Source organism: Variovorax sp. GW821-FHT09B05, assembly GCF_059418265.1.
Genome location: NZ_JBWKPN010000005.1, coordinates 319960 through 374476 on the forward strand (window position 1 = coordinate 319960; position 54517 = coordinate 374476).

51 protein-coding genes and 1 tRNA gene (1 of these 52 cut by a window edge) are annotated in these 54517 nt (G+C 70.4%); 18 read left to right on the forward strand and 34 right to left on the reverse strand.

Annotation, left to right across the window (positions count from 1 at the left end; all coding sequences use genetic code 11):
- Positions 1-96: 96 nt before the first annotated feature.
- The 6 genes from rimO to AC07RM_RS15770 all read right to left on the reverse strand — a co-directional run bounded on the left by rimO (position 97) and on the right by AC07RM_RS15770 (position 6319).
- The gene (rimO, locus tag AC07RM_RS15745) at positions 97-1503 is read right to left on the reverse strand and encodes a 30S ribosomal protein S12 methylthiotransferase RimO (RefSeq protein ID WP_495335129.1); all 1407 of its coding nucleotides are present in this window, start codon (positions 1501-1503) and stop codon (positions 97-99) included.
- Between the two features lie 39 nt (positions 1504-1542).
- On the reverse strand, positions 1543-2103 hold the full coding sequence (gene phaR / locus AC07RM_RS15750; RefSeq protein ID WP_057591651.1) for a polyhydroxyalkanoate synthesis repressor PhaR: 561 nt from the start codon (positions 2101-2103) through the stop codon (positions 1543-1545).
- Positions 2104-2184: 81 nt separating this feature from the next.
- Positions 2185-2553: a hypothetical protein gene (locus AC07RM_RS15755; protein ID WP_495335130.1), complete on the reverse strand. Its 369-nt coding sequence runs from the start codon at positions 2551-2553 to the stop codon at positions 2185-2187.
- Between the two features lie 429 nt (positions 2554-2982).
- A tRNA-Val gene (locus AC07RM_RS15760) sits at positions 2983-3059 on the reverse strand.
- 67 nt (positions 3060-3126) lie between these two features.
- Positions 3127-5331, reverse strand: coding sequence for a RelA/SpoT family protein (locus AC07RM_RS15765; RefSeq protein ID WP_371268788.1), 2205 nt, complete (start codon positions 5329-5331; stop codon positions 3127-3129).
- Positions 5332-5368: 37 nt separating this feature from the next.
- Positions 5369-6319, reverse strand: coding sequence for an alpha/beta fold hydrolase (locus tag AC07RM_RS15770; protein WP_495335131.1), 951 nt, complete (start codon positions 6317-6319; stop codon positions 5369-5371).
- Between the two features lie 68 nt (positions 6320-6387).
- Here AC07RM_RS15770 and AC07RM_RS15775 point away from each other — a divergent pair, with 68 nt between their 5' ends.
- Positions 6388-7158 carry a 3-hydroxybutyrate dehydrogenase gene (locus tag AC07RM_RS15775; RefSeq protein ID WP_495335132.1) on the forward strand — a complete coding sequence of 257 codons (771 nt, stop codon included), beginning with the start codon at positions 6388-6390 and terminating at the stop codon, positions 7156-7158.
- A gap of 45 nt (positions 7159-7203) precedes the next feature.
- On the opposite strand, the gene AC07RM_RS15780 is transcribed toward AC07RM_RS15775, so the two are convergent.
- A complete protein-coding gene (locus tag AC07RM_RS15780) occupies positions 7204-7914 on the reverse strand; it encodes an SIMPL domain-containing protein (protein WP_495335133.1) in 711 nt (236 codons plus the stop codon).
- A 103-nt stretch (positions 7915-8017) separates the two neighbouring features.
- Positions 8018-8341, reverse strand: coding sequence for a hypothetical protein (locus tag AC07RM_RS15785; protein WP_256222452.1), 324 nt, complete (start codon positions 8339-8341; stop codon positions 8018-8020).
- Between the two features lie 197 nt (positions 8342-8538).
- Between AC07RM_RS15785 and ompR the strand changes: the two genes are divergently transcribed.
- Positions 8539-9270 (forward strand): osmolarity response regulator transcription factor OmpR, encoded by a 732-nt coding sequence (gene ompR / locus AC07RM_RS15790; RefSeq protein ID WP_093342288.1) that lies wholly within the window; start codon positions 8539-8541, stop codon positions 9268-9270.
- Positions 9271-9343: 73 nt separating this feature from the next.
- On the forward strand, positions 9344-10756 hold the full coding sequence (locus tag AC07RM_RS15795) for a sensor histidine kinase family protein (RefSeq protein WP_093342290.1): 1413 nt from the start codon (positions 9344-9346) through the stop codon (positions 10754-10756).
- A 21-nt stretch (positions 10757-10777) separates the two neighbouring features.
- On the opposite strand, the gene ispF is transcribed toward AC07RM_RS15795, so the two are convergent.
- On the reverse strand, positions 10778-11266 hold the full coding sequence (gene ispF / locus AC07RM_RS15800; RefSeq protein ID WP_495335134.1) for a 2-C-methyl-D-erythritol 2,4-cyclodiphosphate synthase: 489 nt from the start codon (positions 11264-11266) through the stop codon (positions 10778-10780).
- Positions 11263-11985: a 2-C-methyl-D-erythritol 4-phosphate cytidylyltransferase gene (gene ispD / locus AC07RM_RS15805; protein WP_495335135.1), complete on the reverse strand. Its 723-nt coding sequence runs from the start codon at positions 11983-11985 to the stop codon at positions 11263-11265. The genes ispF and ispD overlap by 4 nt, the downstream gene beginning before the upstream one ends.
- A 122-nt stretch (positions 11986-12107) precedes the next feature.
- On the opposite strand from ispD, the gene mfd reads away from it, so the two are divergent.
- From mfd to serB, 4 genes are read left to right on the forward strand one after another with little or no spacing between them, the layout of a single operon-like run.
- Positions 12108-15593, forward strand: a complete 3486-nt coding sequence (mfd, locus tag AC07RM_RS15810; protein WP_495335136.1) for a transcription-repair coupling factor — start codon at positions 12108-12110, stop codon at positions 15591-15593.
- A gap of 49 nt (positions 15594-15642) precedes the next feature.
- Positions 15643-15894: a CopG family transcriptional regulator gene (locus AC07RM_RS15815; protein ID WP_143129128.1), complete on the forward strand. Its 252-nt coding sequence runs from the start codon at positions 15643-15645 to the stop codon at positions 15892-15894.
- Entirely contained in the window at positions 15891-16289 is a 399-nt protein-coding gene (locus AC07RM_RS15820; RefSeq protein ID WP_203201221.1) for a type II toxin-antitoxin system VapC family toxin, read from the forward strand. The genes AC07RM_RS15815 and AC07RM_RS15820 overlap by 4 nt, the downstream gene beginning before the upstream one ends.
- Positions 16290-17003: a phosphoserine phosphatase SerB gene (serB, locus tag AC07RM_RS15825; protein ID WP_490876036.1), complete on the forward strand. Its 714-nt coding sequence runs from the start codon at positions 16290-16292 to the stop codon at positions 17001-17003.
- Positions 17004-17007: 4 nt separating this feature from the next.
- Here serB and AC07RM_RS15830 read toward each other — a convergent pair whose 3' ends face one another.
- The 7 genes from AC07RM_RS15830 to AC07RM_RS15860 form a co-directional block, all read right to left on the reverse strand.
- Positions 17008-17778, reverse strand: coding sequence for an IclR family transcriptional regulator (locus AC07RM_RS15830; protein ID WP_057591639.1), 771 nt, complete (start codon positions 17776-17778; stop codon positions 17008-17010).
- Between the two features lie 68 nt (positions 17779-17846).
- Positions 17847-18836, reverse strand: coding sequence for a Bug family tripartite tricarboxylate transporter substrate binding protein (locus tag AC07RM_RS15835; protein ID WP_495335137.1), 990 nt, complete (start codon positions 18834-18836; stop codon positions 17847-17849).
- 25 nt (positions 18837-18861) lie between these two features.
- Entirely contained in the window at positions 18862-20031 is a 1170-nt protein-coding gene (locus AC07RM_RS15840; protein WP_261210668.1) for an acyl-CoA dehydrogenase family protein, read from the reverse strand.
- A gap of 10 nt (positions 20032-20041) precedes the next feature.
- Positions 20042-21259: a CaiB/BaiF CoA transferase family protein gene (locus tag AC07RM_RS15845; RefSeq protein ID WP_495335138.1), complete on the reverse strand. Its 1218-nt coding sequence runs from the start codon at positions 21257-21259 to the stop codon at positions 20042-20044.
- 20 nt (positions 21260-21279) lie between these two features.
- Positions 21280-22473 carry an acyl-CoA dehydrogenase family protein gene (locus tag AC07RM_RS15850; RefSeq protein WP_495335139.1) on the reverse strand — a complete coding sequence of 398 codons (1194 nt, stop codon included), beginning with the start codon at positions 22471-22473 and terminating at the stop codon, positions 21280-21282.
- 1 nt (position 22474) lies between these two features.
- Positions 22475-23569 (reverse strand): acyl-CoA dehydrogenase family protein, encoded by a 1095-nt coding sequence (locus AC07RM_RS15855; RefSeq protein ID WP_495335140.1) that lies wholly within the window; start codon positions 23567-23569, stop codon positions 22475-22477.
- Positions 23570-23587: 18 nt separating this feature from the next.
- Positions 23588-24370 carry an enoyl-CoA hydratase/isomerase family protein gene (locus tag AC07RM_RS15860; protein WP_495335141.1) on the reverse strand — a complete coding sequence of 261 codons (783 nt, stop codon included), beginning with the start codon at positions 24368-24370 and terminating at the stop codon, positions 23588-23590.
- A 143-nt stretch (positions 24371-24513) separates the two neighbouring features.
- On the opposite strand from AC07RM_RS15860, the gene AC07RM_RS15865 reads away from it, so the two are divergent.
- Together AC07RM_RS15865 and AC07RM_RS15870 are read left to right on the forward strand one after the other, a co-directional pair.
- Positions 24514-25488 (forward strand): tripartite tricarboxylate transporter substrate binding protein, encoded by a 975-nt coding sequence (locus AC07RM_RS15865; RefSeq protein WP_495335142.1) that lies wholly within the window; start codon positions 24514-24516, stop codon positions 25486-25488.
- Positions 25489-25502: 14 nt separating this feature from the next.
- A complete protein-coding gene (locus tag AC07RM_RS15870) occupies positions 25503-26582 on the forward strand; it encodes an Ldh family oxidoreductase (RefSeq protein ID WP_495335143.1) in 1080 nt (359 codons plus the stop codon).
- Here AC07RM_RS15870 and AC07RM_RS15875 read toward each other — a convergent pair whose 3' ends face one another.
- Positions 26583-26918, reverse strand: a complete 336-nt coding sequence (locus AC07RM_RS15875) for a DUF6172 family protein (protein WP_495335144.1) — start codon at positions 26916-26918, stop codon at positions 26583-26585.
- Between the two features lie 72 nt (positions 26919-26990).
- On the opposite strand from AC07RM_RS15875, the gene AC07RM_RS15880 reads away from it, so the two are divergent.
- Entirely contained in the window at positions 26991-27218 is a 228-nt protein-coding gene (locus tag AC07RM_RS15880) for a hypothetical protein (protein WP_093342309.1), read from the forward strand.
- 9 nt (positions 27219-27227) lie between these two features.
- Here AC07RM_RS15880 and AC07RM_RS15885 read toward each other — a convergent pair whose 3' ends face one another.
- Positions 27228-28415, reverse strand: coding sequence for an aminotransferase-like domain-containing protein (locus AC07RM_RS15885; protein WP_208510862.1), 1188 nt, complete (start codon positions 28413-28415; stop codon positions 27228-27230).
- 107 nt (positions 28416-28522) lie between these two features.
- Here AC07RM_RS15885 and nth point away from each other — a divergent pair, with 107 nt between their 5' ends.
- Positions 28523-29167, forward strand: coding sequence for an endonuclease III (gene nth, locus AC07RM_RS15890; protein WP_495335145.1), 645 nt, complete (start codon positions 28523-28525; stop codon positions 29165-29167).
- Between the two features lie 7 nt (positions 29168-29174).
- Here the strand turns inward: nth and AC07RM_RS15895 are convergent, their stop codons facing one another.
- The 4 genes from AC07RM_RS15895 to AC07RM_RS15910 are packed head-to-tail and all read right to left on the reverse strand — an operon-like array spanning position 29175 to position 33068.
- On the reverse strand, positions 29175-29741 hold the full coding sequence (locus tag AC07RM_RS15895; protein WP_495335146.1) for a histidine phosphatase family protein: 567 nt from the start codon (positions 29739-29741) through the stop codon (positions 29175-29177).
- The gene (locus AC07RM_RS15900; RefSeq protein ID WP_495335147.1) at positions 29738-30532 is read right to left on the reverse strand and encodes an adenosylcobinamide-GDP ribazoletransferase; all 795 of its coding nucleotides are present in this window, start codon (positions 30530-30532) and stop codon (positions 29738-29740) included. Before AC07RM_RS15900 ends, AC07RM_RS15895 begins: the two co-directional genes overlap by 4 nt.
- Positions 30533-30537: 5 nt before the next feature.
- Positions 30538-31584, reverse strand: coding sequence for a nicotinate-nucleotide--dimethylbenzimidazole phosphoribosyltransferase (gene cobT / locus AC07RM_RS15905; RefSeq protein WP_495335148.1), 1047 nt, complete (start codon positions 31582-31584; stop codon positions 30538-30540).
- A complete protein-coding gene (locus AC07RM_RS15910) occupies positions 31581-33068 on the reverse strand; it encodes a cobyric acid synthase (RefSeq protein WP_495335149.1) in 1488 nt (495 codons plus the stop codon). The genes cobT and AC07RM_RS15910 overlap by 4 nt, the downstream gene beginning before the upstream one ends.
- A 158-nt stretch (positions 33069-33226) precedes the next feature.
- On the opposite strand from AC07RM_RS15910, the gene AC07RM_RS15915 reads away from it, so the two are divergent.
- The gene (locus AC07RM_RS15915; protein WP_093342316.1) at positions 33227-33451 is read left to right on the forward strand and encodes a hypothetical protein; all 225 of its coding nucleotides are present in this window, start codon (positions 33227-33229) and stop codon (positions 33449-33451) included.
- A 10-nt stretch (positions 33452-33461) separates the two neighbouring features.
- On the opposite strand, the gene AC07RM_RS15920 is transcribed toward AC07RM_RS15915, so the two are convergent.
- On the reverse strand, positions 33462-34439 hold the full coding sequence (locus AC07RM_RS15920) for a tripartite tricarboxylate transporter substrate-binding protein (protein ID WP_495335150.1): 978 nt from the start codon (positions 34437-34439) through the stop codon (positions 33462-33464).
- A gap of 141 nt (positions 34440-34580) precedes the next feature.
- Between AC07RM_RS15920 and AC07RM_RS15925 the strand changes: the two genes are divergently transcribed.
- Positions 34581-35126, forward strand: coding sequence for a MarR family winged helix-turn-helix transcriptional regulator (locus AC07RM_RS15925; RefSeq protein WP_208510915.1), 546 nt, complete (start codon positions 34581-34583; stop codon positions 35124-35126).
- A gap of 18 nt (positions 35127-35144) precedes the next feature.
- On the opposite strand, the gene AC07RM_RS15930 is transcribed toward AC07RM_RS15925, so the two are convergent.
- The 4 genes from AC07RM_RS15930 to AC07RM_RS15945 all read right to left on the reverse strand — a co-directional run bounded on the left by AC07RM_RS15930 (position 35145) and on the right by AC07RM_RS15945 (position 42502).
- Entirely contained in the window at positions 35145-36629 is a 1485-nt protein-coding gene (locus tag AC07RM_RS15930) for an efflux transporter outer membrane subunit (protein WP_495335151.1), read from the reverse strand.
- 34 nt (positions 36630-36663) lie between these two features.
- Entirely contained in the window at positions 36664-39948 is a 3285-nt protein-coding gene (locus AC07RM_RS15935) for an efflux RND transporter permease subunit (protein ID WP_093342320.1), read from the reverse strand.
- A 193-nt stretch (positions 39949-40141) separates the two neighbouring features.
- Entirely contained in the window at positions 40142-41398 is a 1257-nt protein-coding gene (locus AC07RM_RS15940; RefSeq protein ID WP_093342321.1) for an efflux RND transporter periplasmic adaptor subunit, read from the reverse strand.
- 219 nt (positions 41399-41617) lie between these two features.
- Positions 41618-42502, reverse strand: coding sequence for an alpha/beta hydrolase (locus AC07RM_RS15945; RefSeq protein ID WP_093342323.1), 885 nt, complete (start codon positions 42500-42502; stop codon positions 41618-41620).
- Between the two features lie 184 nt (positions 42503-42686).
- Here AC07RM_RS15945 and AC07RM_RS15950 point away from each other — a divergent pair, with 184 nt between their 5' ends.
- Both AC07RM_RS15950 and AC07RM_RS15955 read left to right on the forward strand, forming a co-directional pair.
- Complete coding sequence (locus tag AC07RM_RS15950) at positions 42687-43601, forward strand: LysR family transcriptional regulator (protein ID WP_208510854.1); 915 nt, start codon at positions 42687-42689, stop codon at positions 43599-43601.
- 5 nt (positions 43602-43606) lie between these two features.
- Positions 43607-44806, forward strand: coding sequence for a lanthionine synthetase C family protein (locus tag AC07RM_RS15955; RefSeq protein WP_495335152.1), 1200 nt, complete (start codon positions 43607-43609; stop codon positions 44804-44806).
- On the opposite strand, the gene AC07RM_RS15960 is transcribed toward AC07RM_RS15955, so the two are convergent.
- A complete protein-coding gene (locus AC07RM_RS15960; RefSeq protein ID WP_495335153.1) occupies positions 44803-45651 on the reverse strand; it encodes a helix-turn-helix domain-containing protein in 849 nt (282 codons plus the stop codon). The genes AC07RM_RS15955 and AC07RM_RS15960 overlap by 4 nt on opposite strands.
- 132 nt (positions 45652-45783) lie before the next feature.
- On the opposite strand from AC07RM_RS15960, the gene AC07RM_RS15965 reads away from it, so the two are divergent.
- Genes AC07RM_RS15965 through AC07RM_RS15975 form a run of 3 tightly spaced genes read left to right on the forward strand, consistent with a single transcriptional unit; the run spans position 45784 to position 48116 of the window.
- Positions 45784-46770, forward strand: coding sequence for a Bug family tripartite tricarboxylate transporter substrate binding protein (locus AC07RM_RS15965; RefSeq protein WP_495335154.1), 987 nt, complete (start codon positions 45784-45786; stop codon positions 46768-46770).
- Positions 46771-46777: 7 nt separating this feature from the next.
- Positions 46778-47641 carry a PhzF family phenazine biosynthesis protein gene (locus AC07RM_RS15970; RefSeq protein ID WP_495335155.1) on the forward strand — a complete coding sequence of 288 codons (864 nt, stop codon included), beginning with the start codon at positions 46778-46780 and terminating at the stop codon, positions 47639-47641.
- Entirely contained in the window at positions 47634-48116 is a 483-nt protein-coding gene (locus AC07RM_RS15975; RefSeq protein ID WP_495335156.1) for a RidA family protein, read from the forward strand. Before AC07RM_RS15970 ends, AC07RM_RS15975 begins: the two co-directional genes overlap by 8 nt.
- A 10-nt stretch (positions 48117-48126) precedes the next feature.
- On the opposite strand, the gene AC07RM_RS15980 is transcribed toward AC07RM_RS15975, so the two are convergent.
- The 5 genes in view from AC07RM_RS15980 to cobN are tightly spaced (at most 29 nt apart) and all read right to left on the reverse strand, a layout consistent with a single transcriptional unit that may run on beyond the window.
- Positions 48127-48855, reverse strand: coding sequence for an LrgB family protein (locus AC07RM_RS15980; RefSeq protein WP_495335157.1), 729 nt, complete (start codon positions 48853-48855; stop codon positions 48127-48129).
- Positions 48852-49205, reverse strand: a complete 354-nt coding sequence (locus AC07RM_RS15985) for a CidA/LrgA family protein (protein WP_057591611.1) — start codon at positions 49203-49205, stop codon at positions 48852-48854. The genes AC07RM_RS15980 and AC07RM_RS15985 overlap by 4 nt, the downstream gene beginning before the upstream one ends.
- A 29-nt stretch (positions 49206-49234) precedes the next feature.
- Positions 49235-50260 carry an aminotransferase class I/II-fold pyridoxal phosphate-dependent enzyme gene (locus AC07RM_RS15990; protein WP_495335158.1) on the reverse strand — a complete coding sequence of 342 codons (1026 nt, stop codon included), beginning with the start codon at positions 50258-50260 and terminating at the stop codon, positions 49235-49237.
- Complete coding sequence (gene cbiB / locus AC07RM_RS15995) at positions 50257-51231, reverse strand: adenosylcobinamide-phosphate synthase CbiB (protein WP_495335159.1); 975 nt, start codon at positions 51229-51231, stop codon at positions 50257-50259. The genes AC07RM_RS15990 and cbiB overlap by 4 nt, the downstream gene beginning before the upstream one ends.
- Positions 51232-51248: 17 nt before the next feature.
- Positions 51249-54517, reverse strand: the 3' portion of a protein-coding gene (gene cobN / locus AC07RM_RS16000; protein ID WP_495335160.1) for a cobaltochelatase subunit CobN. The gene runs 766 nt beyond the window's last position; only the last 3269 of its 4035 coding nucleotides appear in the window; its start codon lies beyond the right edge, outside the window; it ends in the stop codon at positions 51249-51251.

The following is a 54517-nucleotide window of genomic DNA, read 5'->3' on the forward strand; positions in this document are numbered from 1 at the left end:
TGGGCACCAGATCCAAGAGCAGCTTCAAAAGGTTCTTGAGATTCTTCGAATGAAGCCACCGTTTCACGGTGGCTTTTTTCTTGTCCGTTCGAATCATCAAACGGGCAACGCGATCAGGTCGTGCCCCTCGGCGCCCACGATGCGCGCGCGCGTGAACTCCCCCACCTTGAGCGTCTTGCTGATCTTCTCGGGCGGCAGCAGCCGCACGGTGCCGTCGATCTCGGGCGCGTCGGCATAGGTGCGTCCCACGCCGCCCTTGCGCCCCATCGCCGGCGCGGAATCGACCAGCACCTGCATCGTCGCGCCCACGCGCTCCTGCAGCTTGGCGATCGACACCGCCTCGGCCACCTCCATGAAGCGCGCACGGCGCGCCTCGCGCTCGGCCTCGGGCAGCATGCCGGGAATGTCGTTGGCGGTGGCGCCCTCGACCGGACTGTAGGCAAAGCAGCCCGCGCGATCGATGCGCGCTTCGCGGATGAAGTCGAGCAGGTGCTCGAATTCCTCTTCCGTCTCACCGGGAAAACCGGCAATGAATGTGCTGCGGATCACGAGTTCCGGGCACACCTCGCGCCAGCGCGCGATGCGCTCGAGGTTCTTCTCGCCGCTGGCTGGACGCTTCATGCGGCGCAGCACATCGGGATGGCTGTGCTGCAGCGGCACGTCGAGGTAAGGCAGCACCTTGCCGCTGGCCATCAGCGGAATGACCTCGTCCACGCTCGGATAAGGGTAGACGTAGTGCAGCCGCACCCAGGCGCCATAGGGCTCGGCGATCTCGCCGAGCGTGCGCACCAGCTCGAGCATGCGGGTCTTGACCGGCTTGCCGTCCCAGAACCCGGTGCGGTACTTGACGTCCACGCCATAGGCCGAGGTGTCCTGGCTGATCACCAGCAGCTCCTTCACGCCGCCCTCGAACAGCGCCTTCGCCTCGCTCAGCACGTCGCCCACGGGCCGCGACACGAGGTCGCCGCGCATCGAAGGAATGATGCAGAAGGTGCAGCGGTGGTTGCAGCCCTCGCTGATCTTCAGGTAGGCATAGTGGCGCGGCGTGAGCTTGAGGCCCGCCACGCCGAAGCTGTTAGGCACCAGGTCGATAAAGGGATCGTGCGGCTTCGGCAGGTTGGCATGGACCGCATCCATCACCTCCTGCGTGGCATGCGGGCCCGTAACGGCCAGCACGCTGGGGTGCATCTGCTTGACCAGATTGCCGCCCTGGTCGCCGGTCTTGGCGCCCAGGCAGCCGGTGACGATCACCCGGCCGTTCTCGGCCAGCGCCTCGCCGATGGTGTCCAGGCTTTCCCGGACGGCATCGTCGATAAACCCGCAGGTGTTGACGATCACCAGGTCGGCGCCCTCGAAGGACTTGGCGGTCTGGTAGCCCTCGGCGCTCAGCTGCGTGAGGATCAATTCGGAATCGGTAAGGGCTTTGGGACAGCCCAGGCTCACGAAGCCGACCTTGGGGGCGGCCGTCGTGGCTGTTCTTTCGTGGGAGGCAACTTCGCTCATAGCCTCCTATTGTCCCAGCTATCCGGGACTACAGGTATTTCAGGGACGCTTGATGCCAAAGGCGCCCAATACCTGCTCGGTGCTTTTCTGCATCTGTTCCTGCATCTGCAGGAAGACATTCTTCGATTGCTCCACGTAGTTGCCCATCAGGCCCTGCAGCATCGGCGACTGCATGCTCATGAAGCGCGACCACATCTCGGGCGTCAGGCCCTCGGCCTTCTCGGCGAGCTGCGCCTGTACCTCGGTCATCGCCTGGATGTTCTTCTCGAGGTAGGGCGCCATGTAGCTCTGCATGGCCTGGCCATAGAAGCGGATGATGTTGGCCAGCACCTGCTCGGTGAACATCGGCGCGCCGCCCGCCTCTTCTTCGAGAATGATCTGCAGCAGGATGCTGCGCGTGAGGTCGTCGCCGGTCTTGGCATCGCGCACCACGAACTGGGCGCGCTCGATCACCAGTTGCTTGACCTCGGTCAGCGTGATGTAGGTGGACGTCTCGGTGTCGTAGAGCCTTCGGTTCGGGTACTTCTTGATCACACGCTGTACCGGCTTGACCCCGGACTTCTTGCTCTGCACTGCGGACTCCTTCACATGGACGCCCATGTCATCGGATGATTCTAGGGAGCGGTTTTGCTGCATCGCGACAAGGTTTACCCTGACCGCGCGCAACCGCCGGCCGCGCTTTCACTCGACGGCGGTGGCGTACTCCGCGCCGCAAGCCGCGCAGGCGGCCGATTCGGGCCGCTCCGCGGTCTCCTCGCGGAAGCGCAACGGGCTCTTGTGCCCGTAGACGACCCAGCAGCGCGGGCAATGCTCGTGGCCGGCCGTCGGCAGGTAGGCGCGGGCGCGCTGCTCGGCGCGCTCCTGCGTGACCGGCATGCCCTGCCGCGCGGCACGCTCGACCTCCCGCGCCGCCATGGTGTCGAGGCGGCCACCCGCACGGTCGTTGATGCCGTAGACGGCCCGCGCGAACTCGATCGGCGCCTGCTTCATCAGCGCGGCCAACCGCGCCTGCGCGCGCTCGCGATCCACCACGACCGGTCGCGCGCTCATCGGATGATCCCCGAGGGGAAATGGAAAGAAAAAAGGCTCTGCACGGCAGCCAAGTTAGCACAAGAAAATGGCCCGGTGGTTGCCTGCGGCGGCCATCCGAATGGGCGATTGCCACGGCGGGAAGCCGGCCGAATGTCCGGTTCGCCAACCCGGCGAATGGCCGATCCAGGGAATGGCGCTCGGTCGGACCTGGGCATCTCTGCGAAAACGATTCTACCCACGGGTAGGATCCTCTTTCGCTCCACTAGCCACAGCCCGCCTCGAGCGCCTAAACCCTAATCCACGAAGGACGCATCAGCGTCACGCAAGAATCACGGATGGGATGAAGAGGCAGGAGGTGAAGCTTCGGACTTCACTGCAAGGGGGGGAGAAGAATCTCCCCAAAATCTCCCGTTGTGCCTGAAGACTGGTCTTCTTCAGAGGGAGATTTGGTAGGCGCGATTGGACTCGAACCAACGACCCCCACCATGTCAAGGTGGTGCTCTAACCAGCTGAGCTACGCGCCTGCGATTGTTTCGAGAAGCTGAAAGTATAGCAGGAGAAATGGCCGTTTCCGGGGCGGCCGCCCCTTTTTCATCGGCGTCGCGCAGATCGAACGCCAGCCACTGCCGTGACCACGTTGAGCACCTGTGCGAGACGCGCCGCATCGGCGATCTCCACGGTGAAGGTCATCCATGCCGTGCCCTTGACCGACTGCGTCTGCACGCCGATCACGTTCATCTTCTCGCGCGCGAAGACATCGGAGATATCGCGCAGCAGGCCCTGTCGGTCGGCCGCCTCCACGGCGACGTCGACCGCATAGACCGGCGCCTCGCCCTTGGTCGCGCCCCACTCCACGTCGATCACGCGCTCGCCGTCGCGCGAGGCCATCGTGCGGAAGTTGCTGCAATCCACGCGGTGCACGCTCACGCCGTGGCCGCGCGTGACGAAGCCCGCGATGGCATCGGGTGGCGCCGGCTTGCAGCACTTCGCGAGCTGCGTCATCAGCGAAGACACGCCGACCACCAGCACGCCGCCCTTGCCCGCCTTCTCGCTCGCGCGCGGCTTCTTGATCTGCACGCCGTCGTCGGGATTGGCCGGCGGCTCGGGCGGACGCAGCAGCGTCTCGATGTTGCGCAGCGAGAACTCGTCCTTGCCGACCACTTCGAACAACTGGTCCGCCGACTTGAAACCCAGTTGCGATGCGAGGTCCTCGAGCCGCATGGCCGTGCGGCCTTCGCGCTGCAGCAGCTTCTCGACCGCCTCGCGGCCGCGCGCCACCGTCTCGTGCGTGATCTGCGCATTGAACCAGGCACGCACCTTGGCGCGCGCGCGATGGCTCGCGAGATAACCGAGCTCCGCATTGAGCCAGTCACGCGAAGGCCCGCCTTCCTTGGCCGCGATCACCTCCACCGTCTGCCCGTTCGACAGCGGCGTGTTGAGCGGCACCATCGCCCCGTCGACGCGCGCGCCGCGGCAGCGATGGCCCAGCGTGGTGTGCACCGTGTAGGCGAAGTCGACCGGCGTCGCGCCCTGCGGCAGTTCGACGATCGCCGCATCGGGCGTCAGCACGTAGATGCGGTCGTCGAACAGGCCCTGGCCCTGCAGGCCGCCCGACAGGTCGCGCTCCCACGCCAGCAGCTGGCGCAGCACCGCGATCTTGGCGTCGTACTCGCCGCTGGCCCACACGCCCGCGTAGCCCTTGTGGCCGGCTTCCTTGTAGGCCCAGTGCGCCGCCACGCCATGCTCGGCGTGGTCGTGCATTTCCTCGGTACGGATCTGGATCTCGATCGGCTTGCCCACCTGGCCGTCGACCAGCGCGCGCACCACGGTGTGCAGCGACTGGTAGCCGTTGGGCTTGGGCCGTGCGATGTAGTCGTCGAACTCCTCGTCGATCGGCTGGAAGTGCGAATGCACCCAGGCCAGCGCCGCGTAGCAGTCCTTCACGTCGGGCACCACCACGCGCAGCGCGAGGATGTCGAAGACCTGCGCGAAGTCGAGCGACTTGCCGCGCATCTTCTTGACGATGCTGTAGATGTTCTTCGGCCGCCCCTGCACGACGGCGCGGATGCCCTCGGAGTGCAGTTCGCTCTCGAGCCGCGAGCGCAACTGCTCGACGTAGCTCTCGCGTTCGATGCGCTTCTCGTCGAGCAGGCGCGCGATCAGCTTGTAGGTTTCGGGCTCGAGGAAGCGGAACGAGAGGTCCTCGATCTCCCACTTGACCTGCCAGATGCCGAGCCGGTTCGCGAGCGGCGCGAACACCTGCAGCGATTCGCGCGCCACACCCTCGGGCACCGGCTTCTTGCTGGCCGCCGCGTAGCGCAGCGTCTGCAGGCGCGAGGCCAGGCGCAGCATCACCACGCGCAGGTCGCGCGAGAACGCCAGCAGCATCTTGCGCACGTTCTCGGTCTGGGCGCCCGCGCCCTCGTTCTGGTGGGCGCGCGCCGCCGCGCGGGCCTGCTCCTGCACGCGCACGAGCTTGGTGGTTTCCACCGCCAGCGCCGCGAAGTTGTCGCCGAAGACCTTGGCGATGACTTCCTGCGGACGGTTGAGATGCGAACAGGCATAGACCAGGTAGCTCGCGCCCTGCATGGCCTCGGAGCCGCCCATCTTCTTGACGATGGCGGCCACCGCGTCGGCGTGCGCCAGCGCGTTCTCGCCGGTGTCGAGCAGTTCGTCGACGATCAGCGGCTCGGCGAAGGCGCGTGCGCGCGCGAGCATGTTCTCCATCACCGGCGAGCGCTCGGCGGTGGCGGCCGACAACGGATAGTCGACGACGATGCCGTCCGAAGCCGGCATCCCCTGAAGGCTGGAAGACTCGCGCTTCACGCCGCCCTCAATCGAACAGGAAGTCCACGACCACCGCGGCCTGCGCGGGATCGACGAAGGTCGGCGCATGGCCGACGCCCTCGAACTCGACCAGCGCCGCCTGCGGGCCGCGCTGCGTCATCGCGGTGACGGTCTCGCGCGACAGCAGATCGGACTGGGCGCCGCGCGTGACGAGCACGCGCGCCGTGATCGCGTCGTACAGGCTCCACATGATGGCGCCGCCCTGTGCCGCGGCTTCGGGCGTGATGGCACGCAGGCCGACCGCGAGCGCCGGGTCGTAATGCAGCATCCACGGACCGTCCGTGCCGGCCGGCGCATCGACCTTGGCCGTGCCATCGGCGCTGCGCTGCGAGGCCGGCACGACCATGGGCCGCGTCAGTTCGAGCCATTGTTCGGGCGTGTGCGGACCGAAGCTGGTGGAGATCGCCCACAGCGCATCGGCCGCCTGCTGCAGGCTGTCGTACCGGCCACCCTGCCCCACGTAGGCCGCGATGCGCTGGATCGCCGCCGCCTCGATGGTCGGGCCGACGTCGTTGACGACGAAGCGCCGCACCGGCGCCGGCAGCGGCAGTTCCTTGTGCCCGGCCAGCACGAAGCCGATCAGGCCGCCCATGCTGGTGCCCACGTAGTCGAGCGTCCGGATCGGATGCTGCTGCTGGAGCTGCGCGAGCAGCGCCACCATGTCGCCTGCGTACAGCGGCACCTGGTAGGCGGCCGGGTCGCGCAGCCAGTCGCTGGCGCCGCGGCCGGCCACGTCGGGGCAGACCACCCGCACCCGGCCTTGGGCGCGCGCCACGAGCGCACGGGCCAGCGCATCGAAATCGCGGCCCTGCCGGGTCAGGCCGTGCACGCAGAGCACCACGTGCGGGCTGCCCGCGTCGCCCCACTGCCAATAGGCCATGCGGTGGCCGCCGTGGGTGTCGTTGCACGCCACGTGGTGAAGCGTCGGTTCGGTCATGGAAACAGGGCCGTTCTGGTGCGGATAATCTTCTCGTCGCATCCTAATTCATCCGGAGATTCATCTTCATGCTCAAAGGCAAAACCGCTCTTGTCACGGGGTCCACCAGCGGCATCGGGCTCGCCATCGCCCAGTCCCTCGCCCAGCAGGGCGCCGACATCGTGCTCAACGGCTTCGGCGACGCCGAGGCGCCCAAGGCGCAGATCGCCGCGCTCGGCGTGCATGCCGAGTACCACGGCGCCGACATGAGCAAGCCCGACCAGATCGAGGACATGATGAAGTTCGCCGCCGCCAGGTTCGGCCGCGTCGACATCCTGGTCAACAACGCCGGCATCCAGCACGTGGCCAAGGTCGAGGACTTCCCGCCCGAACGTTGGGACGCGATCATCGCGATCAACCTCACGAGCGCCTTCCACACCACGCGGCTGGCGATTCCCGCGATGCGCGAAGCCAACTGGGGCCGCGTCATCAACATCGCCTCGGCCCACGGCCTGGTGGCATCGGCCCAGAAATCGGCCTACGTGGCGGCCAAGCACGGCATCGTCGGCTTCACGAAGTCGGTGGCGCTCGAGACCGCGACCACCGGCATCACGAGCAACGCGATCTGCCCGGGCTGGGTGCTGACGCAGCTGGTGCAAAAGCAGATCGACGACCGCGCGGCCCGAGAAGGCATCAGCGCCACGCAGGCGCAGAACGACCTGCTGGGCGAGAAGCAGCCCTCGCTGCAGTTCACCACCGTGGAACAGCTCGGCGGACTCGCCGTGTTCCTGTGCTCGCCCGCGGCCGACCAGGTGCGCGGCGTGGCCTGGCAGATGGACGGCGGCTGGACCGCGCAATAGGAAGAAACACGGGCGGAGCGCGCCAGGCGCTCCGCCCCGCAGCCCTTATTTGAGCTGCACCGATCCCGAGACGTTGACCACCACGCTGGTCTTGCCCGCCTCGATCGGCACCTGCGCGTCGGCCGAGAAGGACTTGGCCGACGCCGCCATCATGCGCGGACGGATCGGTCCGCCGTCGTTCGCATTCACCGACACCTCGCGCAGCGTGTAGCCCGCGAAGCCGAAGTTCTTCGACAGCTCGGTCGCCTTCTGCTTGAAGGCGTCGATCGCGAGCGTCTGCGCCTCGGCCTCGGTCTTGGCGCGCTGCTCGCGGCTCAGGCCGAAGCCCACGTTGCCGACGGTCAGCGTCGTGATGCGGCCGGCCGTCTGGGCGATGCGCGGGAAGTCGCGGCCCTCGAGCACGAGCTCGGCGGTGCCCTGCCAGCCGTTGATCTTGCCTTCGCGCGTGTAGCGCGGCGACAGGCTGAAGTTGCCGGTGCGCACGTCGAGCTGGCCGGCCTGCGCGTTCTTGCGCGCCTCGGTCAGCGCCGCGTCGAGCGCGGTCTTCAGCTGCGCCTGCACGCTGCCGGCATCGGTGCCGTCGCGCGTGGTCACGAGCGTCATGCTCAGCAGGTCCTGCTGCACCTCGACGGTTCCGTTGGCGCTGAGCTGCAGCACGTTCTGCGGCGGCGCCACGACGGCGTTCTGCGCCATGGCCGCGCCGGCCAGGCCGGCCCATGCGGCACACGCTGCGATCAAGGTGATGGTTCTTTTCAAGATTGGCTCTCCCAGGTTGTAGGTACGTCGATGACGTACGAGAAGAAGGCGGGCACTCGGTGCACCCGCCCTCGCGGCGCGAGCCATGGCTCGCGCACTGCGCTCAAGGTCGCTGGCTGCGCGGCGCGGGCAGGAGCCGCGCGGCCGGCATCGGCGCCGGCACGATGCGTTCGGCCGGCTGCGATTCTGCCGAATGCGCGGAGATGCCCGGCGTGCTCCACTGCCCGCGCACCTGCTGCCGCAATTCGTACAGCTCGGCCGGCGTGAGGCGGCGTCCCGCGATGGCTTCGCCGCGGCGCATCTCGTCGCGTTGTGCAGCGCGGTGCGCGGCCACCGCGGCCCGCAGATCGTAGCGGCGCCCATCGGCCACCCGAAGGAATTCGGCCGCCGAGATCGACGGCACACAGGCACACGCGAGCAGCAGCAAGGGTGTGGCGGATGAAAGAAATCTCTGCGCAAAAGTCATAGGGCAGAGGCACTGTGCCACCGCCACGCTTACATCGGATGACTGGACCGCGAGCGGTCGCAAGTTTTGTAACTTAGTGTCAGTCTCAAAGCAAATCCGGCTCAACCGGCTTCCAACACCTTCAGAATCGGCGCTGTTACAAATTCGACGTTGTAGAAATGACTCAAGTTCCCGCTCGCACCGACAAGATCGTGATCGTCGACGACGACGCCCGCATCCGCGACCTGCTTCGCCGCTACCTGACCCAGGAAGGCTTCGAGGTGATCGTGGCCGAGGACGGCAAGGCGCTCAACCGCATCCTGTTGCGCGACACGGTCGACCTGATCGTGCTCGACCTCATGATGCCCGGCGAAGACGGCCTGTCCATCTGCCGCCGGCTGCGCGCCGCCAACGACCGTACGCCGATCATCATGCTCACCGCCAAGGGCGAAGACGTCGACCGCATCGTCGGTCTCGAGGTCGGCGCCGACGACTACCTCGGCAAGCCCTTCAATCCGCGCGAACTGCTGGCGCGCGTGCACGCCGTGCTGCGCCGCCGTCCGCCGCTCGAGGCGCCCGGCGCGCCCTCGACCGAGAACGAGACCGTCACCTTCGGTCCCTTCACCTTCGACCTCGGCTCGCGCACGCTCAAGAAGGACGGCGAGGAACTCTCGCTGACCACCGGCGAGTTCGCGATGCTCAAGGCGCTGGTGCGCCACCCGCGCCAGCCGCTGTCGCGCGAGAAGCTGGCCCAGCTCGCGCGCGGCCGCGAGTTCGAGCCCTTCGACCGCAGCCTCGACGTGCAGATCTCGCGCCTGCGCAAGCTGGTCGAGTCCGACGCCGCGGCACCGCGCTACATCCAGACGGTGTGGGGCGTGGGCTACGTCTTCGTGCCGGACGGCACGGCCTGACGCGGCACCAGCGGTGGCCATCGGCCTCCCCTCCGGAAGAGAAGCCCCCCAGGAGGATGGCGCCCAGGTCACGATGCCCAGCCCGCTCGAGGGCGCGGCGCAGCGTGACCGGCGCCCCGGGCTCAAGCTCGGCTTCAGCCTGTTCTGGCGCACCTTCTTCCTGCTCGCCCTCCTGCTGATCGGCTGCACCGTCGCCTGGCTGCAGACCTTCCGCTCGCTCGAATACGAACCGCGCGCGATCCAGACCGCGCACCAGATCGCCTCGCTCGTGAACCTCACGCGCGCGGCGCTGGTGTACTCGGACGCGATCACGCGCGTGTCGCTGATCAAGACGCTGGCCGACCAGGAAGGCGTGCGCATCCTGCCGCGCGAACCCAACGACCGCGTGCAGCCCTACACCAGCGGCGCGCTCGACCAGCGCGTGACCGAGGAGCTGATCGACCAGCTCGGCGCCGGCACCACGGTGGCCAGCCGCGTCAACGACGAGGCCGGCCTGTGGATCGGCTTCACGATCGAGAGCGACACCTACTGGCTGCTGCTCGACCCCACGCGCTTCAGCCGCGTGGGCGGGCGCACCTGGCTGGTCTGGCTCAGCACCGCCATGGCGCTGTCGCTCGCGGGGGCGGCGCTGATCACGCGGCTCATCAACCTGCCGCTCAAGCAGCTCTCGCGCGCCACCATGCAGGTGCGCGAGGGCGAGTACGAGGCGCACCGGCTCGACGAGCGCGCGCGCACCAACGAGATCCGCGCGGTCAACATCGGCTTCAACCGCATGGCCGACCAGCTCGCCAAGATCGAGCAGGACCGCGCGATCATGCTGGCCGGCATCTCGCACGACCTGCGCACGCCGCTCGCGCGGCTGCGCCTCGAGACCGAGATGAGCGTGGCCGACGAGGACGCGCGCGACCACATGGCGGCCGACATCGCGCAGCTCGACGCGATCATCGACAAGTTCCTCGACTACGCGCGGCCTGACCATGTCGATCCCAAGCCGGTGCTGCTGCGCGACGTGGTCGACTCCTGCACCTACGCCGTGCAGGACTACGAGGAGATGAGCATCACGGTCGACGTGCCGCCCGACCTGCGCGTCATGGGCGACGAGGTCGAGCTCACGCGCGTGATCTCCAACCTGGTCGAGAACGCGCGCCGCTACGGCAAGACGCCCGCCACCGGCATCGCCGACGTGGTGATCCAGGCGCAGGCGAGCAACGACGCGGTGCTGATCAAGGTGCGCGACCGTGGCGCCGGCGTGGAGCCGGCCCAGCTCGCGCAGCTCACCAAGCCCTTCTTCCGCGGCGACGCGGCGCGCACCTCGGCCGCGGGCGCGGGCCTTGGCCTGTCGATCGTGGCGAAGAACATCGAGCGCATGGGCGGCACCTTCGCGCTCACCAGCACGCCGGGACGCGGCCTCGCGGCGCACATCCGCATGCCGCGCGCGATGCCGGTGCCGCCGCGGCCGGTGCAGCCGCCAGTCCGCAAGCTCTGAGAGAAAGAAGAAGTCGCGCGCTCAGCGGTGCAGCAGCACCACGGCGCGCGCTTCCATCGCGCGGCCCTCGCCCACCGGGCCCAGCTTCTCGGCCGTCTTGGCCTTCACGTTGACCTGCTCGCTCGCGATGCCCAGCGTCTGCGCGATGCGCTCGCGCATGGGCGGGATGTGCGGCGCCAGCTTCGGCGCCTGCGCGATCACGGTGCTGTCGACGTTGCCGATCTGCCAGCCCTCGGCGCGCACGCGGCGCGCCGCTTCGGCCAGCAGCACGGCCGAGTCGGCGCCACGGAACTGCGCGTCGGTGTCCGGAAAATGCCGGCCGATGTCGCCCAGGCCCGCGCCGCCGAGCAGCGCGTCGGTGATCGCATGCAGCAGCACGTCGGCATCGGAATGGCCGAGCAGGCCCGTGACATGCGGCACCTCGATGCCGCCGAGGATCAGCTTGCGCCCCGCCACCAGTTGATGGACGTCCCAGCCCTCGCCGACGCGGATGTTGAAGGCCCCGTTCATGCGAGCACCTTCTTGCGCGCCAGCAGCAACGCCTCGGCCAGCGCGAAGTCCTCGGGGTAGGTGACCTTGAAGTTCTGCGCGCTGCCCGGCACCAGCAGCGGCGTCAGCCCGACCGCCTCGATCGCGCCGGCCTCGTCGGTCACCGCGTCGCCGGCACGCTCCAAGGCGTCGAGCAGCATGCCGATGCGGAACATCTGCGGCGTCTGCGCGAGCCACTTGTCGGCGCGCGGCAGGGTCTGCGCCACACGGCTGTCAGCGGTCGACACCTTGAGCGTGTCGGCCAGCCGGTGCGCCAGCAGGCCGCCGACGGCATCGTGCTCGCAGGCCGCGATCAGCGCCTCGATCTGGCTCGGCGTCACGAGGCAGCGCGCCGCATCGTGCACCAGCACCCAGTCGTGCGCGCCGGCGCCCTTCTGCCGCAGCGCCAGCAGGCCGTTGCGCACCGAGGCCGCGCGCGTCACGCCGCCCACGCGCAGCAGGTGCTCGTCCTGCTGCGGAAAGAGCGGCAGCGCGGCATCCACGTCGCGGTCCTCGGGCGCCACCACCAGCGCGATGCCGGCGAAGCGCCCGTTCAGCGCGCGGAAGGCCTCCAGCGTGTGCGCCACCATCGGCGCCCCGGCCAGCCGCCGGTACTGCTTCGGCTGCGGGGACTGCGCATGGCCGGCACGGTGGCCGGAACCGGCGCACGGGATCAGCACGAAGAGGCGGGAAGAAGACATGGTGCGGCAGACAGTCGGCCAGTGTGCCGACAAGCAGAAGAAGGGCCGCCATTCTAGAATCGACCCCATTGCACACCCCTCGCCAGTCGGCGCGGGGTGTTGTGCATTTCCAGCAAGCCTTTATGGACCTCCCCCACCTCACGGCGAGCAAGCGCTTCACGCTGCCGCGCCCCCCGCTGTCGGCTGATGCACTGCTGCTGGCCCAGCTCGCGCGGCGCGAAAAGTCCGCGGGCCGCGCCACGGCCATGTTCACGGCCGATGCCAACGACGCCCAGCGCCTGATCGACGAGATCGCCTTCTTCGCGCCCGAGCTGCGCTGCGCGCTGTTCCCCGACTGGGAGACGCTGCCCTACGACAGCTTCTCGCCGCACCAGGACCTGATCAGCGAGCGCCTGGCCACCCTGTGGCGCATCAGCCAGAAGGAAGCCGACGTGGTGCTGGTGCCGGCCACCACCGCGCTCTACCGGCTGGCGCCGCCGTCCTTCCTCGCGGGCTACACCTTCCATTTCAAGACCAAGCAGAAGCTGCAGGACGCCAAGCTCAAGGCGCAGCTCACGCTGGCCGGCTACACCCACGTCACGCAGGTGGTGAGCCCGGGCGAGTACGCGGTGCGCGGCGGCCTGATCGACCTGTTCCCGATGGGTTCGCCGGTGCCCTACCGGGTCGACCTGTTCGACGACGAGATCGACTCGATCCGCACCTTCGACCCCGACACCCAGCGCAGCCTCTACCCGGTGCCCGAGGTGCGGCTGCTGCCGGGCCGCGAGTTCCCGATGGACGACGACGCGCGCGCGCGCTTTCGCGGCCGCTGGCGCGAGCTGCTCGAGGGCGATCCGACCAAGAGCCGCATCTACAAGGACATGGGCAACGGCGTCGCCACCGCCGGCATCGAGTACTACCTGCCGCTGTTCTTCGACGAGACGGCGACCGTGTTCGACTACCTGGGACCCGACACCACCGTGGTGCTGCACGGCGAGCTCGAGCCCGCGTTCCAGCACTTCTGGCAGGACACCGGCGAGCGCTACCGCCTGGTGCGCGGCGACCCCGAGCGCCCGGCGCTGCCGCCGGAGGCGCTGTTCCTCAACGCCGAGCAGTTCTACCAGCGCGTGAAGCCGCATGCGCAGCTCTCGATCCGCTCGACCGCCGACGCCGCGCCCTTCGCCGAGTTCGACACCCTGCCCGCCTTCTCGGTGGTGCGCGGCGCCGACGATCCGCTGGTGCGGCTCAAGGCCCACATCGCCACCACGCCGCACCGCGTGCTGATGATCGCGGAAAGCGACGGCCGGCGCGAGAGCCTGCTCGACTTCCTGCGCGCCAGCGGCGTGAGCCCGCCGGCCTTCGATTCGCTGGCCGAGTTCGAGGCCGCGGCCGACGAAAAGATCGGCATCGCCACCGCCGCGCTGGCGGCCGGCTTCGCCTGGCGCGAACAGGGCATCGACTTCGTCACCGAGACCGAGTTGTTCGCCACCGGCAGCACCGGCCGGCGCCGCAACAAGAAGCAGGAACAGGTCAGCGACGTCGAGGCGCTGATCAAGGACCTGTCCGAGCTCAACGTGGGCGACCCGGTGGTGCACTCCGCGCACGGCATCGGCCGCTACCGCGGCCTGATCCACATGGACCTGGGCCAGGGCAGCGATGCCGAGGGCAAGCCGCTGCTGCAGGAGATGCTGCACCTGGAGTACGCCGACAAGGCCACGCTCTACGTGCCCGTGAGCCAGCTGCACCTGGTGAGCCGCTACACCGGCGTCAGCGCCGACGAGGCGCCGCTGCACAAGCTCGGTTCGGGCCAGTGGGACAAGGCCAAGCGCAAAGCCGCCGAGCAGGTGCGCGACTCGGCCGCCGAGCTGCTCAACATCTACGCGCGCCGCGCAGCGCGCGAGGGCCATGCCTTCCGCTACTCGCCGGCCGACTACGAGGTGTTCGCCAACGACTTCGGTTTCCAGGAAACCGCCGACCAGAAGGCCGCGATCCATGCCGTGGTGCAGGACATGATCTCGCCGCAGCCGATGGACCGCCTCGTTTGCGGCGACGTCGGCTTCGGCAAGACCGAGGTCGCGCTGCGCGCCGCCTTCATCGCGGTCACCGGCGGCAAGCAGGTGGCCTTCCTCGCGCCCACCACGCTGCTGGCCGAGCAGCACTACCAGACGCTGGTCGACCGCTTCGCCAAATGGCCGGTGAAGGTGGCCGAGATGAGCCGCTTCCGTTCGACCAAGGAAATCACGACCGCCGCCAAGGGGCTGGCCGAGGGCACGGTCGACATCGTGGTCGGCACCCACAAGCTGCTCTCGGAGTCGGTCAAGTTCAAGAACCTCGGGCTGCTGATCATCGACGAGGAGCACCGCTTCGGCGTGCGCCATAAAGAGGCCATGAAGGCGCTGCGCGCCGAGGTCGACGTGCTCACGCTCACCGCCACGCCGATCCCGCGCACGCTGGGCATGGCGCTCGAGGGCCTGCGCGACCTCAGCGTGATCGCCACCGCGCCGCAGCGCCGGCTCGCGATCAAGACCTTCGTTCGCAACGAGGGCACCGGCGTGATCCGCGAGGCCGTGCTGCGCGAGCTCAAGCGCGGCGGCCAGGTCTACTTCCTGCACAACGAGGTCGAGACCATCGAGAACCGGCGCCAGAAGCTCGAGGAGATCCTGCCCGAGGCGCGCATCGCCGTCGCCCATGGCCAGATGCCCGAGCGCGAACTCGAGCGCGTGATGCGCGACTTCGTGGCCCAGCGCTACAACCTGCTGCTGTGCTCGACCATCATCGAGACCGGCATCGACGTGCCGACCGCCAACACCATCGTGATGAGCCGCGCCGACAAGTTCGGCCTGGCGCAGCTGCACCAGCTGCGCGGCCGCGTCGGCCGTTCGCACCACCAGGCCTATGCCTACCTCATGGTGCCCGACACCGAGGGCCTGACCAAGCAGGCGGCGCAGCGGCTCGACGCGATCCAGCAGATGGAGGAACTGGGCTCGGGCTTCTACCTCGCGATGCACGACCTCGAGATCCGCGGCACCGGCGAGGTGCTCGGCGAGAACCAGAGCGGCAACATGATGGAGATCGGCTTCCAGCTCTACAACGAGATGCTCAGCGAGGCCGTGCGCTCGCTCAAGGCCGGGCAGGAGCCCGACCTGCTGTCGCCGCTGTCGGTCACGACCGAGATCAACCTGCACGCCCCCGCCCTGCTGCCCGACGACTACTGCGGCGACGTCCACCTGCGGCTGTCGTTCTACAAGAAGCTCGCCACCGCGAAGAACCCCGACCAGATCGACACCCTGCTGGAGGAGATCGTCGACCGCTTCGGCAAGCTGCCGCCGCAGGCCCAGACCCTGATCGACACCCACCGCCTGCGCGTGCTCGCGCGGCCCTACGGCGTTGTCAAGGTCGATGCGGCGCCCGGCGTCATCAACATCACCTTCAAGAAGGATCCGCCGGTCGACTCGATGGCGATCATCCACCTGATCCAGAAGAACAAGCACATCAAGCTGGCGGGCAACGAGAAGCTGCGCATCGAGCGCGAGCTCAAGGAGCCGAAGGAGCGGGCGCAGATGGTGCGCGATGTGTTGCGCAGCCTGGGGCAGCCGCTGGTCAAGGAAAGCCCCACGGCCGTCGTATAAGTGCCAGCCACTTATATAATTGCCGATGTAATTTTTCGGGAGATCCGCCATGTCCCAAATCACGATCTACCTGGACGAAGAGTCCGAGAAAACAGCGCGCGCGGCAGCGGCGGCGGCGAACCTGCCCTTGAGCCGCTGGTTCGCCCTGCTGGTGGCGCGTGAAGGGCAGCGCGGCAAGAAGACCGGTTGGCAGAGCTTCTTTGCCGAAGCCGACAAGCAGAAAGCCGCCTGGGACGAATTCCCCCTGACCGAGGACATGCACAAGGACCTGCCTCCCGATACGCCGCGCGAGTCCTTGTGAAGTACCTGCTGGACACCAACACCCTCATCTACGCCTTTCGCGGCACGGGCGGTGTGCGCGTGCGCATGAATGGCACGAGCGATGCGGACATGAATCTGTGTGCCATCAATCTGTTCGAACTCGAGTTCGGTTTCGCCAAGTCCGCCAACCCGGGCCCGCAGCGTGCGCTGCTCGACGAGCTGGTGCAGCGCCTGCGCGTCCTGCCCCTGGACAGCGCGAGCGCGGAATCGGCCGGACAGATCAAGGCCCACCTCCAACAGGCCGGTACGCCGATAGGCCCCTATGACCTGCTCATCGCGGGCATCGCGATGGCGCACAACCTGATCGTCGTCAGCCGCAACGTCAGCGAGTTCTCGCGCGTGCCCGGCCTGCGCGTCGAGAACTGGTATCACTGAATGACCCTTGCCCCCTCCTCCCCCGGCCTCGTCCTCCAGCGCTTCACGCCGCCGCTCGCCCTCCAGGACTTCAAGCTCATCGCCTTCGACATGGACTCGACGCTGATCAGCATCGAGTGCATCGACGAGATCGCCGACGCGGTCGGCAAGAAGGCCGAGGTGGCCGCGATCACCGAGGCCACGATGCGTGGCGAGATCAAGGACTTCAAGGAAAGCCTGCGTCGCCGCGTCGCGTTGCTGAAGGGCGTGCCGGTCGGCGCGCTGCAGCAGGTCTACGACGAGCGGCTCAGGCTCAACCCCGGCGCGGCCGAACTGGTGGCGGCCTGCAAGGCGGCGGGCCTCAAGGTGCTGCTGGTCTCGGGCGGCTTCACCTTCTTTGCCAACCGCGTGAAGGAGCGCCTGGGCATCGACTTCGCGCGCTCGAACCTGCTCGACGAGGCCGACGGCCAGCTCACGGGCCAGGTCGCGATGCAGAGCTGGGGCGATATCTGCGACGGCGCCGAGAAGCGCCGCACCCTGCTCGAGGTGGCTTCGCTGATGGGCATCTCGGCGCAGGAATGCATCGCGGTGGGCGACGGCGCCAACGACCTGCCGATGATGGGCGAGGCCGGGCTGTCGGTGGCCTATCACGCCAAGCCCAAGGTGCGCGAGCAGGCGATGGTGGCAATCAACGAAGGCGGGCTCGACCGCCTGCTCGAGGTCGTCCGGCCCTGACCGGTCAGGCCGGGCTGCCGGCCGCCGGCGACCTGGCAGCGGTGCCCAGCAGCCGCTCGCGCATCGACGGCACCACGGTGTCGGCCGCGCGCTCGAGCTGCTCCACCAGGCCGCCCACGCCGACCGCGAAGCGCGCGCCCGAGGCGCTCGAGGCCGAGCCCAGCGCGATGATGCCGATGCCCTCGGTGACCACGCCGCGCGAGAACGCATAGCCGCGCTCGCGCGTCTCCTGCACGCGCGCCTTCACGTAGTCGGCATCGACGTCCTGCCCGCCGGGCTTGAGGCGCGCATTGCTGCGATGGATGGTGCGCGCCACGTGGTCGTCGCTGCTGGCCGCGAGCAGCGCCCAGCCGGTGCCCGACATGCACAGCAGCCGGCGCGTGCCGGGCTGCACGTTGAACTGGATCGCGCGGCTGCCGAAGATCACGTGCACGTATTGCGCGTAGATGTCGTTCTCGACCGCGAGGATGGCGGTGAAGCCGGTCTCGCGCGCGATGTCGCCGAGCACGGTGAGCAGCTGCCCGCCCTGGAACATCGAGTCCATCACCCAGTCGCCGATCGAGGCCAGGCGCGGCGTGGCGAGGTAGGCGCGCAGCGAGGAGTCGTAGCGCAGGTAGCCCAGCGTGGCGACGCTCTTGAGCAGCACCTGCGCGCTCGACAGCGGGTAGCCGAGCCGCTCGGAAATCTCGCGCACCGTCACCGGCCGCCGCACCTCCCGCAGGTACTCGAGCACCTGAAACACCCGCCCCGCCGTCTTGATGACCGATTGCTCCACTTCATGTTCTCCGCGGTCCCAGCCGGCATGTTGCGCGCTCGACCGCCCGGGCCGGACCGCGCGCGATGCTACTGCAACTCGATGCCGGTGATGCCCATCAGCCGCTTCCAGCGCTCGATCTCCTCGGCCTGGTAGCGGCGCAGCTCGGGCGCCGAGGACATGATCAGTTCGGTGCCCTGCTTGCGGTAGTAGGCCTGGATCTCGGGTGTCTGCGCGGCCTTGGCGAACAGCGCGCCGAGCCGCTCGAGCGCGGCCGGCGGCGCCTTCGAACTCACGGCGGCGGCAACCCAGTTGAACGCGAGGTAGTCGGGATAGCCGGCCTCGCCGACGGTGGGCACCTCGGGCAGCACGATCGAGCGCTTGGGCGCGGTGAAGGCCAGCGGCCGCACGCGGCCCGAGCGCGCGAGCTCGTTGGCGCCGGTGGCATCGACCACGGCGAAATCGACCTCGCCCGTGAGCACCGCGTTGACGGCCTCGCCCGCGCCCTTGTAGTTGATGCCGGCGGTCTTGATCTTCGCCATTTCGTTGAACCACTCGGAGTAGAGCGTGTACGACATGGAGCCGCTCGCGTAGTTGAGCTTGCCCGGCCGCTTGCGCGCATCGGCCACGAGGTCGGCCAGCGAACGGTGGGCCGAGGCGGCCGGCACGATGACCAGGCAGGCGCCGCGCGACAGCAGCGTGATCGGCGCGAAGTCGGCAATCGGGTCGTAGGGCAGCTTGCGGAAGGTGGCGGCGTTGGTGGTCAGCGTCGAGTTGCTGCCGATGAACACCGTGTGGCCGTCGTGCGGCGGATTCAGCGCCGTCTGCACGCCGATGAAACCGTTGCCGCCGGGCTTGTTCTCCACCGTCACCGCCTGGCCCGAAAGGTCGCCGATGCTCTTGGCGAACAGGCGCGCCGTGATGTCGGTGCCGCTGCCGGGCGGGAACGGCACGATGAAGCGCATGGCGTGCGAGGGAAAGGCCTGCGCCTGCGCGAGGGTGGGCAAGCCCGCGGCACCGGCCAGCGCCGCACCGGTGCCGAGCAGCAGCCGGCGGCGGTCGCGAGAGAAATCACTCATGGGGTCGTCTCCTGGTTTCCTGTCTTCAGCGCCGCGAGCCCAAGAGCTCGCGCGCCACCACCCAGCGATGCACCTCGCTGGGTCCTTCGTAGATGCGCATCAGCCGGGTCTCGTTGGCCATCTGCTGCAGCGGCATTTCCTTGGTCATGCCCATGGCACCGAAGACCTGCATCGCCATGTCGATCACGTCCCAGGCCATCTCGGTGGCGTAGACCTTGATCATCGAGACCTGCGAGCGCGCCTCCTCGCCGCGGTCGATGCGCGCGGCGGCCTCGTAGGTCATGAGGCGGCAGGCATGGATGCGGGTGGCGGCATCGGCCACGCCCCACTGCACGCTCTGGCGGTCGGACAGCAGCGCACCGAAGGTCTTTCGCATCGGCGCGTACTCGCAGACCATGTCGAGCGCGCGCTGGGCGCGGCCGATGCACCAGGCCGCCATCTGCACGCGCCGGCTCGACAGCCGCGCCTGCATCGGCGCGAAGCCCTGCCCTTCCTTGCCCAGCAGCTGGCCGGCGCCGACACGGCAGTCCTGCAGCACCACCTCGTAAGTCGACACGCCGCCGAGCATCGGGATGCGGCGCTCGACGATGAAGCCCGGCGTGTCCTTGTCGACGATGAAGGCCGAGATGCCGCCGCGCGAGCCGAGCGCCTTGTCGGTCACGGCCATCACGATGGTCCAGTCGGCGCGCGCGGCGCGGCTGATCCAGATCTTGCGGCCGTTGAGCACCCAGTTGCCCTGCGCGTCGCGCTCGGCGCGCGTGCCCATCGCCGACGGATCGGCGCCCGCGCCGGGCTCGGAGATGGCGATCGCCGAGACCGTCTCGCCGCGCGCATAGGGCGCGAGATAGCGCTCGGTCTGCGCCGCGTCGGCCGTCTTCAGCAACATGCGCAGGTTCGGCGAATCGGGCGGCAGGTCGTAGGGCACGACGGTCTTGCCGAGCTCCTCGTTGACCCCGACCATCGCCGTCACCGGCAGGTCGGAGCCGCCGAGTTCGGCCGGCGCATCGAGCCCCCAGAGGCCGAGCTCGCGCGAGAGCGCATCGAGCCGCTCGTGCTCCTCGGGCATCAGCATCAACTGCCCGCCCTCGGCCTCGCGTTTCAGCACCGCCGGCTCCAGCGGCAGCAGCTCGTCGCGCACGAAACGCGCGACCAGGTCCTTGAGCATGCGGTGCTCGTCGTCGAGTTCGAAGTTCATGCCCCGCCCCTCACTCGCCGGCCACCGCGCGGCCGGCCTTGAGCCGCGCGATGGCTTCCTCGCCGAGGCCGGCCTCGCGCAGGATCTCGCTGGTGTGCTGCCCCACCGTGGGCGCCTGGCGATACACGCGGGTCGGCGTGGCAGAGAAGCGCGCCGTGGGCCGCAGCTGGCGGATCGGCCCTTCGGTCGGATGCTGCGCGTCCTCGAACAGGCCCACGGCCTTCAGGTGCGGATGCGCGGGCAGGTCGTCGAGCGCATAGATCGGCGTGGCCGGGATGTCGAGCTTCTCGCACAGCGCCATCCACTCGGCCGTGGTCTTCAGCGGCGACAGCTCCCGCAAGTGGCCGTAGAGCGCGCGCACCTGCGCGTTGCGCTCCTGCCGGTTGGCGATGCTGTAGCGCTCGGCCAGCTCGGGCTGGCCGACCTCGACGAAGAAGGCCTGCCAATGGCGTTCCGTGTAGGGCAGCATGCTGATCCAGCCGTCGCGCGTGCGCGCCGGCTTGCGCCCGCCCTCGAGCAGCCGCGGATAGCCGGCCTTCACCGTCGAACCCTGGAAGGTCATGCCGCCCATGTGCTCGGCCAGCACGAAGGCCGCCATGGTCTCGAGCATCGGCACCTCGACGTACTGGCCCTGCCCGCTGCGCTCGCGGTGCAGCAGCGCGGCCAGCACCGCGTTGCAGACCGCGAGGCCGGTGGTCTTGTCGGCGATCAGGCTGGGCGTGTAGTCGGGCTGCTCGCGCCCCACCGAGCCCACGCCCACCAGCCCGCAGGCGGCCTGGATGATGTCGTCGAAGGCCGGCTTGTCGCGGTGCGGGCCGTCCTGGCCGAAGCCGGTGGCGGCGCAATACACCACCTTGGGATTGAGCTTCGCCACCGCCTCGTAGCCGAGCCCGAGGCGCTCGACCGCGGCCACGCGCATGTTGTGCACCACCACGTCCACCTGCGGGATCAGCGCGCGCAGCGCGGCCACGCCCTCGGGCGACTTGAGGTCGACCGCGAGCGAGCGCTTGTTGCGGTTCACGGCCAGGAAGATCGAGCTCATGCCCGGGTGCTGCGAGATGCCGTTGGCGCGCATCATGTCGCCCTCGGGCGGCTCGACCTTGATCACGTCGGCGCCGTAGTCGGCCAGCATCTGGGTGGCCAGCGGGCCGAGCACCACGGCCGTGAGGTCGAGCACGCGGATGCCCTGGAGCGGGCCCGAGGGCGCGTTGGAAGTCGTATCGGTCATAGAGAGAAAGGAAGAGGGATTCAGTTGGGCAGGCCCACGAGATGCCGCGCCATCACCACGCGCTGGATCTGGCCGGTGCCCTCGACGATGTCGAGCGCCTTCACGTCGCGGAACAGCTTCTCGATCAGGTGGTCGCCGCGGCCGCCCGCCAGGCCCAGCACCTCCATCGCGAAGCTCGTGGCCTCGAAGGCGGCCGGCGGCGCGAGCGCCTTCGAGGCCGAGGCCTCGAGCATGTTGGGCTGGCGCCGGTCGGCCAGCCAGGCGGCGCGCAGCGCCATCAGCAGCGCGGCCTTGAGCTTGCGGCGCGAGCGCTCGAGCCGGTCGCGCAGCCGCAGGTCGGAGGCCAGGCCCTGGGCCTGCATGAAGGCCGCGGCCTCGTCGAGCGCGGCGCGGCCGATGCCCACCGCCATGCCGGCGATGGCCGGGCGGCCCGCGTTGAAGGTGTTCATCGCGCCCTTGAAGCCGCCCGAGCGCTGCTCGTAGTAGGCCTCGCCGCCGAGCAGATTGGCCGCGGGCACGCGGCAGCCCGAGAGGAAGAAGGAGGTCGACTCGTAGGCCTTCAGGCCCATCTTCTTCTCGATGCGGAAGTCGCCGAAGCCCGGCGTGCCGCGCTCGACCACGAAGGCGCGGTGGCCCGCGCGGCCCAGCGCCGGATCGATGGTGGCGAACACCACGGTCCATTCGGCGCGGCCCGAGTTGCCCGAGAAGGACTTCGCGCCGTCGAGCACCCAGTGGTCGCCATCGCGCCGCGCGCGGGTCTTGATGTTGGCCACGTCGGAGCCGCCCGAGGGCTCGGTCATCGCGAAGGCGCCCCAGATCGGGCGCTGCGGATTCACGAAGGGCGAGAGAAAGCGCTGCTTCTGCTCGGGCGTGCCCATCGAGAGGATCGGCGGCTCGCCCAGGCCCGGGCCCGGCAGCGCGACGCCGATGCCGCGGTCCCAGTAGGCGCCCTCCTCGGCCAGCAGCACCTGGGCCACGGCCGAGCCGGCCTTGTTGGGCGCGGGCGCATCCGTGCCGTCGGGTGCCGCGTCGGCTGCGCGCCAGCGCGTGCGGCCGAAGCCCTCGGCCAGCATGCGCACGAAGAAGGGGTCGTCCACCGGCAGCGGCGCGCCCGCGCGGTCGGCGCGCCAGCCGGCGGGCCGCATCTCGTCGCGCCCGAGGCGGCGCAGGGTCTGCAGGCGGGACTGGTCGTCCGCGCTGATCGAAAAATCCATCTCAGGCTCCCTGGGTCGTTGCGTCGGTGGTGGCAAGAAAGTCGATCGGCGCAGCGAACGAAGTCGGCAGCGCGTCGTCGCGCGCGGCATCGGCGCCGCCGAGCAGCAGGCCCAGCGCGCGCAGCTCGCGCAGTTGCTTCTCCACCGGGTAGTCGCGCATGAAGCCCGCGCCGCCGAGGATCTGCACCGCGTTGGCGCCGATGAAGACCGCGTTCTCGATCGCCTCGATCAGCGCCGTGGCCGCGGCCTCGCGCGAGGGCCGGCCGGCATCGAGCCGCCAGGCGGCCTCGTGCAGCAACTGGCGCGCGGCGTCCACAGCGCTGTGCATGTCGACGATCAGGAAGGCCAGCGCCTGGTGGTGCGCGATCGGCTTGCCGAAGGCGACGCGTTCGAGCGCGTAGCGGCGCGAATAGTCGGCCGCCGCATGCATCTGGCCGACCAGCAGCGCCGCGAGCTGCACGCGCGCATGGGCCAGCGCGAGCGCGGCGGCCGCGGGGTCGGTCCACGCGGCCTCGACCGGTGCGCGGTCCACGCGCAGCTCGCTCGCGCCCGCGGCACGCAGGCCGGCACCGGGCACTTCGGTGAGCACGATGCCCTGCATGACCAGGCGCAGCCCGTCGCGGCTCAGCACCGCAAGCAGGTCGACGCGGTCGGTCGGCAGCCAGGCCGCATGGCCGCTCAGCGCACCGCCATCGCTCGTCCATTGGCCGCGCGCATCGAACACCAGCGCCGCGCGCGCATCGGGCCGCGCCAGCAGCGGCTGCAGATGGCGCTGCAATGCCGCCTCGCCGCCAAAGGCCAGCAGTGCCTGCGCGACCGCGCCGATCGGCTGCAGCGCCAGCGCCGCGCCGGGGCAGCCGGCCGCGAGGCGCTCGGTCACCAGCACGCGCGCGAGCGCGCCGAGGCCGGCACCGCCCGCGGACTCGGGCCAGTCGATGCGGTCGAAGCCGATCTGGGCCGCCTCGCGCCGCAGGGCCTCGGGCAGCGCGCGCTGCGCCTCGAAGGCGCGCTGCGAGGGCAGCAGCTGTTCGTCGGAAAAACGCTGGGCCGTCTCGACCACCAGCGCGAGTTCTTCATCGAGTGCGAAATCGATCATGGCGTGCTCCGGCGCGGCTCAATGGCGTCCGAAGACGGGATCGCGGCGCTGCGCCATCGCGGCCACGCCCTCGCGGAAGTCCTGGGTCTGGAAGTGCTGGCGCTGCTCGCCGGCCTCGCGCTCGACCGCGGCACGCACCGCCTCGACCAGCCCGGCGCGCAAGCTGGCGCGGGTCGACTCGACCGCGATCGGCGCCGAGATCGCGATCTCCTCGGCCAATGCCTGGGCGCGCTCGCGCACCTGGTCCTGCGGCGCCAGTTCGTCGACCAGGCCGATGCGCAGCGCCTCGGCGCCGTCGATGCGGCGGCCGGTATAGAGCAGCAGCGCGGCCTGCTGCGCGCCGACCAGGCGCGGCAGCGTATGGCTCAGCGCGAAGCCCGGGTGGAAGCCCAGGCGCGCGAAGTTGGCGCTGAAGCGCGCCTCGGCACAGGCGACGCGGAAATCGGCCACCAGCGCGAGCCCCAGCCCGCCGCCCACGGCCGGGCCCTGCACCGCCGCGATCACCGGCTTGGTCACGGCGAACAGCCGGATCGCCTGCCGGTAGAGCTCGCCCGGGTCGCGCCGCGCGCCGGCCGCGGGCGTGGGCGACGAGAAATCGGCGCCCGCGCAGAAGGAGCGCCCCTGCGCCGCCAGCACGATGGCGCGGCATGCCGGGTCGGCCTGCAGCGATTCGAAGGCCTCGGCCAGCGCCGAGATCAGCGCGAGGTCGAAGAAGTTGTGGGGCGGCCGGCACATCTCCACCGTGGCCGTGTGGCCGGCGCGGTGGATCGAGAGGTCGGACGGATTCGCTGCTGTGCTCATGGGACTCCTGTCTGGCTGTTCTTTTTCAACGATATAACAGATACATGTTTTTTAAAAGCACATATGTATTATTATTTGGCCAGCCCGAAGCCCGGGCAGGTCGGCGAACGACCGGTTCAGTCACGAACTCAGGAGCAAAAAAGATGGAGACAAGCAGGCGCCGGCTGTTGCTGGCATTGGCGGGAACGGCGGGCGCGGCGGTGGCGGGGCCGGCCTTCGCGCAGGGCACGGCCTTCCCGACGCGGCCGATCAAGATCGTGGTGCCGTTCACGCCCGGCAGCGGCTCGGACAATTCGGCGCGCTACTTCGGCGACCAGCTCGCAGCGCAGCTCGGCCAGGCGGTGGTGGTCGAGAACAAGCCCGGCACCAACGGCATCATCGCGCTGCAGCAGGTGAAGAACGCGCCGGCCGACGGCTACATGCTGCTGCTGGCGAGCAACTCGCCGATGGCCGTGAACCCGCTGACCATCAAGGACCTGGGCTACGACTCGGTGAAGGACTACAAGCCGGTGTCGGGCCTGACGCGCGGCATGAACGTGGTGGTGGTCTCGAACGATTCGCCGTTCGCGAGCATCGAGGCGCTGCTGGCCGCCAGCAAGAGCAAGTCGCTCACCGTCGGCACCTACTCCGCGGGCTACCAGCTCGCGGCGGCCTGGCTCGCCAACGTGGCCGGCGGCGACTTCACCAACGTGCCCTACAAGGGGCAGGCGCCGATCATGACCGACGTGATCGGCAACCAGCTCGACTTCGCGCTGGTCGACCTCGGCGGCGCGATGCCGCTGATCAAGGGCGGCAAGCTGCGCCCGCTCGCGGTCTCGGGCGAGGCGCGCAACCCCGACCTGCCGAGCGTGCCGACGATCCGCGAGAAGGGCTTCAACGAGTACGTGCAGTACAGCTGGGTGTCGTTCTACGTGCGCTCGCAGACGCCCGACGACGTCACCGCGAAACTCGCCGAGGCGCTGCAGAAGACGCTGGCCACCGAGGACGCGCGCGCCTTCGTGCGCAAGTCGGGCGCCGAGCTCATGCCCTACCCGCCCGAGAAGATGCAGCGCTTCCACCTCGAGGAGATCGCGCGCTTCCGCAAGATCGCGGCCATCGCCAACATCAAGCCCGAGTGACCCAGAATGGCGGCATGAACCAAGCCGCCTCCTCGCCCGAAGCTCCCCTCTACAACGCGCCGGCGCTGGTCGCCTATGCCGATGCCCTGCTGCAGAAGTGCGGCCTCGCCGCGCCGATGGCCGCGAGCGTGGCGCGCACGCTGGTCGAGGGCGACCTGCTGGGCCACGATACCCACGGCCTCGCGCTGCTCGCGGGCTATGCGAAGGAGCTCGAGGCGGGCGGCATGGCGCGCGAGGGTGCGCCCGAGGTGCTGTCGGACCGCCCCGCCGCCGTGCTGTGGGACGGCCGGCGCCTGCCCGGGCCCTGGCTCATGGAGCAAGGCCTCGACCTGCTGATCCCGCGCGCCCGCGAACTCGGCACCGCCTCGCTGGTGATCCGCCGCAGCCACCACATCGCCTGCCTCGCGGTCTACATGCTGCGCGCGCTGCAGGAGGACATGCTGATGCTGCTGGCCTGCTCCGACCCCAACACCGCGAGCGTCGCGCCCTTCGGCGGCACGCAGGCCGTGTTCACGCCCAACCCGCTGGCGCTGGGCTTCGGGCTCTCGCAGGGCGGCGTGATGGTCGACATCTCGGCCTCGATCACCACCAACGGCATGAGCAACCGCAAGCGCGCGGCCGGCGAGACCTTCGCCGAGCAGTGGCTGATCGACGCGCAGGGCCGGCCCTCGAACGATCCGCAGGTGCTGTTCGACAGCCCGCCCGGCACCTTGCTGCCGGTGGGCGGCCTGAGCCATGGCCACAAGGGCTACGGCATGGCGCTGCTGGTGGAGGCGCTGACCGGCGGCCTCGCGGGCCATGGCCGCGCCGATCCGCCCGAGGGCTGGGGCGCGACCGTGCACGTCACGCTGCACGACCTGCATGCCTTTGGCGGCAAGGCGGCCTTCCTGCGGCAGATGGACGAGGTGGCCGAGCGCTGCCGCGGCAATGCGCCCATCGACCCGGCGAAGCCGGTGCGGCTGCCGGGCGAAGGCGGGTTGAAGCGCCGGGAGGCGCAATCGAGGGACGGGGTGCGGCTGCACCCGTCGATCGCGCGATCGCTGCAGGAAGTGGAGCAGCGGCACGGCCTGCGGCTGGCGCAGGCGCTGGCCTGATCAGTTGTCGTCGTCGTCGCCGTCCTCGTCGGACGGGGCGGCCTCGCCCGCGGGCCGCGGCTTGCGCGTCGCGGGCCGGGCGAGGATCTCGAGGTAGAACTGCTTGCCGCCCTCGGCCACCACGTGGTCGATGCTGGCGGTGATGGCCGACAGGTGGATGGTCTCGGCGTTGTCGGCGGTGCTGCCGAAGCGGCAATCGAAGTCCCAGAAATCGGCGCCGGCCGGCAGTGCATGGCCGCGCTCGCGCTTGATGTACTTGCGGATTTCGTGCTTGGTGGCTTCGAGGAGGCGATCGGGGTGCTTGCCCTCGACCTGAAGCTGGAAGGTTTTTCTCATGGGTGATGGTAACCAATGCCCCGCCGTGCCACTGTGTACAGTCGGCGGCTCAACGGAAAGCAGGTGAAAGACATGGCGCGCGCGAACGACTGGGCAAGCAAGGTGATGGCATTGATCAACGGTGGCAATCCCACCGCGGCCATCGCGCAGATCAAGGTCGCGCCCTCGGTCAAGGACCTGAAGGCGCTGCAGACCATCATGACGCTCTCGAAGATGAAAGGCCGCTATCCGAACGTGGATGCGGCCATCGCGGACAACCTGGCGCTGCTCGCGGCGCCCCGGCTGCACCGCTCGCCCTGAGAGCCGGCTTTACAGCGCCTGGCCGAGGCGCTTGACGCCCTCTTCGATCTTCGCCACGTCGGCGGTCGCGAAGCTCAGGCGCAGGGTCGCCACGTCGGGGTTCTCGGCATAGAACGGCGCGCCGGGCACGAAGGCAACCAGCTTCTCGATCGCGCGCTTGGCGAGTTCGTTGGCATTGGCCAGCTTGCCGTTGGCGCCCGTGAGGCGGGCCCAGAAGAACAGGCCGCCATTGGGCTGGGTGAAGCTCACCGCGTCGCCGAGCTCGCGCTGCAGCGCCTGGCCCATGGCCTTGGCGCGCTGGCCGTAGACCTCGCGCACATGCGCCAGCGTGGCCGGCATGCGGCCGCTCTTGAGGTACTGGGCCGCGGTGGCCTGCGAGAAGGTGCTGGTGTGGGCATCGCTGAATTGCTTGCACATGGTGGCCTTGGCCAGCAGCTCGGCCGGCGCGATCATCCAGCCGATGCGCAGGCCCGGGCTCAGCACCTTGCTGAGGCTGCCGCAGTGCGCGAGCAACTCGCGGCTGCCGGGCACGTCCTTGCTCAGGGCCATGATCGACGGGGGCGGCGCCTCGCCGAAATAGAGGTCGCCATAGGGATCGTCCTCGACGATCAGCGTCTGGTACTTGACGGCCAGCTCGAGCACCTTCTTGCGGCGTTCCAGGCTCAGCATCGCGCCGCTGGGGTTGCCGAAGGTGGGGATCAGGTAGACGAACTTGGGCTTGTGCTCGGCGATCAGCTTCTCGAGTTCGTCGGTCTTCACGCCGTTGGCGTCGATCGGCGCGCTGATGAGCTGAGCGCCGTAGAGGCGGAAGCACTGGATGGTGGCCAGGAAGGTCGGGCCCTCGACGATCACCTTGTCGCCGGGCGAGATCATGGTCTTGCCCAGCAGATCGAGCGCCTGCTGGCTGCCGGTGGTGACGATCAGGCCGCTGGGGTCGACCTCGACGCCCTTGGTCTTCATGAAGGCGCTGAGCTGGGCGCGCAGCGGCTCGTAGCCTTCGGTGGCGCCGTACTGCAGCGCGCCGCCCGCCTCCTCGGTGAGTGCCTTCTGGCTCGCCTCCTTGAGGCCCTCGACGTCGAACATCGCGCTGTCGGGGAAGCCGCCCGCGAAGCTGATGATGCCGGGCTTGCCCAGCAGCTTGAAGAGTTCGCGGATGGCGGAGGTTTCGACGTTGTCGAGGCGGGAGGCGAATTGCATGGTCAGTCTCACTTTCTGGCCGCCATTGTGGCGAAAGCCGCGGGAAATTAAGTTGCGTAGGTCATTCCCGTTTCAGCGATATATTGCGCCTGCCTTTGTCCCGCCCCATGAAAAAAGAAAACATCGCGCCCTTCTTCGCCGTCCTGCAGGCCGCCAACCCCACGCCCGAGACCGAACTCGAATACAGCACGCCCTTCGAGCTGCTGGCCGCCGTGCTGCTGTCGGCGCAGGCCACCGACGTGGGCGTGAACAAGGCGACGCGCAAGCTGTTCCCCGTGGCCAACACGCCGCAGGCGATCTTCGACCTCGGCGTCGAAGGCCTGGAGGGCTACATCAAGACCATCGGCCTGTACCGCAGCAAGGCCAAGCACCTGATCGAGGCCTGCCGCATGCTGGTCGAGCAGCACGGCGGCGAGGTGCCGCGCACGCGCGCCGAGCTCGAGGCGCTGCCCGGCGTGGGCCGCAAGACCGCCAACGTGGTGCTCAACGTGGCTTTCGGCGAAGCCACGATCGCGGTCGACACCCACATCTTCCGCGTCGGCAACCGCACAGGGCTGGCGCCGGGCAAGAACCCGTTGGAGGTCGAGCTCAAGCTCGAGAAACGCGTGCCGCTCGAATACCGGCTGCACGCGCACCACTGGCTGATCCTGCACGGGCGCTATGTCTGCGTGGCGCGCACGCCGCGCTGCTGGGACTGCGCGGTGTCGAAGTACTGCGACTACAAGCCGAAGACGCCGGCACCCAAGCGCTGAGCCTGCCTCAGGCCGGCCGAAGCTCGACCACCTGCCAGCCGCCGAAGGGCAGCGGCGTCGACGGCCACTCGGTGGCATCGCGCGGACAGCGCGTGCCCGCGTGCAGCAGCGACACAGCGCGCAGCACGCCCGCATGCGCGACCCACAGCGCATCGCCCTGCCCGGCCTGCCACTCGTCGTAGGCGCCGGCCACGCGCGCCATGAAGGCACGCACGCTCTCGCCATGCGCGCCGGCGCGGGTGTCGGCGAAATCGGCGGTCCAGGCATCGAGCTCCGCGCGTGCGATGGCCGACCAGGACTGCCCTTCCCAGGCGCCGAAATCCATCTCGGCGATGCGCGCATCGTGCTGCACGGTGAGGTCGGGCCGCAGCGCGGCGATCGCGCCGGCCAGCGCGGCGCAACGCCGCAGCGGCGACGACAGCACGGCGAGCCCCGGCGGCAACTCTCGAGCGATGCGCTCGGCGGCCGCGTGCGTGGCCTCGGCCTCGGCCTCGAGGTCGCTCGCGCCGTAGCACAGGCCCGCCTCGGCGATCACCGGCGCATGCCGCAGCAGCCAGAGCCTGCGCATGCTCATGCCCGCCACGCCAATGCGAGGTAGATCGCGATCTCGCAGATCTGCTGCGTGGCACCCAGCCCGTCGCCCGTGAAGCCCTGCAGCCGGCGCCGGAAGAGCCGCGCCATCCACAGCGCCGCCAGCGCCGCCGCTAACAGCGCCGCCAGCACATGGGCCGCGCCGTGCGACAACGCCAGCAGCGCCAGCGCGGGCAGCGTCCACAGCACGCCGATCGCGAGCGCGCCGCCGCTGATCGCATCGGCCAGCGGCTTGGCCTTGCTCGCGCCGCTGTCGCCCACATAGGGCAGCCAGCGGATCAAGGCGAGCGGCGCGAGCCGCGACAGCACATGCGCGCCGACGATGGCCGCGGCCACCGCGTGCAACCCGCCGCCGGCCAGCACCGCGATCAGCGCGCACTTGAGGCCCAGCGCCAGCACCAGCGCGATCGCGCCGAAGGCACCGATGCGCGAGTCCTTCATGATCTCGAGCGCGCGCGCACGGTCGGCCGAGCCGCCCAGGCCATCGGCCACGTCGGCCAGGCCGTCCTCGTGGAAGGCGCCGGTCAGCATCACGGTCGCGAGCGTGCTCAGCACCGCCGCCGCGAACGCGCCCGCCAGGCCCGGCAGCCCCATCGCCACGCCCACGAACACCAGCGCCGCCACGCCGCCGGCCAGCCAGCCGATGCCCGGCAGGTGCGCCGCGCTCGCGCGCAGCATCTGCGGGCTGTAGCCGACCCAGGCCGCGAGCCGGCCCGTGACCGGCACGCGGGTGAAGAACTGCAGCGCGAGCAGGAAGTGCCGCAGGCCGCTCATCGGGCTCAGGCGTCCTTGCGCGAGACGCCGGCCGATTCGAAGCTCGCCATCTCGCGCACGATGCGGCAGGCCGATTCGAGCAGCGGCCAGGCCAGTGCGCCGCCCGAACCCTCGCCCAGGCGCAGGCCCAGGTTCAGCAGCGGCTCGAGCCGCAGCCGCTCGAGCAGCAGCGCATGGCCCGGCTCGACCGAGACATGGGCCGCCACGCAGCGCTGCGCCACGTGCGGTCGCAGCGCCTGCGCCACCAGCACCGCGGCGCTCGCGATGAAGCCGTCGAGCACGATCACGCGCCGCTCCTCGGCCGCCTGCAGCACCGCGCCGACCAGGGTCGCGATCTCGAAGCCACCGAGCGCGGCCAGCGCGTCGAGCGGCGCAGTGGCATCCGCATGCAGCGCCAGCACCTCGCGCAGCACGGCACGCTTGCGCGCCAGCCCGTCGGCGTCGAGCCCGGTGCCGGCGCCGGTGCAGCGGTCGATGTCGATGTCGGCCAGGCGCGCCAGCAGCAGCGCGGCGGCCGAGCTGTTGCCGATGCCCATCTCGCCGAGCAGCAGCGCATTGCCCGGCAGCGCGCGCACGATCTCGCGGCCGTTGGCGATGGCCTGCGCGCACTGCGCGGCGCTCATCGCGGGACCGGCCGAGGCATCGGCGGTGCCGGCCGCGATGCGCCGTTGCACCAGGCCGGGCCGCGGCTGGAAGTCGCGCCGCACGCCGCAGTCGGCCACGGTCAGCGCCAGGCCGTGCTGGCGCGCGAGCACGCTGACGGCGGCGCCGCCGGCCAGGAAGTTCTCGACCATCTGCCAGGTCACGTCGCTCGGATAGGCCGAGACGCCGCGTGCCGCCAGCCCGTGGTCGGCCGCGCAGACCAGCATCTGCGGCGCCTCGAGCGTCGGCGACTCGGTGCCGAGGATCGTGCCCAGGCGCAGCGCCAGCGCCTCGAGCCGGCCGAGCGCGCCCAGCGGCTTGGTCTTGTTGTCGAGCACGGCCTGCAGCCGGGCCGCGAGCGCGGCGTCGGCGATGTCGGGCACCGCGGGAAGAAGGTCGTCGTGGGTCATGCGATCAGGCCGGCGAGCACGCCGGCGTCGAAGTGGTTGTCGATGAAGTCGGCCAGGCCGTCGAAGGTGGCGTCGAGCGTGGGCGCCGCGACGCCGAACAGCGCCTGCAGCGCCGCGGGGTCCTCGAACAGCCCGTGCAGGTAGAGGCCGAGCACGTTGCCGCGCGCGTTCTGCCAGGCCAGCCCCTCGGGCATCACCGCGCCGCCGTCGCCGGCCATCTGCGGATGGGCCGCGGTCTGGCCGTGGTGGATCTCGTAGCCGGCCACGGCCACGTTCGACAGCGCGGCCCAGGCGCCCGCCAGCGTGCCGAAGGCGGCCTCGCGGCGGCGCACGGTCTTGTCGCGCTCGAACACCGTCACCAGCGGCAGCAGGCCCAGCCCGGGCGCATTGCCGTCGATGCCGTGCGGATCGACCAGCGCCTCGCCGAGCATCTGCAGCCCGCCGCAGACGCCGAGCACCGCGCCGCCGCGCGCCGCATGCTCGGCCACCGCGCGGTCGAGCCCCTGCGCGCGCAGCCAGGCCAGGTCGCCGCTGGTGTGCTTGGAGCCGGGCAGCACGATCCAGTCGGCGCCGGCCACGTCGGCCGGCGCGCGGGCCCAGACCAGGCGCACGCCGGGCACGTTCTTCAGCGGCTGGAATTCGTCGAGGTTGCTGATGCGCGGATAGGCGATCACGGCCACGGTGCGCGTCACGGCGCCCGAGGACCGGCTGCGGTCGTCGAACACGCCGTCCTCCTCGGGCAGGCCGTGCTGCCACCACATCGGCAGGGTCGCGACCACGGGCACGCCGGTCATCTCGCGCAGCTGCTCGGGGGCGGGCGCGAGCAGCGAGGCATCGCCTCTGAACTTGTTGAGCACGAAGCCCGCGAGCAGCGCGCGGTCGGCCTCGGGCAGCAGTGCCCAGGTGCCATAGAGATGGGCGAAGGCGCCACCGCGGTCGATGTCGGTGGCCAGCAGGCAGCGTGCCCGGGCATGGCGCGCAATGCGCAGGTTGACGATGTCGCTGGCCATCAGGTTGATCTCGGCCGGCGAGCCGGCGCCCTCGATCACGACCACGTCGTTCTCGGCGCGCAGCTCGTCGAGTGCGCGCGCGAGCTGCGGCCACACGCGCTCGCCGCGCCCGCGCCACGGCAGCGCCGACAGGGTCTCGTCGACCTGCCCCATCAGCACCACCTGGCTGTGGGTGTCGCGCTCGGGCTTGAGCAGCAGCGGGTTCATGCGCACCTCGGGCCGCGCGCGGGCCGCGAGCGCCTGGAAATACTGGGCGCTGCCGATCTCGCCGCCCTCGACCACGCGCGCGTTGTTGCTCATGTTCTGCGCCTTGTAGGGCGCCACCTTGAGGCCCTGGCGCGCGTACCAGCGGCACAGCGCGGTCGCGATCCAGCTCTTGCCGGCCCCGCTGGTCGTGCCCAGCACCATCACGCAACGCGCCCCGCCGGTGTGCTCTCGCGCGCTCGCCGGCGCCGCCGCTGCCTGGAAATTCATGGCGGGATTGTCGTTGAGCGCGCACGGGTGCCCGAAACGCAACGCCGGAATGCGGCTTCCGTCACGCAACCGGCCCGGTGAACCCACGCACTGCATCCGGTTCGGCGAATCCTCCGTATACAGGGCTTCTCCGTCACAGCGCCCCGCGACCCTGCCCCATGCCCGCCCTCAACGATCTGGCCCTCACCGTCGAAGAACCCGAACCGGACCGCTTCCACTGGGTCCTGCTCGAGGCGCTGGACAGCGGCGAGGCCGACGTGCTCGACTACCGCGTCTACCGCCGCGCGGCGCGCGCCGAGGCCAGCTACTCGAATGCGCTGGTGATGGGCGTGGCGGAGCTGCAGAAGATCAGCGCCGCGCGGCCGTCCGATCCCGACGCCTGAATGCGCGCGTTCAGGGCGCGAAGCCCGAGCGCCGCACCACCGGTTCCCACTGCTGTCGGTAGGCCTTGAGCATCTGCACCGTCTCGGCATTGCTGCTGACCACCGGCGTGATGTAGAGCGCATCGGCCGCCTTCTGCAGCCCCGGGTCCTGCATCACCTCGCGGATCTTCGCGGCCAGCAGCTGCACCTTGGCCGGCGGCATGCTGCTCGGCGCGAAGAAGGTGTTCCAGCCGTCGGCATCGATCTTCATGCCGGCCTCGCGGAAGGTCGGCAGCGAGGGCGCGAAGCTCGCGCGCTTCTTGCCCGACACGGCCAGGATGCGGATCTTGCCGGCCACGTGCTGCGCATAGAGCGAGTCCAGCGTGTCGATGGCGATCGGCAGCGAGCCGCCGGTCAGGTCGGCCGCCAGCGGCGCCGAGCCGCCATAGCCCTTGATCTGCGGCTGCACGCTCAGCGCATCGCCGACCATCAGGCCGAAGAAGTGCGGCAGGCTGCCGGTGGCCGGCACGCCGAAGATCGCCTCCTCGGGATGGGCCCAGAGCCGGCCCACGAGGAACATGGCGCGGTCGAGCTGCAGCTTCTGCCCCACGGCCAACGCGAAGTCGTAGCTGCTGACCTGCGTGACGGGCACGAAGTCCTTGTCGGGGTCGTAGCCCGCGTCCTTGAACACCAGCGGCGCCACCACCATCACGGCCGGGTTGCCGAGCATCAGCACGTTCTCGGTCGCGGGTGCGCGCCGCAGCTGCTTGGCCGCGAGCCGGCCGCCCTCGCCCGCGCGGTTCTCGACCGTGACCGCCACGCCGAGCTTGGGGCCGAGCCGCTCGGCGATCAGGCGCGCGATGCGGTCGGTGCTGCCGCCGGGCGCGTAGCCGACGACCAGCGTGAGCGGGCTTTCGAGGTTCTGCGCCTGCGCGGGCGCCAGGATGCCGCCGATCGCGAGCGCGAGGCAGCAGGCGGCGAGTCGTCGCCGGGAGGGAAAAAAGGGCACGGGGGGATCTCCTCACGCCGGCGGCTGGTGGCCGGCTTTTGTTACGCTGTTTATATGCAGGTAACAAATAGTTGATCTAATCCATCATCGGGCGCCGCGGCGGCGCCGCCACATCCCGCGCCCTCCGTGAGTTCTTCTTCCCTGCAAGCCTTTCCCGACGCGGCCGCGCTGCTCGCGCCCCGCTCCCTCGACGACCTGTTGCTCTACCGGCTCTCGCGCGCGGCGCGCGCCGGTGCCGGCATGGCCACGCGCCTGGTCGAGGGCGGCTTCGGCATCACGCGCCGCGAATGGGGAATGATCGGCACGCTCGCGCAGACCGGCGAGATCACGCCCTCGGCGCTGTCGGAGCAATTGAACCTGGACCGCGTGCGCACCTCGCGCGGGCTGCGCAGCCTGGTCGAGAAACAGCTGGTGGAACGGCGCCGCGACGCCGAGGACCGGCGCGAGGTGCACGTGCGGCTGAGCCCCGCGGGCCGGCAGCTCTACGACGAGCTGTTCCCGCGCATCGCCGACCTCAACACCGGTCTGCTCGAGGGCATGGAGCCCGCGCACATCGAGATCCTGCTGCAGTGCCTGCAGCGGCTCGAGCAGCGCGGTGGCGCGCTCAGCGCCCAGGGCATGGTGCCCGAGAAGGCCGACCGCCGCTCGGGCGGCACGCGCCACCGCTGGCCGAAGCGGGGCGCGTAAGGACGACGCGAAGCGCGCTCAGCTCTTCGGACCGCGCGGTGCGCCGTCGCCCGAGGAGGCCACCGCGCCCGGCACTTCCCAGCCGCCGCCGATCGCACGGATCAGCCCCACGGCCGCCTGGTATTGCGCCGACTTCACCTGCAGCGCCTGGCGCCGGTTGCGCAGTTCGCTGCGGCGCGCGTCGAGCAGGTCGAGCTGGCTGATGTAGCCGTTGCGGTAGCGCGTGTCCGACAGGCTGGTCGCGCGCGCGGCCGAGGCCACGGCCGTGGCCTGCACGCCCGACTGCTCCTGCAGGATGCGGATCGACGACAGCTGGTCCTCGACCTCCTGGAAGGCCACCAGCACCTGGTTGCGGTAGCTGGCCAGCGCGCCGTCGAGCTGCGCGTTGGCGCTCTGCAGCCCGGCCTCGCGGCGGCCGCCGTCGAAGATGGGCAGCGACAGCAGCGCGCCCACGCCCCACGAGCGGGCCGACCACTTGAACAGATCGCCGACCTCGGGCGAGGCATAGCCGGCCGCGCCGGTCAGCGAGATGTCCGGGAACCACGCGGCCTGCGCCACGCCCACGCGCGACTGGGCCGCGAACACCGCGTTCTGCGCCGCCGACACGTCGGGCCGGCGCGTCAGCACCGTGGCCGGCACGCCGGGCGGGATCGCGGGCAGCGCGGTGGTCCAGTCGGCCGGCCGCACGCCGAAGCTCGAGGCCGAATCGCCCACCAGCACCGCGAGCGCATGCTCGACCTGGGCCCGCTGGCGATCGATCGCCAGCGCGTCCGACTCGGTCGACGAGACCTCGGTCTGCACGCGCGCCACGTCGAGCTCGGCGATGTCGCCGGCCTGCTGGCGGCGCTGCGACAGGCGCAGCGTGTCGCGGTAGGCCTCGACCTGCTCGCGCACCAGCACGCGCTCGGCATCGAGGGCACGCAGCGTGAGGTAGGTCTGCGCCACCTCGGCCTGCACCGCCAGCCGCGTGCTCTGCAGCAGCGCCTCGCGGCCGGCCGCGTCGAGCCGTGCCGCGTCGCTGGCGCGCGAGAGACGGCCGAACAGGTCGAGCTCATACGAGAAGGTGGCGCCGGCATTGGTCATGGTGGCCGGCGAGGTGCTGGCCGTGGCCTTGTCGAGGCCGGCGCCGCGGTTGGCGCCGGCGCTCAGGCCCACCTGCGGCAGCCGGTCGGCGTTGACGCTGCGCGCGATGGCGCGGGCCTCGGCCAGCCGCGCCGCCGCGCCCTGGATGTTGTTGTTGTTGACGTCGGCCTTGGCGATGAGCTCGTTCAGGACCGGATCGTTGAAGGCCTGCCACCAGGCGCCGCGCGCGGCGCCCTCGGAGGGCACGGCGCGGGTCCAGCCGGCGGGCGGCGTGGCGCCCTGCTCCTTGAACTGGGCCGCCGAGGGGGTCTCGGGCAGGCCCGAGGGCACGCTCGCGCAGCCGGCCAGGGCCAGCGCCGCCACCAGGGGCAGCACGGCCGCGCGCAGCGGCACCGAGAGGGATGAGAGCTTGAAGTTCATGATCGACCTTCCTTCTTGTTCTGTGGTTCGTTCGTCATTCATGCGAGGTCCGCGGCGAGGCCGGCACCGGATGCAGGCCGCCGCCATGGCCACCGCCCGATCCGCCGTGCGAACCGCCCGAGGCCGGCGCCGGATGGTCGGCCGACACGAAGTCCTCGCCATGCGGCACTTCGCCGTGCAGCTTCAGCGGCCGGTTGCCCGCGATGCGGCGCATCAGCACGTAGAACACCGGCGTCAGGAACAGGCCGAAGGCCGTCACGCCGATCATCCCGGCGAACACCGCCACGCCCATCGCCTTGCGCATCTCGGAGCCCGCGCCGGTCGACAGCACCAGGGGTAGCACGCCCATGACGAAGGCCAGCGAGGTCATCAGGATCGGGCGCAGGCGCAGGCGGCTGGCTTCGATCGCGGCCTGGATCGGCGTGCGTCCGGCGAACTCGAGCTCGCGGGCGAACTCCACGATCAGGATCGCGTTCTTCGCACTGAGCCCCACCAGCACGATCAGCCCGATCTGCGTGAAGACGTTGTTGTCACCCCCCGAGATCCACACGCCCGCCATCGCGGCCATGATGCCCATCGGCACGATCAGGATGATCGCGATCGGCAGGGTCAGGCTCTCGTATTGAGCGGCCAGCACCAGGAACACCAGCAGGATCGCCAGCGGGAACACCAGGAAGGCGGAGTTGCCGGCCAGGATCTCCTGGTAGGTCAGCTCGGTCCACTCGAAGCTCACGCCCTTGGGCAGCGTCTCGGCCGCGATCTTGGTGATCGCGTCCTGCGCCTGGCCCGACGAATAGCCGGGGGCCGGGCCACCGTTGATGTCGGCGGCCAGGTAGCCGTTGTAGCGCATGGCGCGTTCCGGACCGAAGGTCGAATTGACCTTCATCAGCGCGGCCAGCGGCACCATCTCGCCCGAGGTCGAGCGCACCTTCAGCAGGCCCACGTCTTCGGCACGGGCGCGGTAAGGCGCGTCGGCCTGGACGCGCACGGAGTACGTGCGGCCGAACTTGTTGAAGTCGTTGGCGTACAGGCTACCGAGGTAGATCTGCATCGTGTCGAAGATGTCCGTCACCGGCACGCCGAGCTGGCGCGCCTTGGTGCGGTCGATGTCGGCGTACAGCTGCGGCACGTTGACCTGCCAGCTCGTGAACATGCCCGTGAGCTCGGGCGCGGCATAGGCCTTGGCCATGAAGGCCTTGACCGCCACGTCCATCTGGTCGTAACCGACCGAGGCGCGGTCTTCGATCTGCAGCTTGAAGCCGCCCGTGGTGCCCAGGCCCGCCACCGGCGGCGGCGGGAACATCACGATGAACGCATCCTGGATGCTCGAGAAGGCACCGTTGAGCTGGCCCGCCACTGCGCCACCGCTCTGGTCGGCGCGCTTGCGCTGGTCGAAGGGCTTGAGCGTGGCGAACACGATGCCCGAGTTCGAGCTGTTGGTGAAGCCGTTGATCGACAGGCCCGGGAAGGCGATGGCGTCTTCCACGTTCGGGTTCTTCTTCATGATCTCGCCCATGCGCTGGATCACTTCGTCGGTGCGGTCGAGCGTGGCGCCGTCGGGCAGCTGCGCGAAACCGATCAGGTACTGCTTGTCCTGCGCCGGCACGAAGCCGCTGGGCACGGCCTTGAACAGGCCGAAGGTCACGCCGACCAGCGCGAGGTAGATCACCAGCATCAGTGTCTTGCGCGAGATCACGCGCTTGACGCCGCCGCTGTAGGCCTCGGAGCCGCGATGGAAGAACTTGTTGAAGCCGCGGAACAGCCAGCCGAAGGCCTTGTCCATGCCGCGCGTCAGCGCGTCCTTGGGCTGGTCATGGCCGCGCAGCAGCAAGGCGGCGAGCGCGGGCGACAGGGTCAGCGAGTTGATCGCCGAGATCACGGTCGAGATCGCGATGGTCACCGCGAACTGGCGGTAGAACTGGCCCGTGAGGCCGCTGATGAAGGCCAGCGGCACGAACACGGCCACCAGCACCAGCGCGATCGCGATGATGGGCCCGGACACTTCGCGCATCGCGCGGTAGGTCGCCTCACGCGGCGTGAGCCCCGCCTCGATATTGCGCTCGACGTTCTCCACCACCACGATCGCGTCGTCCACCACGATGCCGATCGCCAGCACCAGCCCGAACAGGCTCAGCGCGTTGATCGAGAAACCCAGCACGTGCAGCACCGCGAAGGTACCGATCACCGACACCGGCACGGCCAGCAGCGGAATGATCGACGCGCGCCAGGTCTGCAGGAACAGGATCACGACCAACACCACCAGCATGATGGCTTCGAGCAGCGTGTGGATCACCGATTCGATGGACGCGCGCACGAACTGCGTCGGGTCATAGGCGATGCGGTATTCCAGGCCTTCCGGCATGTTCTTGTTGAGCTCGGTCATCGTCTTGCGCACGTTCGACGAGATGTCGAGCGCATTCGAGCCGGGTGCCTGGAACACGCCCATGCCGACGGCCGGGTCGTTGTTCAGCAGCGAGCGCAGCGAGTAGTCGGCGGCGCCCATCTCGAGGCGGCCGATGTCGCGCAGCCGGGTCACGGCGCCGTCGGTGCCGCTCTTGACGATGATGTCGCCGAACTCTTCCTCGCTCTGCAGGCGCCCTTGCGCATTGATCGAGAGCTGCATGTCCACGCCCGACAGGCCGGGCGAAGCGCCGACCACGCCGGCCGCGGCCTGCACGTTCTGGCCGCGGATGGCGGCCACCACGTCGGAGGCCGAGAGGCCGCGCTGCGCCACCTTCTGCGGGTCGAGCCAGACACGCATCGAGTAGTCGCCGCCACCGAAGATCTGGACCTGGCCCACGCCTTCGATGCGCGCCAGCGGGTCCTTCACGTTCAGCACCGCGTAGTTGCGCAGGTAGTTGATGTCGTAGCGGCCGTTGGGCGACACGAGGTGGACCACCATCGTGAGGTCGGGCGCGCTCTTCACCGTGGTGATGCCGAGCCGGCGCACTTCCTCGGGCAGGCGCGGCTCGGCTTGCGAGACGCGGTTCTGCACGAGCTGCTGTGCCTTGTCGGGATCGGTGCCGAGGCGGAACGTGACGGTGAGCGTCAGCACGCCGTCGGTGGTCGCCTGGCTGCCCATGTAGAGCATGCCCTCGACGCCGTTGATCTGCTCCTCCAGCGGGGTCGCCACGGTCTCGGCGATCACCTTGGGGTTGGCACCCGGGTACTGGGCGCGCACCACCACCGAGGGAGGCGCGACTTCCGGGTACTCGGAGATCGGCAGACCGCGCAACGCGATCAGGCCGGCTATCAGCATCAAGAGCGACAGCACGCCGGCAAAGATCGGCCGGTCGATGAAGAATTTAGAGAGATTCATTTCGTTGGCTCCATCGCGCGGACAGCGCGATCCACGCCGCTTCGAAAAAGACGAGCGGCATCCAGGTGGCTCCCATCAAGGAACTTCGAGTAACGCTGGCGAGCCGGCCGGTGCCGCTGTCGCCGTTGTCGGTGTCCCGGGTTTCCCGGCGCGCCGGCCTGTGCTCAGGCTGGCGCGCGGGGCCCGGTGTCGTTCAGGACTTCGCGGCCTGCGCCACTTGTTCCGTCGGTTGTTGCGCCTTGCCGTCGGCCTTGGCGTCCATGGTCACGGTCTGCGGCGCCACCAGCGCACCCGGGCGGATGTGCTGCAGGCCGTTGACCACCACGCGGTCGCCCGCCTTCAGGCCCTTGCTCACGACGCGCAGGCCGTTGATCGAGGCACCGAGCGCGACTTCGCGGTAGACCGCCTTGTTGTCCTCGCCCACGACCATCACGAACTTCTTGTTCTGGTCGGTGCCGATGGCGCGTTCGCTGACCAGCAGCGCGGTGTCGTTGCGGGCCTGGCCCATGCGGATGCGGGCGAACTGGCCGGGGATCAGGGCGCCGTCCTTGTTGTCGAAGGAGGCGCGCACGCGCACCGTGCCGCTGCGGGCGTCGACCTGGTTGTCGATCAGCTGCAGCTTGCCGACGAAGGGCGTGCCCTCCAGGCCGGCCGTGCCCATCTGCACCGGGATCGATTCGATCTGGCCGCGCGCGCTGGAGCCGGTCGGCAGGTCCTTCAGAGCCCGCGTGATCACCTGCTCATCGGCATCGAAGCTCGCGTAGATCGGGCTCACCGAGACCAGCGTGGTCAGCACCGGGGCGCCGGGACCGGCCGCCACCAGGTTGCCCACCGTGACCTCGATCTTGCCGATGCGGCCCGAGACCGGAGCCCGCACCTGGGTGTAGCCCAGGTTCAGGCGCGCCGACTGCAGCGAGGCCTGGGCCGCGCGCAGGTTGGCTTCGGCTTCGCGGCCGGCGTTCACGCGCTCGTCGTACTCACGCTGGGCGATCGCCTGCTCGTCCCACAGGCGCTTGGCGCGCTCTTGCTCGCTGCGGCTGAAGGACTGGCGGGCCTGCGCCGACGCCACCTGCGCCTCGGCGCGCTCGACCTCGGCCGCGTACGGCGCGGGATCGATGGTCACCAGCAGGTCGCCCTGCTTGACCAGCGCGCCTTCGCGGAAGTGCAGCGACTGCACGGCACCCGCGACGCGGGAACGCACGTCGACGCGTTCGACCGCTTCGAGGCGGCCCGAGAACTCGTCCCAGGCGTTGATCTCGCTCGGCGCCACCGCCGCGACCGAGACCGGGATGGCTTGCGGCGCGCCCGCGGCCGGCGCGTTGGCCTCGGCCTTGAAGCTGTGCATGCCCAGCACCGCGGCGGCCACCGCCAGCAAGGCGGTGACGCCGGTCACGGCGGGCCACAGGCCCTTGCGGGCCGCGGAGGAAAACGTTGGCTTGTTGTTCGACATGGTGATTCGTCCTTCTCTCAGATGACTCAAATGACTCGGATGACTTTTCGGGATGCAACAGTCCGTCCTGGCGCCCTCGCACCAAGAAAAACGGAGATTTCGGAAAAAGGCCGGCCGCACCGGGTGCCCCCGGTGGCTCGGCCGTATCGGCGGGGCCGTCGCCGCGTTGGCGACCGACCTCACCGCGCTAGCGGCTGGCTATCTGGCTGACGTCGCTGGCTAACTGGGCTTCGGGGTCGCCCCTTGGGGCGGTGTGGTCGCCGCAAAGAATTCGCGGAAGTGCTGCTGCACGGTCGCTTCGCAGACCTTGCAGCCCATGCACTCGGCGTCGTAGAGCGCCTTGGGCCATTCGGCCGCGTTGCTCAGCACCGCGCTCGTGACCTCGATGCCGGCCGAGCGCAGCCGGCCCGCGAAGGTCAGCGCCTCGTCGCGCATCGCGTCGTCCTCGCCCACCAGCACCAGGGCCGGGGCCAGCGACGAGAGGCGCAGCGAACCGCTGGGCACCGCATAGGGGTGGGTCGCGTTCGACGGGCAGCTCAGGTACTTTTCCCAGCCCGTGGCCCAGCGGCATTCAGGCGAATCGTTGGTCGCCTTGCGCAGCGACGCGGTGCCGGCGCAGGGATCGAGCATCGGCGACAGCAGGATCTGGCCCGCCAGCGGCGGATGGGCGCGGTCGCGCGAGATCAGCGCCACCGCCGCCGCCAGGTTGCCGCCGGCTTCCTCGCCGGCCAGGTAGACCTGGGCGCCGCGGCCGCCGAGCTTGACGCGCTGCTTGTAGAGCCATTCGAGCGCCGCGTAGCCGACCTCGATCGGCTCGGGAAACGGCGACTCGGGAGCCAGCGGGTAGTCGAGCGAGACCACCACCGCGCCGGCGCCGGCCAGCAGGCGCGCCACGTTGCGGCCGTTGTCGAGCCCGCCGCAGATGAAGGTGCCGCCATGGAAGTGCAGCACCAGCGGCACGGTTTCTCCCTTGGGGCGCTGGCCGTAGACACGGGCGCCCACCGGATCGCGGCCGGGCAGCTCGATCGACAGATCGGCTTCCGCGCCTTGCACCGCGGCGAGCGCGACTGCTTCGGCGGAGCGGGACGATGGACGGGGTGACATGGGGACGACCTCGGGAAATGGGCGATGGTTGAAATATAAGGCGCCGACTGTCGCGTTAAACAGGGATGCAAGCCCTACTCTGTTTCCAAACTACGAACAATCGGACCGGGTCACCAAAGGGTTATGGCCTTGTGTGAGAATCCGCACCCCCCGGCGAGGGCCGGGTCTCAAGAACAGGCATTCGATGGATCAGATCCAGGCCATGCGGATCTTCGTCCGCGTCGTGGAAGCCGGCACCTTCACCCGCGCGGCGGACTCGCTCGCCCTGCCCAAGGGCACCGTCACCAAGCAGATCCAGGCCCTGGAATCGCGGCTGCGCGTGAAGTTGCTGAACCGTACCACCCGCCGGGTGACGGTCACGCCGGACGGCGCCGCGTACTTCGAACGGGCGGCGCGGCTGCTCAACGACTTCGACGACATGGAAGCCAGCATGACGAATGCGCAGTCCAGCCCCACGGGCCGGCTGCGCATCGACGTCGGCACCTCGGTCGCGCGGCTGGTGATCCTGCCGGCCCTGGCCACCTTCTGCGACCGCTATCCCGAGATCCAGGTCGACCTCGGCGTCAGCGACCGCACGGTGGACCTGATCAGCGACAACGTCGACTGCGTGATCCGCGCCGGCGACCTCGCCGACCAGTCGCTGGTGGCGCGGCGCATCGGCACCCTGCACTTCGTGACCGTGGCCTCGCCGGCCTACATCAAGCGCTATGGTGCGCCGCAGCATCCGAACGACATCGAGAAGCGGCACCACGTGGTGAGCTACTTCTCGGGCACCACGCGGCGCGTCTACCCGCACGAGTTCAAGAAGGGCGACGAGCACATCGAGCTCAACGGCCCCTACCGCGTGTCGGTCAACGAGAGCAACGCCCACATGGCGGCCGTGCTCGGCGGCTTCGGCATCTCGCAGTGCATCACCTTCATGGCCGAGCCGCACCTCGAGAGCGGCGAGCTGATCGAGGTGCTGTCCGACTGGCACCGCGACCCGCTGCCGATCCACGTGGTCTACCCGCCCAACCGCCACCTGAGCGCCAAGGTCCGCGCCTTCGTGGACTGGGCCGCCGAGCTGTTCGCGAAGACGCCGCGGTTGCAGCGGCGCTGAGCGCCATGCTGTTCTCGCCCGAGCGCCACGAGCCCCTGCGGGCCGACGCCTGGGACGAGGGCCGCGCGCGCGAAGCCATCGAGCGCATCGTGCGCGACACCGAGGCGCGCTTCACGCCCGAGGGGCTGTGGCCCATGCATCCCAGCGATGCGTCGAATCCCGACCCCCAGTACCTGCTGTACTGGGGCGCCAGCGGCGTGATCTGGGCACTGCACCACCTGCAGGGCCGCGGCGCCGCGCGGCTGGCGCGCGACTACGCGCCGGTCGTGCCGGGCCTGATCGCCGCCAACCGCGCGGCCATGGGTCGTCCCGCCGACGCCGGCTTCGCGGCCTACCTGATGGGCGACACCGGCATCCGGTTGCTCGAGCACCGGCTCCAGCCCTCGGCCGCCATCGCCGACGAACTCGAGCGGCTGTGCGGCGGCCACCTCGACGACCCAACCCTCGAGCTGATGTGGGGCACGCCCGGCACCATGCTCGCGGCGCTGTTCATGCACCAGCGCACCGGCGAGCAACGCTGGGCTCATATCTACCGCGACACCGCGCGGCGGCTGTGGTCGCAGCTCGAATGGTCCGAGGACTTCGGCTGCCACTTCTGGACCCAGCAGCTCTATGGCCAGCGCTCGACCTACATCGACGCGGTGCACGGCTTCGTCGCCACCGCCGTGCCGCTGATCCATGGCCGCCACCTGCTCGACGGCGCCGAATGGAACGCCTGGCGCGACTGCATCGCCAACACCGTGCAGCGCAGCGCCGACCGCGAGGGCGCGCAGGCCAACTGGCGCCCGCGCCTGTTCCCGCTGCCCGATGCATCGCGGCCGAAGCTGGTGCAGATGTGCCATGGCGCGCCGGGCTTCGTGATCTGCCTCGCGGATTTTCCGGGCGACACGCTCGACGAGCTGCTGCTGGCCGCCGGCGAAACCACCTGGCAGGCCGGCCCGCTGAACAAGGGCTCGAACCTGTGCCATGGCACCGGCGGCAACGGCTATGCCTTCCTCAAGCTGCACCGCCGCTTCGGCGACGCCGTCTGGCTGGACCGGGCGCGCGCCTTCGCCATGCACGGCATCGCGCAGACCGAGGCCGAGCTGGCGGAACACGGCCACCTGCGCTATTCGCTGTGGACCGGCGACCCCGGCTTCGCGATCTATCTGTGGGATTGCATCGAGGGCACGGACCGCTTCCCGACCCTCGACTGTTTCTTCTAGGCCGGCGGCCGCCGCGCGCGCAGCTCGCCGGCCGTCGTCGCCCAGGCCTTGCCCAGCATGCGCGTGAGATAGGCCCCCGAGGCCCAGCCGACCTGCTGCGCCACCGACAGCACCGATTCGTCGGTGCTCTGCAGCAGGTGGCGCGCGCGCTCGAGGCGCCGCTGCTGCTGGAATTCGAGCGGCGACAGCCCATAGGCCGCGCGGAACAGCCGCTCGACCTGCCGGCGCGAGAGCCGGTGCCGCGCCGCGAAGGCCTCGAGCGGCAGCGCTGCCGCGAGCTCGGCCTCGATGTCGCTGGCCAGCAGCGCGGCGATCACCGCGCCGGGCGTGCCGCGGCCATCGGGATGCACCAGCGGGTTGGCCATGAGCCGTGCCGCCTCCATCACCAGCGCGCCGCAGTGGGCCACGTGCGCCATCGAAGGCTCGGGCGATGCCGGCGCGCCGGCCATCTCGAGCAGCCGGTGCGACAGCAGGTTCAGCGCGCCGCTGCCCGCGCGCAGGCCCTGGGCCGGCTTCGCGATGCCGTGCGCGCGCAGCGCCGTGTCCCAGAACTCCGAGTCGACATAGACCGCGAGGTGCGTCTGGCGCAGGGTCATCGCGCTGGTGGCATGGGCGGCGCCGGCCGCGAACCAGAGGAAGTGGCCGGGCGAGGACTGCAGCGCGTCGCCGCGCGGATCGATCACGTCGAAGCGCCCCGCCAGCGGCACGAACAGCATGTCGCAATCGTGCGCATGCGGCGTGGTGGCGTAGCCGTCGAGCGTGCTCGCCACCGGCGTCGCCTTGTGGGCGAGGCGGTCGGAGAACGCGGAGATCCGCGGTCCGGACGGGGCGGCTGGGGACGGCATGGGGCCGATTGTGTGGTCAATCGCGCGGCCGATGTCGCATTCGTGCGCACGCACGTCGCGAGCGGAGGCACGCGGAGGGGAGCCGGCAGGAAGACTAGGGCCTCCCCTTCACCCGTTCCGCCAAGGACCTCCATGACCGCCAGCCTCCGCCCGCCACGGCGCCTCGCCCTGATGGCCGCCGCCGCCCTGCTCGCCGCCGCCTGCGGTGCCGCGGCCGCCGCCGACACCTATCCCGCCAAGCCGATCACCATCGTCGTGCCCTTCCCGGCCGGCGGCGGCACCGACGTGATCTTCCGCGCGGTACAGGTCAGGCTGCAGGCCGAGCTCGGCGTGCCGGTGATCATCGACAACCGCGCGGGCGCCGGCGGCACGGTGGGCACCGGCTATGCGTCCAAGGCCGCGCCCGACGGCTACACGCTGGTGGCCGCCACCACCACGACCATCGCCTCGGCCCAGGCCGTCTACCCCAAGCTGCCCTACGACCCGCTGGCCGATCTCGCGCCCGTGGGCACGCTGGGCACCACGCCCTTCGTGCTGGTGGTGGCACCCACGCTGCCCGCGAAGAACCTCGCCGATTTCATCCGCGACGCCAAGGCCAGGCCCGGCACGCTCAACTACGGCAGCATCGGCAACGGCACCGCGAGCCACCTCGCGGGCGAGCTGTTCAAGCAGCGCACCGGCATCGAGATGACGCACATTCCCTACCGCGGCGCGGCGCCCGCGCAGACCGACCTGATGGCCGGCCAGATCCAGGCCCTGTTCGACAACCCCACCGCGCTCGCGCCCCAGGTGCGCGCCGGCCGCATGCGCGCGCTCGCGATCAGCCAGCCCTCGGCGGTGTTTCCCGAGCTGCCGAGCTTCGAGGCCGCGGGCATCAAGGATTTCAAGCCCGAGCTCTGGTACGGCCTGATGGCGCCCGCGGCCACGCCCAAACCGGTGGTGGAGCGGCTGCGCTCGGCGCTCGACAAGGCGCTGCAGGATCGCAACCTGCGCGCCGACATGATGGCCAAGGGCGTCTCGCCCGCGAGCTGGTCGCCCGAGCAGTTCGGCCAGCGCGTGCGCACCGACATCGCGCTGTGGGGCGGCATCGCGCGCTCGGTCAACGCGAAGGCGGACTGAGATGACCATGCAGCTCGTACGCGTCTTCGCCCGCCCCGGCACCCGCGCCGGCGGCAACCCGGCCCCGGTCTGGCTCGATGCCGGTGCCATGTCCACCGAGGACATGCAGGCCCGCACCCGCGAGAGCGGACACGAGTCGGTGTTCGTGCTCGCCCCCGACGATGCCGCCCGGCACCGCCTGCGCATGCGCTACTTCGTGCCGCGCCACGAGATGGAGATGTGCGGCCATGCCACGCTCGGCGCGCTGTGGCTGCTGCACGAACGCGGCCGCTGGAGCGGCGAGCCGATCGCGGTGCAGACGCTCAGCGGCACGGTGCATGGCCGCTTCGTCGACGGCGCGGTCGAGATCAGCCAGCCCAGCGCCAGCATCGCCGTGGTCGGCGCGGCCCTGGTGCGCGAGATCGCGCAGTGCCTGGGCATCGACCTCGTGCAGATCGTGTCGCCCGTGCTCAACGCCGCCACCAGCCGCGTGAAGACGCTGGTGCGGCTCGAGAGCCCCGAACTGCTGCACGGCCTGCGGCCCGACTTCGCGCGCGTCGAGGCGCTGTGCGACCGGCTCGGCTCGACCGGGCTCTATCCCTTCGCATCGAACGCCGATGCGCAGGGCACCGAGGTCAGCGCACGCCAGTTCCCGCGCTCCTCCGGCTATCCCGAGGACGCGGCCACCGGCATCGCCGCCGCCGCGCTGGCCTGGGGCCTGCGCGAGATGGCGCTGGTCGGCGCCGACGGAACGCTGGTCACCGTGCGCCAGGGCGAGGCCATGGGCTCGCCCTCGGCGATCCAGGTGCGGCTGCCCGCGCAGGCCGATGCCGCCGAAGGCTGCTGGCTGCGCGGCGACGCGCAGGCGATGGACGAGGTGCCGCATGACTGATGCCGACCGGCGCCTGGAGGCGCTCGCCGCCCAGGCGGGCCACGATGCCTCGCCCGCCGCGCGCCCCGCGGGCCGCTATGCGAGCTTCGCGCGCGCCGGCGAGCTGCTGCATTCGAGCGGCGTGGTCGGGCGCGAGAACGGTGTGGTGATCGCGGGCCCTATCGACGACAGCGACGCGGGCATCGCGCTCGGCGAACGGGCCGCGGTCGCCGCCGCCATCGCGCTGCTGCGTGCCGCGCGCGCCGAGCTCGGCGGCCTCGACCGCGTGCAGAAGATCGTCGCGCTCACCGGCTACCTGCAGACCGGGCCCGGTTTCAAGCAGCATGTGCGGGTGATGAATGCCGCGAGCGAACTGCTGCGCCAGGTGTTCCCCGACCAGCCGCTGCCCGCGCGCACCACGGTCGGCGTGGCCTCGCTGCCGGGCGGGGGCGCGGTCGAGATCTCGCTGGTGCTGCAGGAGCGGCCGGCGGACTGAAGGCGGGGCCTCAGGCTCCGAGCCAGCGCACCACCAGCGGCACCAGCAAGGCCGTCGCGATGCCGTTGAGCCCCATCGCGAGCGCCGAGAACGCGCCCGCGGTCTCGTTGACCTGGATCGCGCGCGCGGTGCCGATGCCGTGCGCCGTGATGCCGACCGCGAAGCCGCGCACCGCAGGCTCCTTGATGCGCAGCAGGTTCAACAGGCCCGTGGCCATGATCGCGCCCGCGATGCCGGTGATCGCGGCCGCGACCGCCGACAGCGACGGCAGGCCGCCGATCTTTTCCGACACGCCCATCGCGATCGGCATGGTGGCCGACTTCGGCGCCAGCGACATCAGCAGCTCGTGCGAACCGCCGAGCGCCCAGGCGATGCCCACGGCCGACACGATGGCCGCCACCGAGCCCGCGAGCAGCGCCACGCCGATCGGCAGCCAGAGCCGGCGCAGCCGCGCGACCTGGCTGTAGAGCGGCACCGCGAGTGCCACCGTGGCCGGCCCGATCAGGAAGTGCACGAACTTCGCGCCTTCGAAGTAGGTGTCGTAGGGCGTGCGTGTGAGCAGCAGCACGGCGACGATCACGATCACCGACACCAGCACCGGATTGACCACCGGGTTGGTGCCGCTGCGCCGGTGCAGCCACAGCGCGCCCAGGTAGGCCAGCAGCGTGAGCGCGAGCCACAGCAGCGGCGACTGGGCCAGGAAGACCCAGATCTCGGACAGCTTCGCGGGCGCGCTCACTGGGCGTCCTTGCCGGTGATGCGGATCATCCAGCGCAGGGTGAGCGCGGTCACCGTCATCGTGAAGGCCGCGCCCAGGATGCCCGCGGCCAGGAACGGCAGCCACTCGCGGCCCACGCGTTCGAAGTGCAGCATCACGCCGGTCACGGCCGGGATGAACAGCAGCATCAGGTTGCGCAGCAGATGGCCCGAGGTCTCGCCCAGGCTCTCGGGCACGCCGCCGCGCCACAGCAGGCCGGCGAACAAAAACAGCATGCCCAGCAGCGGACCGGGCACCGGCAGGCTCAGCCACTGCACCAGCAGTTCGCCGGCGAGCTGGCACAGAAAGAGCGTGGTGATGGCATAGAGCATGGCAAGGTCCTCGTGGTCGTTCTCGTCGGCTAGTTTGCACCCGCCAGGCGCTGCCATGCGGCGTGCAGCGCGGCCTGGCTCGCGGGCGGCAGCACGCCCATGCGCACCTGGCCCGGCAGGCCGAAGGACGCGCAGTCGCGCAGCTTGATGCCCTCGGCGCGCAAACCGGCCAGCAGGCCCGCGAAGTCGGTCGCCATCGGTTGCGCGAGGTGGTAGTTCGCCACGCTGGGCGTGGTCTGCCAGCCCATGCGCGCGCACAGCGCGAGCTGCAAGGACTTCCATTCGCGCAAGGTGTGGAGGCTGTCGCGCACCCAGGCCTGCACCGCGGGCTCGGCCCAGGCCGACAGCATCGCCACGCCATGCGCGCCCACGGGCCACGATGAACCGAGGCGCAGCAGCGCGCCCACCGCTTCCTGACCATCCGCCGGCGCGATCGCATAGGCCGCGCGCACGCCCGTCATGCCCAGCGCCTTGTTGGGCGACCACATCTGCCAGAGCCGGTCGAGCCGCGCGGGCACCAGCGCGAGTTCGCCTTCGAGCCGCAACGGTTCATAGGCGCGGTCGAGCACGCAGGGCACGTCCTCGGACAGCGCGGCGATCGACGCGGCCAGGCCGGGCTGCGCCTGCCCCTGCGGCGCCGACGGATCGCAGCACCACGCGAGCCGCGGCCGCCGCGCCGCCTGCGGCGCGCGCACCACCTGCAGGCCCCAGGCGCGCGCGGCGGCCGCGTAGTCGCCATAGGAGGTGGCCGGCAGCACGACCTCGCCATGCGCGCCGCGGTCCTCCTGCGCCACCCAGGCGGTGATGCGACGGATGAACTCGCTCGCGCCGGCCGCGATCACGATGCGCCAGGGCGCCACGCCATGCAGCGCCGCGAGCCGCGCGCGCAAGGCCGTGTAGGCCGGATCGGGATAGCGCGTCGCATCGGCCGCGCGCACCCGCGCGAGCGCCTCGGGGCACGGGCCGCAGGCGTTGGCATTGGTCGAGAAATCGTGGGCGGGCGCGCCGAGCGCATCGGGGCCGCCATGGATCGAGGTGAAGTCGAGCTCGCTCATCGCGCCCCCATGAACAGCAGAACGACCGGCAGCCAGGCGGCCAGCGCCAGCAGCAGCACGGCGCGCTGGCCGAAGCGGGCCGAACGCGCGGTGTCGGCCGGCATCGCGGCCCGACCCTCGGCGTTGAGCGCATAGACCGCGGGTTTGGCCAGCCGCACGCCGAGCAGCAGCGCCATCGCGGCCATCGGCCAGCCGCTGTTGGGCGACGGCGTGCGCCGCGCCTCGCGCGCGAGGCCGCGCGGCCAGCGTCCGGCCGCCAGTGCCAACAACAGCACCGTGAGCCGCGCGGGCAGCCACGACAGCAGGTCGTCGGCGCGCGCGGCCCATTTGCCGGCCCAGGTCCAGTCGCGGCCGCCGCGCTCGCCGCGGTAACCCCACATCGCATCGGCCGTGTTGGCGAAGCGGTAGAGCGCCGCGCCCGGCAGGCCCAACAGCAGGAACCAGAACACCGGCGCCACCAGCGAGTCATTGAGGTTCTCGGCCAGCGATTCGATCGCGCTCTCGCGCACCTCGCGCTCGCCGAGCAGCGAGACATCGCGGCTCACGAGGCGCGCGAGCCGCGCCCGGCCCGCGTCCAGCGATTCGCCGAGCGCGGCCTCGACCGCAAGCACCTCGTCGCGCAGCATGCGCCAGGCGAACAGCGGCTTGAGCAGCAGCCCCAGCAGCAGCGCGAAGGCCCAGGCCGGCAGCGCCTGCTGCATCGCGGCCTGCAGCGCCACGGCGATCGCGAGCACGGCCAGCGCGCCCGCGCACCAGGCGATGGCGCCGAGCGCGAAGACGCGCCCTTGCTTGCCGGAGGCCGCGCCGAACGGCGGCGCGATGCGCGCGCCGGCCCAGCCCAGGTAGCGCCCGATCCACACCACCGGATGCCAGCGCGCGGGTGGTTCGCCGAGCCAGAGGTCGACCGCGAGCGAGATCCACAGCGCGGCCAGCATGGCCAGCACGGGAGCGGTGAAGTCGATAGCCGGCATGGCGCGATTGTCCCGAATCAGTGAACGGGCCGCGGCCGGCGATGCCGGTGCCACTGGGTCAGCGCGCCGAGCGCGAGCAGCGCCGCCATGCCGAACAGCGCCCAGAGCGCGCGCACCACCGAGGCGCTGCGCGGGGCGGGCACGGTCTCGGGCTGCGGTTCGAGCCGCAGGCCGCGCACGGGCTGGGTCGCGGCCTCGTCGCCCTGTTTGCTTTCACTCGGTGCCGGCGATTCGGCCGCCGTGGCCGGGGCGGTGGCGCCCCGCACTTCGACCGGCACCACGACCGGCTTCGGCGGCGCGCTCATCGCCGCGCGCGCGAAGCGCTCCACCGCCACGTTGCGCTCGCGCAGCCCGCTGGCCTGCGCCGCCTGCGCATAGGCCCGCGCGAGCTCGCGCCGCGTCGCGGCATCGGGCGACCAGTAGTTCAGGCGCACCGCATCGAGCATGCGCTCGAGCGTCTGCGCGTAGGCCGCGCGGTTCGCACCCTCGAGCCAGGCGCGCGTGCCGAGCCGCTCGCGGTCGCGCACATAGGTGTCGTGCAGCGACTGCCACTGGTCGGGCCGCACCGTGGCCGGCGCGGTCACCTGCCAGCCCCAGAGGAACTGCGCGGTCTTCAGCACCTGCAGCGCGCCGCTGTAGCCCTCGGCCTGCTGCGCCGCGATCCATTGCGGGTGCAGGTAGCGCGTCTGCATCTCGCGCGCGATCGCGCCGGCCGCGGTGTCGGTGCGCACCGCGCCGGTGTCGCGCAGGTTCTGCACATAGAGCGCCGGGTCCTTGCCCGTGAGATGGCGCACCGCCTGCGCGATGCCGCCGAGGTACTGGAAGGGGTCGTCGTTGGTGAGCACGCCATAGAGGTTGGAGCTGCGTGCCATCAGGGCCGCGTCGACCTGCGCGAGATTGCCCGCGAAGGCGCCGGGCCGCGCGGCGCCCTCCAGGCCCTGGCCATAGGCATGGCCCATGCGGTCGATAAACAGGCCCGCCATCTGCGCGTCGCCGCCGCCGCGGCGCTGCGAGCGCCAGAGCTCGCTCGCGAGCGCGGCCTCCTCGAGCCCGGCGCCATAGCTGCCCTGCTCGTTCGAGAACACGCGCGCGGTCGACCAGCGCGCGGCCTCCGCCTCCGACGCGCCCTCGGCCCGCAGCCGCCGCGCCAGCGCCTCGCTGTGGCGCGCGACCGCGTTGGCGCCCGCGGGCTCGCGCAGCGCCGCCACCTGCCGCACCGCCTCGTCGAGCCAGCGCATCACGTGCGGGAACTGGTCGCGGTAGGAGCCCGTCACGCTGACCAGCACGTCGATGCGCGGCCGCTTCAAGGCCGAGACGGGCAGCACCTCGATGCCGTTCATGCGCCCCGCATCGTCCCAGCGCGGCCGCACGCCCATCGCGTGGAAGGCCTGGCTCTCGAGCACGCCCTGGTGGCGCGAGGCTTCGCCGGCCCAGAGCGTGAACGCGATCTTCTCGGGCGCCTTGCCGCCGTGGGACTGCGCATAGGCCGCGATCCAGGCATCCATGGCGGCCACGCCGGTGTCCCAGGCCGCGCGCGTGGGCACGCGGCTGGGATCGAAGCCGTAGAGGTTGCGCCCGGTCGGCAGGCTGTCGGGATTGCGCACCGGATCGCCGCCATAGCTGGCGCGCAGATAGCGGCCGTCGAGGGCCGTCAGCAGGCCCTCGATCTCCTCGTTGTGCGCGAGCACCGTGTCGAGCTGGCGCATGCGCGTGGCCAGCGCGCGCAGCGTCTCGGCCTGCGCGGCCGTGGTGGTCGCACCGTCGAAGGCGGCATCGTCCAGCACCCGCGCCACCCAGCGCCCCAGCGGCGAATCGGCCATGTCGGCCGGCTCGCGCAGGAAGGTCTCGTCGAGGTCCTCGCCGAGCGCGGTCGCCAGCGGCTTGCCGACGATCTGCAGCAGCGTGGCGCGCCGGCGCTGCGCATCGGGCGCCTCGCCGAAGGTCGCGAGGCCCAGCGGCTGCGCGGTCTGCGCGAGTTCGTCGAGGTAGGGATGCAGCACCGCCACGAAGCCCGCGAAGTCGGCGCGGATGCGCGCGGGGGTCCAGGCCAGGTCGCGGTCGTAGTGCCGGGCCACGAAGTCGGCCAGCAGTTGCCGCTCGAGCGCGGCCTTGACCGGACCGGGGGCGAGCGTCTCCCAGTCGTGCATGCGCTCGTGCATCTGCGCGAGGCCCGGGCGCAGGCCGGCGGGCGAGAACATCGGCGTCGAATGGCTGACCATGGTCGCGCGGCCGCGGCGCTTGGCGGTGGTGGCCTCGCCGAGGTTGTCCATCACGTAGGGATAGACGTTGGGCAGGTCGCCGAGCACCAGCAGCGGATCGTCCTGCACCGACAGCCCGCGCTCCTTGCCGGCCGACCATTCGACCGTGCCGTGCGTGCCCACGTGCACCACGGCCGAGGCGCCGAACTGCGTGCGCAGCCAGAGGTAGGTGGCGAGGTAGGCATGGCCCAGCGGCACCGCCGAGCGGTGGTAGACCTGCCGCGCCTTGTCCTTCACCGCCGTGCCGGGTTCGAAGCGCGGCGGCTGGCGCAGCACCACCACGTTGTCGAAGCGCACGCGCGGGATCACGAAGGCCGGTACGCCGTCCACCGTGCGCAGCTGGGTCGAGCTTTCGGGCGCGCCCCAGTAGGCCTCGATGCGCTGCTGGGTTTCGACGGGCAGCGCGCGGAACCATGCGAGGTAGCGCGCGAGCGGCAGCGTGTCGGCCAGGCCCTGCGCGAGCAGCGGCTGCAGTTCGTCGGTTCCCGGTGCCGGGTAGGACGCCTTGAGCGTGGCCTGCACCTGCGCGATCAGCGCCTCGGGCGCGGGCGCCTCGGTGCGGTAGCCGGCCGCCTGCATGGCCGCGATCATGCGGCTCACGCTGCGCGGCACGTTGAGGAAGGAGGCGCCGAAGTTGGCCTCGCCCGGCGGGTAGTTGTAGACCAGCATCGCGACCCGGCGCTGGTCCGCGCTGGTGCGCTGCAGCCGCAGCAGCGCCGCGGCCTTGTCGGCGACCGCCTCGATCTGCGCGGGCAGCGGCTGCAGGCTGCCGCTCGCAGCATCGCGCGCGCTCACGAGCATCGGGTCGGTCATGCCGGCCAGTTCGCTCGGGCTGTAGTAGGCGGCGATGTCGGACTGCGCGAGGCCGTCCTTGCTTTGCGCCCATTGCGCCGCATCCATCGCAAGCGACGGCAGGGTCTGCAGCACCGGCACGCCGATGCGCTCGAGCTCGGCCTTGCGCTCGTTGGGCGTGAAGACCAGCGCGGCGTTGACGATCAGGTCGGCCACGCGGCGCCCGCCCTCGGCCT

What these genes read in the sequence shown, in the direction of transcription:
- cbiB (WP_495335159.1), bottom strand. Translation starts at nt 51,231, where the DNA reads ATGCCGGCTATCGACTTCACCGCTCCCGTGCTGGCCATGCTGGCCGCG.
- ispD (WP_495335135.1), bottom strand. Translation starts at nt 11,985, where the DNA reads ATGTCTTCTTCCCGCCTCTTCGTGCTGATCCCGTGCGCCGGTTCCGGC.
- AC07RM_RS15775 (WP_495335132.1), top strand. Translation starts at nt 6,388, where the DNA reads ATGCTCAAAGGCAAAACCGCTCTTGTCACGGGGTCCACCAGCGGCATC.
- AC07RM_RS15765 (WP_371268788.1), bottom strand. Translation starts at nt 5,331, where the DNA reads ATGCCGGCTTCGGACGGCATCGTCGTCGACTATCCGTTGTCGGCCGCC.
- rimO (WP_495335129.1), bottom strand. Translation starts at nt 1,503, where the DNA reads ATGAGCGAAGTTGCCTCCCACGAAAGAACAGCCACGACGGCCGCCCCC.
- AC07RM_RS15815 (WP_143129128.1), top strand. Translation starts at nt 15,643, where the DNA reads ATGTCCCAAATCACGATCTACCTGGACGAAGAGTCCGAGAAAACAGCG.
- AC07RM_RS15875 (WP_495335144.1), bottom strand. Translation starts at nt 26,918, where the DNA reads ATGAGAAAAACCTTCCAGCTTCAGGTCGAGGGCAAGCACCCCGATCGC.
- AC07RM_RS15845 (WP_495335138.1), bottom strand. Translation starts at nt 21,259, where the DNA reads ATGACCGATACGACTTCCAACGCGCCCTCGGGCCCGCTCCAGGGCATC.
- ompR (WP_093342288.1), top strand. Translation starts at nt 8,539, where the DNA reads ATGACTCAAGTTCCCGCTCGCACCGACAAGATCGTGATCGTCGACGAC.
- AC07RM_RS15870 (WP_495335143.1), top strand. Translation starts at nt 25,503, where the DNA reads ATGAACCAAGCCGCCTCCTCGCCCGAAGCTCCCCTCTACAACGCGCCG.
- nth (WP_495335145.1), top strand. Translation starts at nt 28,523, where the DNA reads ATGAAAAAAGAAAACATCGCGCCCTTCTTCGCCGTCCTGCAGGCCGCC.
- cobT (WP_495335148.1), bottom strand. Translation starts at nt 31,584, where the DNA reads ATGACCCACGACGACCTTCTTCCCGCGGTGCCCGACATCGCCGACGCC.
- AC07RM_RS15915 (WP_093342316.1), top strand. Translation starts at nt 33,227, where the DNA reads ATGCCCGCCCTCAACGATCTGGCCCTCACCGTCGAAGAACCCGAACCG.
- AC07RM_RS15795 (WP_093342290.1), top strand. Translation starts at nt 9,344, where the DNA reads ATGCCCAGCCCGCTCGAGGGCGCGGCGCAGCGTGACCGGCGCCCCGGG.
- AC07RM_RS15770 (WP_495335131.1), bottom strand. Translation starts at nt 6,319, where the DNA reads ATGACCGAACCGACGCTTCACCACGTGGCGTGCAACGACACCCACGGC.
- AC07RM_RS15940 (WP_093342321.1), bottom strand. Translation starts at nt 41,398, where the DNA reads ATGTCGAACAACAAGCCAACGTTTTCCTCCGCGGCCCGCAAGGGCCTG.
- AC07RM_RS15910 (WP_495335149.1), bottom strand. Translation starts at nt 33,068, where the DNA reads ATGAATTTCCAGGCAGCGGCGGCGCCGGCGAGCGCGCGAGAGCACACC.
- AC07RM_RS15860 (WP_495335141.1), bottom strand. Translation starts at nt 24,370, where the DNA reads ATGAGCACAGCAGCGAATCCGTCCGACCTCTCGATCCACCGCGCCGGC.
- AC07RM_RS15855 (WP_495335140.1), bottom strand. Translation starts at nt 23,569, where the DNA reads ATGATCGATTTCGCACTCGATGAAGAACTCGCGCTGGTGGTCGAGACG.
- AC07RM_RS15755 (WP_495335130.1), bottom strand. Translation starts at nt 2,553, where the DNA reads ATGAGCGCGCGACCGGTCGTGGTGGATCGCGAGCGCGCGCAGGCGCGG.
- mfd (WP_495335136.1), top strand. Translation starts at nt 12,108, where the DNA reads ATGGACCTCCCCCACCTCACGGCGAGCAAGCGCTTCACGCTGCCGCGC.
- AC07RM_RS15945 (WP_093342323.1), bottom strand. Translation starts at nt 42,502, where the DNA reads ATGTCACCCCGTCCATCGTCCCGCTCCGCCGAAGCAGTCGCGCTCGCC.
- AC07RM_RS15990 (WP_495335158.1), bottom strand. Translation starts at nt 50,260, where the DNA reads ATGAGCGAGCTCGACTTCACCTCGATCCATGGCGGCCCCGATGCGCTC.
- AC07RM_RS15850 (WP_495335139.1), bottom strand. Translation starts at nt 22,473, where the DNA reads ATGGATTTTTCGATCAGCGCGGACGACCAGTCCCGCCTGCAGACCCTG.
- ispF (WP_495335134.1), bottom strand. Translation starts at nt 11,266, where the DNA reads ATGAACGGGGCCTTCAACATCCGCGTCGGCGAGGGCTGGGACGTCCAT.
- AC07RM_RS15955 (WP_495335152.1), top strand. Translation starts at nt 43,607, where the DNA reads ATGCTGTTCTCGCCCGAGCGCCACGAGCCCCTGCGGGCCGACGCCTGG.
- AC07RM_RS15960 (WP_495335153.1), bottom strand. Translation starts at nt 45,651, where the DNA reads ATGCCGTCCCCAGCCGCCCCGTCCGGACCGCGGATCTCCGCGTTCTCC.
- AC07RM_RS15930 (WP_495335151.1), bottom strand. Translation starts at nt 36,629, where the DNA reads ATGAACTTCAAGCTCTCATCCCTCTCGGTGCCGCTGCGCGCGGCCGTG.
- phaR (WP_057591651.1), bottom strand. Translation starts at nt 2,103, where the DNA reads ATGGGCGTCCATGTGAAGGAGTCCGCAGTGCAGAGCAAGAAGTCCGGG.
- AC07RM_RS15900 (WP_495335147.1), bottom strand. Translation starts at nt 30,532, where the DNA reads ATGAGCGGCCTGCGGCACTTCCTGCTCGCGCTGCAGTTCTTCACCCGC.
- AC07RM_RS15835 (WP_495335137.1), bottom strand. Translation starts at nt 18,836, where the DNA reads ATGAGTGATTTCTCTCGCGACCGCCGCCGGCTGCTGCTCGGCACCGGT.
- AC07RM_RS15985 (WP_057591611.1), bottom strand. Translation starts at nt 49,205, where the DNA reads ATGCTCTATGCCATCACCACGCTCTTTCTGTGCCAGCTCGCCGGCGAA.
- serB (WP_490876036.1), top strand. Translation starts at nt 16,290, where the DNA reads ATGACCCTTGCCCCCTCCTCCCCCGGCCTCGTCCTCCAGCGCTTCACG.
- AC07RM_RS15840 (WP_261210668.1), bottom strand. Translation starts at nt 20,031, where the DNA reads ATGAACTTCGAACTCGACGACGAGCACCGCATGCTCAAGGACCTGGTC.
- AC07RM_RS15885 (WP_208510862.1), bottom strand. Translation starts at nt 28,415, where the DNA reads ATGCAATTCGCCTCCCGCCTCGACAACGTCGAAACCTCCGCCATCCGC.
- AC07RM_RS15975 (WP_495335156.1), top strand. Translation starts at nt 47,634, where the DNA reads ATGACTGATGCCGACCGGCGCCTGGAGGCGCTCGCCGCCCAGGCGGGC.
- AC07RM_RS15880 (WP_093342309.1), top strand. Translation starts at nt 26,991, where the DNA reads ATGGCGCGCGCGAACGACTGGGCAAGCAAGGTGATGGCATTGATCAAC.
- AC07RM_RS15950 (WP_208510854.1), top strand. Translation starts at nt 42,687, where the DNA reads ATGGATCAGATCCAGGCCATGCGGATCTTCGTCCGCGTCGTGGAAGCC.
- AC07RM_RS15865 (WP_495335142.1), top strand. Translation starts at nt 24,514, where the DNA reads ATGGAGACAAGCAGGCGCCGGCTGTTGCTGGCATTGGCGGGAACGGCG.
- AC07RM_RS15895 (WP_495335146.1), bottom strand. Translation starts at nt 29,741, where the DNA reads ATGAGCATGCGCAGGCTCTGGCTGCTGCGGCATGCGCCGGTGATCGCC.
- AC07RM_RS15965 (WP_495335154.1), top strand. Translation starts at nt 45,784, where the DNA reads ATGACCGCCAGCCTCCGCCCGCCACGGCGCCTCGCCCTGATGGCCGCC.
- AC07RM_RS15970 (WP_495335155.1), top strand. Translation starts at nt 46,778, where the DNA reads ATGCAGCTCGTACGCGTCTTCGCCCGCCCCGGCACCCGCGCCGGCGGC.
- AC07RM_RS15935 (WP_093342320.1), bottom strand. Translation starts at nt 39,948, where the DNA reads ATGAATCTCTCTAAATTCTTCATCGACCGGCCGATCTTTGCCGGCGTG.